The sequence below is a fragment of the Streptacidiphilus sp. MAP12-33 genome, from assembly GCF_041261265.1.
Taxonomy (GTDB): domain Bacteria; phylum Actinomycetota; class Actinomycetes; order Streptomycetales; family Streptomycetaceae; genus Streptacidiphilus.
The window spans coordinates 1-54,986 of sequence record NZ_JBGCCA010000024.1; the positions used below are offsets into that span (position 1 = coordinate 1).

General features: G+C 73.9%; 60 protein-coding genes (1 of these 60 running past the window's edge). 25 read left to right on the forward strand and 35 right to left on the reverse strand.

Features of this window, described 5'->3' with window-relative positions:
* Positions 1-116: 116 nt before the first annotated feature.
* Both ABH931_RS22990 and ABH931_RS22995 read right to left on the reverse strand, forming a co-directional pair.
* Positions 117-317, reverse strand: coding sequence for a hypothetical protein (locus ABH931_RS22990; RefSeq protein WP_370116279.1), 201 nt, complete (start codon positions 315-317; stop codon positions 117-119).
* A gap of 45 nt (positions 318-362) precedes the next feature.
* Positions 363-761: a VOC family protein gene (locus ABH931_RS22995; protein ID WP_370116281.1), complete on the reverse strand. Its 399-nt coding sequence runs from the start codon at positions 759-761 to the stop codon at positions 363-365.
* Positions 762-861: 100 nt separating this feature from the next.
* On the opposite strand from ABH931_RS22995, the gene ABH931_RS23000 reads away from it, so the two are divergent.
* The gene (locus ABH931_RS23000) at positions 862-1,995 is read left to right on the forward strand and encodes a helix-turn-helix transcriptional regulator (protein WP_370116283.1); all 1,134 of its coding nucleotides are present in this window, start codon (positions 862-864) and stop codon (positions 1,993-1,995) included.
* Positions 1,940-2,206, forward strand: coding sequence for a zinc-binding dehydrogenase (locus ABH931_RS23005; RefSeq protein WP_370116285.1), 267 nt, complete (start codon positions 1,940-1,942; stop codon positions 2,204-2,206). The genes ABH931_RS23000 and ABH931_RS23005 overlap by 56 nt, the downstream gene beginning before the upstream one ends.
* 78 nt (positions 2,207-2,284) lie before the next feature.
* Here ABH931_RS23005 and ABH931_RS23010 read toward each other — a convergent pair whose 3' ends face one another.
* Positions 2,285-3,349: an NAD(+)/NADH kinase gene (locus ABH931_RS23010; RefSeq protein WP_370116286.1), complete on the reverse strand. Its 1,065-nt coding sequence runs from the start codon at positions 3,347-3,349 to the stop codon at positions 2,285-2,287.
* A gap of 200 nt (positions 3,350-3,549) precedes the next feature.
* Here ABH931_RS23010 and ABH931_RS23015 point away from each other — a divergent pair, with 200 nt between their 5' ends.
* Entirely contained in the window at positions 3,550-4,299 is a 750-nt protein-coding gene (locus tag ABH931_RS23015; RefSeq protein ID WP_370116288.1) for a class I SAM-dependent methyltransferase, read from the forward strand.
* A gap of 198 nt (positions 4,300-4,497) precedes the next feature.
* Here the strand turns inward: ABH931_RS23015 and ABH931_RS23020 are convergent, their stop codons facing one another.
* A complete protein-coding gene (locus ABH931_RS23020) occupies positions 4,498-4,851 on the reverse strand; it encodes a PRC-barrel domain-containing protein (protein WP_370116290.1) in 354 nt (117 codons plus the stop codon).
* A gap of 396 nt (positions 4,852-5,247) precedes the next feature.
* Here ABH931_RS23020 and ABH931_RS23025 point away from each other — a divergent pair, with 396 nt between their 5' ends.
* Positions 5,248-6,963: a hypothetical protein gene (locus ABH931_RS23025; RefSeq protein ID WP_370116292.1), complete on the forward strand. Its 1,716-nt coding sequence runs from the start codon at positions 5,248-5,250 to the stop codon at positions 6,961-6,963.
* Positions 6,964-7,020: 57 nt separating this feature from the next.
* Here ABH931_RS23025 and ABH931_RS23030 read toward each other — a convergent pair whose 3' ends face one another.
* Positions 7,021-8,076: an alpha/beta hydrolase gene (locus ABH931_RS23030; protein ID WP_370116293.1), complete on the reverse strand. Its 1,056-nt coding sequence runs from the start codon at positions 8,074-8,076 to the stop codon at positions 7,021-7,023.
* A gap of 365 nt (positions 8,077-8,441) precedes the next feature.
* Between ABH931_RS23030 and ABH931_RS23035 the strand changes: the two genes are divergently transcribed.
* On the forward strand, positions 8,442-9,314 hold the full coding sequence (locus ABH931_RS23035) for an LLM class F420-dependent oxidoreductase (RefSeq protein WP_370116295.1): 873 nt from the start codon (positions 8,442-8,444) through the stop codon (positions 9,312-9,314).
* 332 nt (positions 9,315-9,646) lie between these two features.
* Here the strand turns inward: ABH931_RS23035 and ABH931_RS23040 are convergent, their stop codons facing one another.
* Positions 9,647-10,075 carry a pyridoxamine 5'-phosphate oxidase family protein gene (locus tag ABH931_RS23040; protein WP_370116296.1) on the reverse strand — a complete coding sequence of 143 codons (429 nt, stop codon included), beginning with the start codon at positions 10,073-10,075 and terminating at the stop codon, positions 9,647-9,649.
* Between the two features lie 198 nt (positions 10,076-10,273).
* Positions 10,274-10,402 (reverse strand): hypothetical protein, encoded by a 129-nt coding sequence (locus ABH931_RS23045; protein ID WP_370116298.1) that lies wholly within the window; start codon positions 10,400-10,402, stop codon positions 10,274-10,276.
* A 153-nt stretch (positions 10,403-10,555) separates the two neighbouring features.
* Here ABH931_RS23045 and ABH931_RS23050 point away from each other — a divergent pair, with 153 nt between their 5' ends.
* From ABH931_RS23050 to ABH931_RS23060, 3 genes are all read left to right on the forward strand, one after another.
* Positions 10,556-10,795: a hypothetical protein gene (locus tag ABH931_RS23050; RefSeq protein ID WP_370116300.1), complete on the forward strand. Its 240-nt coding sequence runs from the start codon at positions 10,556-10,558 to the stop codon at positions 10,793-10,795.
* Between the two features lie 444 nt (positions 10,796-11,239).
* Entirely contained in the window at positions 11,240-11,479 is a 240-nt protein-coding gene (locus ABH931_RS23055) for a hypothetical protein (RefSeq protein ID WP_370116302.1), read from the forward strand.
* A gap of 350 nt (positions 11,480-11,829) precedes the next feature.
* On the forward strand, positions 11,830-12,165 hold the full coding sequence (locus tag ABH931_RS23060) for a hypothetical protein (protein ID WP_370116303.1): 336 nt from the start codon (positions 11,830-11,832) through the stop codon (positions 12,163-12,165).
* A 178-nt stretch (positions 12,166-12,343) separates the two neighbouring features.
* Here ABH931_RS23060 and ABH931_RS23065 read toward each other — a convergent pair whose 3' ends face one another.
* The 3 genes from ABH931_RS23065 to ABH931_RS23075 all read right to left on the reverse strand — a co-directional run bounded on the left by ABH931_RS23065 (position 12,344) and on the right by ABH931_RS23075 (position 14,670).
* On the reverse strand, positions 12,344-12,613 hold the full coding sequence (locus ABH931_RS23065; RefSeq protein WP_370116305.1) for an isoamylase early set domain-containing protein: 270 nt from the start codon (positions 12,611-12,613) through the stop codon (positions 12,344-12,346).
* Positions 12,614-12,761: 148 nt separating this feature from the next.
* On the reverse strand, positions 12,762-14,138 hold the full coding sequence (locus tag ABH931_RS23070; protein ID WP_370116307.1) for a uracil-xanthine permease family protein: 1,377 nt from the start codon (positions 14,136-14,138) through the stop codon (positions 12,762-12,764).
* Positions 14,139-14,526: 388 nt separating this feature from the next.
* The gene (locus tag ABH931_RS23075; RefSeq protein ID WP_370116309.1) at positions 14,527-14,670 is read right to left on the reverse strand and encodes a DUF6126 family protein; all 144 of its coding nucleotides are present in this window, start codon (positions 14,668-14,670) and stop codon (positions 14,527-14,529) included.
* Positions 14,671-14,917: 247 nt separating this feature from the next.
* Between ABH931_RS23075 and ABH931_RS23080 the strand changes: the two genes are divergently transcribed.
* From ABH931_RS23080 to ABH931_RS23090, 3 genes are all read left to right on the forward strand, one after another.
* Positions 14,918-15,820 (forward strand): 3-hydroxybutyryl-CoA dehydrogenase, encoded by a 903-nt coding sequence (locus ABH931_RS23080; RefSeq protein WP_370116311.1) that lies wholly within the window; start codon positions 14,918-14,920, stop codon positions 15,818-15,820.
* 226 nt (positions 15,821-16,046) lie between these two features.
* Positions 16,047-18,422 carry a GH92 family glycosyl hydrolase gene (locus tag ABH931_RS23085; protein ID WP_370116313.1) on the forward strand — a complete coding sequence of 792 codons (2,376 nt, stop codon included), beginning with the start codon at positions 16,047-16,049 and terminating at the stop codon, positions 18,420-18,422.
* A gap of 67 nt (positions 18,423-18,489) precedes the next feature.
* Positions 18,490-19,143, forward strand: coding sequence for an MOSC domain-containing protein (locus ABH931_RS23090; protein WP_370116315.1), 654 nt, complete (start codon positions 18,490-18,492; stop codon positions 19,141-19,143).
* Here the strand turns inward: ABH931_RS23090 and ABH931_RS23095 are convergent.
* The 3 genes from ABH931_RS23095 to ABH931_RS23105 form a co-directional block, all read right to left on the reverse strand.
* Positions 19,140-19,520 (reverse strand): STAS/SEC14 domain-containing protein, encoded by a 381-nt coding sequence (locus ABH931_RS23095; RefSeq protein ID WP_370116317.1) that lies wholly within the window; start codon positions 19,518-19,520, stop codon positions 19,140-19,142. The genes ABH931_RS23090 and ABH931_RS23095 overlap by 4 nt on opposite strands.
* A 72-nt stretch (positions 19,521-19,592) precedes the next feature.
* Positions 19,593-20,027, reverse strand: a complete 435-nt coding sequence (locus ABH931_RS23100) for a hypothetical protein (RefSeq protein WP_370116319.1) — start codon at positions 20,025-20,027, stop codon at positions 19,593-19,595.
* Complete coding sequence (locus ABH931_RS23105; protein ID WP_370116321.1) at positions 20,024-20,458, reverse strand: MarR family winged helix-turn-helix transcriptional regulator; 435 nt, start codon at positions 20,456-20,458, stop codon at positions 20,024-20,026. The genes ABH931_RS23100 and ABH931_RS23105 overlap by 4 nt, the downstream gene beginning before the upstream one ends.
* A gap of 213 nt (positions 20,459-20,671) precedes the next feature.
* Between ABH931_RS23105 and paaI the strand changes: the two genes are divergently transcribed.
* Positions 20,672-21,112: a hydroxyphenylacetyl-CoA thioesterase PaaI gene (paaI, locus tag ABH931_RS23110; RefSeq protein ID WP_370116323.1), complete on the forward strand. Its 441-nt coding sequence runs from the start codon at positions 20,672-20,674 to the stop codon at positions 21,110-21,112.
* A gap of 4 nt (positions 21,113-21,116) precedes the next feature.
* Here the strand turns inward: paaI and ABH931_RS23115 are convergent, their stop codons facing one another.
* The 4 genes from ABH931_RS23115 to ABH931_RS23130 form a co-directional block, all read right to left on the reverse strand.
* Positions 21,117-22,352, reverse strand: a complete 1,236-nt coding sequence (locus ABH931_RS23115) for a YncE family protein (RefSeq protein WP_370116325.1) — start codon at positions 22,350-22,352, stop codon at positions 21,117-21,119.
* A 100-nt stretch (positions 22,353-22,452) separates the two neighbouring features.
* Complete coding sequence (locus ABH931_RS23120; RefSeq protein WP_370116327.1) at positions 22,453-23,688, reverse strand: YncE family protein; 1,236 nt, start codon at positions 23,686-23,688, stop codon at positions 22,453-22,455.
* A gap of 42 nt (positions 23,689-23,730) precedes the next feature.
* Positions 23,731-24,540: a hypothetical protein gene (locus ABH931_RS23125; RefSeq protein WP_370116328.1), complete on the reverse strand. Its 810-nt coding sequence runs from the start codon at positions 24,538-24,540 to the stop codon at positions 23,731-23,733.
* Positions 24,537-24,803 carry a hypothetical protein gene (locus ABH931_RS23130; RefSeq protein WP_370116330.1) on the reverse strand — a complete coding sequence of 89 codons (267 nt, stop codon included), beginning with the start codon at positions 24,801-24,803 and terminating at the stop codon, positions 24,537-24,539. The genes ABH931_RS23125 and ABH931_RS23130 overlap by 4 nt, the downstream gene beginning before the upstream one ends.
* A 226-nt stretch (positions 24,804-25,029) precedes the next feature.
* On the opposite strand from ABH931_RS23130, the gene ABH931_RS23135 reads away from it, so the two are divergent.
* From ABH931_RS23135 to ABH931_RS23150, 4 genes are all read left to right on the forward strand, one after another.
* The gene (locus tag ABH931_RS23135; RefSeq protein WP_370116332.1) at positions 25,030-26,265 is read left to right on the forward strand and encodes a phosphodiester glycosidase family protein; all 1,236 of its coding nucleotides are present in this window, start codon (positions 25,030-25,032) and stop codon (positions 26,263-26,265) included.
* Between the two features lie 200 nt (positions 26,266-26,465).
* Positions 26,466-27,476, forward strand: coding sequence for a decaprenyl-phosphate phosphoribosyltransferase (locus ABH931_RS23140; protein ID WP_370116334.1), 1,011 nt, complete (start codon positions 26,466-26,468; stop codon positions 27,474-27,476).
* A complete protein-coding gene (locus ABH931_RS23145) occupies positions 27,473-28,828 on the forward strand; it encodes an FAD-binding protein (protein ID WP_370116335.1) in 1,356 nt (451 codons plus the stop codon). Before ABH931_RS23140 ends, ABH931_RS23145 begins: the two co-directional genes overlap by 4 nt.
* Positions 28,819-29,562: an SDR family NAD(P)-dependent oxidoreductase gene (locus tag ABH931_RS23150; RefSeq protein ID WP_370116337.1), complete on the forward strand. Its 744-nt coding sequence runs from the start codon at positions 28,819-28,821 to the stop codon at positions 29,560-29,562. Before ABH931_RS23145 ends, ABH931_RS23150 begins: the two co-directional genes overlap by 10 nt.
* Positions 29,563-29,578: 16 nt before the next feature.
* Here the strand turns inward: ABH931_RS23150 and ABH931_RS23155 are convergent, their stop codons facing one another.
* The 10 genes from ABH931_RS23155 to ABH931_RS23200 form a co-directional block, all read right to left on the reverse strand.
* Positions 29,579-30,031, reverse strand: a complete 453-nt coding sequence (locus ABH931_RS23155) for a DUF3592 domain-containing protein (protein ID WP_370116340.1) — start codon at positions 30,029-30,031, stop codon at positions 29,579-29,581.
* A gap of 211 nt (positions 30,032-30,242) precedes the next feature.
* Positions 30,243-31,256: an SRPBCC domain-containing protein gene (locus tag ABH931_RS23160; protein WP_370116344.1), complete on the reverse strand. Its 1,014-nt coding sequence runs from the start codon at positions 31,254-31,256 to the stop codon at positions 30,243-30,245.
* A gap of 2 nt (positions 31,257-31,258) precedes the next feature.
* Entirely contained in the window at positions 31,259-32,404 is a 1,146-nt protein-coding gene (locus ABH931_RS23165; RefSeq protein WP_370116348.1) for an XdhC family protein, read from the reverse strand.
* Complete coding sequence (locus ABH931_RS23170; RefSeq protein WP_370116351.1) at positions 32,397-33,587, reverse strand: VWA domain-containing protein; 1,191 nt, start codon at positions 33,585-33,587, stop codon at positions 32,397-32,399. The genes ABH931_RS23165 and ABH931_RS23170 overlap by 8 nt, the downstream gene beginning before the upstream one ends.
* On the reverse strand, positions 33,584-34,453 hold the full coding sequence (locus ABH931_RS23175) for an AAA family ATPase (protein ID WP_370116593.1): 870 nt from the start codon (positions 34,451-34,453) through the stop codon (positions 33,584-33,586). The genes ABH931_RS23170 and ABH931_RS23175 overlap by 4 nt, the downstream gene beginning before the upstream one ends.
* 580 nt (positions 34,454-35,033) lie before the next feature.
* The gene (locus ABH931_RS23180) at positions 35,034-35,897 is read right to left on the reverse strand and encodes a xanthine dehydrogenase family protein subunit M (protein ID WP_370116355.1); all 864 of its coding nucleotides are present in this window, start codon (positions 35,895-35,897) and stop codon (positions 35,034-35,036) included.
* On the reverse strand, positions 35,894-38,287 hold the full coding sequence (locus ABH931_RS23185; protein ID WP_370116358.1) for a xanthine dehydrogenase family protein molybdopterin-binding subunit: 2,394 nt from the start codon (positions 38,285-38,287) through the stop codon (positions 35,894-35,896). The genes ABH931_RS23180 and ABH931_RS23185 overlap by 4 nt, the downstream gene beginning before the upstream one ends.
* Positions 38,284-38,838, reverse strand: coding sequence for a (2Fe-2S)-binding protein (locus ABH931_RS23190; RefSeq protein ID WP_370116595.1), 555 nt, complete (start codon positions 38,836-38,838; stop codon positions 38,284-38,286). The genes ABH931_RS23185 and ABH931_RS23190 overlap by 4 nt, the downstream gene beginning before the upstream one ends.
* A 156-nt stretch (positions 38,839-38,994) precedes the next feature.
* Positions 38,995-39,810, reverse strand: coding sequence for a hypothetical protein (locus tag ABH931_RS23195; protein ID WP_370116361.1), 816 nt, complete (start codon positions 39,808-39,810; stop codon positions 38,995-38,997).
* 78 nt (positions 39,811-39,888) lie between these two features.
* Complete coding sequence (locus ABH931_RS23200; RefSeq protein WP_370116362.1) at positions 39,889-40,464, reverse strand: hypothetical protein; 576 nt, start codon at positions 40,462-40,464, stop codon at positions 39,889-39,891.
* A 55-nt stretch (positions 40,465-40,519) separates the two neighbouring features.
* Between ABH931_RS23200 and ABH931_RS23205 the strand changes: the two genes are divergently transcribed.
* The 4 genes from ABH931_RS23205 (at position 40,520) to ABH931_RS23220 (ending at position 43,085) form a co-directional block, all read left to right on the forward strand.
* On the forward strand, positions 40,520-41,692 hold the full coding sequence (locus ABH931_RS23205) for a M48 family metallopeptidase (RefSeq protein WP_370116365.1): 1,173 nt from the start codon (positions 40,520-40,522) through the stop codon (positions 41,690-41,692).
* A 128-nt stretch (positions 41,693-41,820) separates the two neighbouring features.
* The gene (locus tag ABH931_RS23210) at positions 41,821-42,000 is read left to right on the forward strand and encodes a hypothetical protein (protein ID WP_370116369.1); all 180 of its coding nucleotides are present in this window, start codon (positions 41,821-41,823) and stop codon (positions 41,998-42,000) included.
* 4 nt (positions 42,001-42,004) lie between these two features.
* Complete coding sequence (locus tag ABH931_RS23215; RefSeq protein ID WP_370116371.1) at positions 42,005-42,427, forward strand: hypothetical protein; 423 nt, start codon at positions 42,005-42,007, stop codon at positions 42,425-42,427.
* Positions 42,428-42,515: 88 nt separating this feature from the next.
* Entirely contained in the window at positions 42,516-43,085 is a 570-nt protein-coding gene (locus tag ABH931_RS23220; protein WP_370116373.1) for a hypothetical protein, read from the forward strand.
* Between the two features lie 67 nt (positions 43,086-43,152).
* Here ABH931_RS23220 and ABH931_RS23225 read toward each other — a convergent pair whose 3' ends face one another.
* The 4 genes from ABH931_RS23225 to ABH931_RS23240 are packed head-to-tail and all read right to left on the reverse strand — an operon-like array spanning position 43,153 to position 46,851.
* Complete coding sequence (locus tag ABH931_RS23225) at positions 43,153-43,806, reverse strand: response regulator (RefSeq protein ID WP_370116597.1); 654 nt, start codon at positions 43,804-43,806, stop codon at positions 43,153-43,155.
* Between the two features lie 5 nt (positions 43,807-43,811).
* Positions 43,812-45,008, reverse strand: coding sequence for a sensor histidine kinase (locus tag ABH931_RS23230; protein WP_370116375.1), 1,197 nt, complete (start codon positions 45,006-45,008; stop codon positions 43,812-43,814).
* Positions 45,009-45,025: 17 nt separating this feature from the next.
* The gene (locus ABH931_RS23235; protein ID WP_370116377.1) at positions 45,026-45,817 is read right to left on the reverse strand and encodes an ABC transporter permease; all 792 of its coding nucleotides are present in this window, start codon (positions 45,815-45,817) and stop codon (positions 45,026-45,028) included.
* On the reverse strand, positions 45,814-46,851 hold the full coding sequence (locus ABH931_RS23240; protein WP_370116379.1) for an ABC transporter ATP-binding protein: 1,038 nt from the start codon (positions 46,849-46,851) through the stop codon (positions 45,814-45,816). The genes ABH931_RS23235 and ABH931_RS23240 overlap by 4 nt, the downstream gene beginning before the upstream one ends.
* Positions 46,852-47,023: 172 nt before the next feature.
* Here ABH931_RS23240 and ABH931_RS23245 point away from each other — a divergent pair, with 172 nt between their 5' ends.
* Positions 47,024-47,398, forward strand: a complete 375-nt coding sequence (locus ABH931_RS23245; protein WP_370116380.1) for a hypothetical protein — start codon at positions 47,024-47,026, stop codon at positions 47,396-47,398.
* A gap of 19 nt (positions 47,399-47,417) precedes the next feature.
* Here the strand turns inward: ABH931_RS23245 and ABH931_RS23250 are convergent, their stop codons facing one another.
* The 3 genes from ABH931_RS23250 to ABH931_RS23260 form a co-directional block, all read right to left on the reverse strand.
* A complete protein-coding gene (locus ABH931_RS23250; protein ID WP_370116383.1) occupies positions 47,418-47,585 on the reverse strand; it encodes a hypothetical protein in 168 nt (55 codons plus the stop codon).
* Between the two features lie 37 nt (positions 47,586-47,622).
* Positions 47,623-48,738 (reverse strand): glycosyltransferase family 2 protein, encoded by a 1,116-nt coding sequence (locus tag ABH931_RS23255; RefSeq protein WP_370116385.1) that lies wholly within the window; start codon positions 48,736-48,738, stop codon positions 47,623-47,625.
* Positions 48,739-48,987: 249 nt separating this feature from the next.
* On the reverse strand, positions 48,988-49,764 hold the full coding sequence (locus ABH931_RS23260) for a response regulator transcription factor (protein ID WP_370116386.1): 777 nt from the start codon (positions 49,762-49,764) through the stop codon (positions 48,988-48,990).
* Positions 49,765-49,968: 204 nt separating this feature from the next.
* Here ABH931_RS23260 and ABH931_RS23265 point away from each other — a divergent pair, with 204 nt between their 5' ends.
* The 3 genes from ABH931_RS23265 (at position 49,969) to ABH931_RS23275 (ending at position 53,755) form a co-directional block, all read left to right on the forward strand.
* A complete protein-coding gene (locus tag ABH931_RS23265) occupies positions 49,969-51,306 on the forward strand; it encodes a DUF1800 family protein (protein WP_370116388.1) in 1,338 nt (445 codons plus the stop codon).
* 42 nt (positions 51,307-51,348) lie between these two features.
* Positions 51,349-52,560: a DUF1501 domain-containing protein gene (locus ABH931_RS23270; protein WP_370116389.1), complete on the forward strand. Its 1,212-nt coding sequence runs from the start codon at positions 51,349-51,351 to the stop codon at positions 52,558-52,560.
* Positions 52,561-52,795: 235 nt separating this feature from the next.
* Positions 52,796-53,755, forward strand: a complete 960-nt coding sequence (locus ABH931_RS23275; protein WP_370116391.1) for a GNAT family N-acetyltransferase — start codon at positions 52,796-52,798, stop codon at positions 53,753-53,755.
* Positions 53,756-53,779: 24 nt separating this feature from the next.
* Here ABH931_RS23275 and ABH931_RS23280 read toward each other — a convergent pair whose 3' ends face one another.
* Positions 53,780-54,583, reverse strand: a complete 804-nt coding sequence (locus ABH931_RS23280; protein WP_370116394.1) for an alpha/beta fold hydrolase — start codon at positions 54,581-54,583, stop codon at positions 53,780-53,782.
* 122 nt (positions 54,584-54,705) lie between these two features.
* On the opposite strand from ABH931_RS23280, the gene ABH931_RS23285 reads away from it, so the two are divergent.
* Positions 54,706-54,986, forward strand: the start of a protein-coding gene (locus ABH931_RS23285) for an NAD(P)H-binding protein (RefSeq protein WP_370116396.1). 592 nt of this gene lie beyond the right edge of the window; only the first 281 of its 873 coding nucleotides appear in the window; its start codon is at positions 54,706-54,708; its stop codon lies off the right edge, out of view.

Here is a 54,986-nt window from a genome sequence, read left to right on the forward strand (position 1 = left end):
CGCTGCATCAAGCGCTACCTCGCCCGACGCCTCTACCGCCACCTCAACAACGCCGCCGCAACGACACCAGGGGTTGACGAGACATAGAAGCTTCACTCACCCAAACACCGTTACGCTCACCCCTTCAACTTCACAGGCCGGCCGTTGAAGACCCCGGGGTCGTGGCGGAAGTGGAGCTCCACCGTGCCGCGGACGACGATCAGGTAGCCGTCCGGCCCGTCCCAGCGGCCACGGGACTCGAAGCCCAGACGGCCGTAGAACTCCAGCGTCTCGTCCAGGTCCCGGCTCGGGAGGATCGGGACCGCGTACTCGTCCATGCCGCCACCCTAGGGCCTGGCGACGACAGCGCGGGTCGCGCGGCGTCAGCTGGCGAACTTCTCGACGGCCGCCGGCGTGACGGGGGTGAAGAAGTTGACGAGATTGCCGTCGGGGTCGCGGAAGAGCAGCGAGCGGTTGCCCCAGGGCATCGTGGTGGGCCCGGCGACGAAGTCGGTGACGAAGGCGGTCAGGTTCTCGTGGACGCGGTCCACGTCGTCGACGAGGAACTCGGTGATCACGCTGCGGTTGTCCGCGGGGCGGGCGGAGCCCGGGGCGAACAGGAGGACGGTGCGGGTGCCGGCGATCGCGAGGGTGGCGCCCGCCGTCCGCAGCTCGGCGAAGTCCTCGGTGGCCCACGTCGCACGGGCCCCGGTGGCGCGCTCGTAGAACGCGACGAGGCGCGCCACGTCTTCGGTGATGATGCGGATCGAGACGAAGTCCATGAGATCTCCTTGGTCGTACGGGAGGGGTGCAGGGGTGCACGTCGCAGGCTAGGAGAAATAGGGGACAGAATCGGTCCAGTATTCGCGTTAGGCTGCGGACATGTCCCGACCCACCGGCCGCGTGCTGACACTCCTGGAGCTGCTCCAGTCGGGCGGCACCAGGACGGTGGCCGAGCTGGCCGACCGGCTCGGCGTCGAGGGGCGCACCGTGCGCCGGTACGTGGAGCAGCTGATCGACCTGGACGTGCCGGTGGAATCGGTGCGTGGCCGCTACGGCGGGTACCGGCTCGGCCCTGGGTACCGCCTGCCTCCGCTCATGCTCAGCGACGACGAGGCGCTCGCCGTCCTGCTCGGCCTGGTCGCCGGCCGCCGGGCGGGGCTGACGACGACGCAGCGCACGGCGAACGAGACGGCATCGGCGAAGATCCGGCGGGTGCTGCCGAAACACATCGCCCGCCGGCTCGACGCCCTGCTGGAGGCCCTGGCGTTCACGGACCGGCCCGGCGGGCCCGACAGCCCCGACGCCGCGGTCCTGCTCACCGTCGCCGACGCGGTGCGCCACCACCGGCCGGTCGCGATCCGCTACACCGGCCGCGACGGACAGCGCAGCGAACGCACCCTGCACGCGTACGGGGTCGTCGTCCACGCGGGCCGGTGGTACGTCACGGGCCAGGACGCCGGGATCGGCGAGGACCGGACCTTCCGGCTCGACCGCATCGCCGACGCGAGGACCCTGCCCGGATCGTTCGACGTGCCCGAAGGTCCCGCCCCGGCGCAGCGCCTGGTGTCGGGGTTCGCGGCGGCCGAGTACCGGCACGAGGTGGTCCTGGCGGTCCAGGCAACCGTTGAGCAGGTGCGCGCCCACCTTCCCGCGAGTGTCGCGAGTCTGGAGTCGTACGCGCCGGCAGCGGCCGAGGACAGCACGGCCGAGGACGGTGTGCCCGGGGACAGCACGGCCGAGGACGGCGTGCCCCGGGACAGCACGGCCGAGGACGGCGTGCCCCGGGACAGCACGGGCGGGCACGGCGCCACCGAGGGCTGGCTGCGCGTGCGGCTACGGGCGGAGCGACTCGACTGGCTGCCTCCCGTGCTCGCCGCCCTCGACCGGCCGTTCGTCGTCGAGCGCCCCGACGAACTGCGCGACCTCGTCGTCGCGTTGGCCGATCGCCTCACGTCCCATGCCCGCCGAGACGGACCGGGAGGAGCCGATCCGGGCGGGCCCGGCCCGCGATGAACGGTGGGTCGGCGTCGTTCAGGTCCGGCACCACGGGATCGGTGCGGTCGTGGTGACGGCGCTCGCCGGGATCGCGTCCGCGCTCGCCCTGCACGGGGCCGGCACGCTCCGGCTGCCGCTGTACCGGGTCCTCCCGCTGACGGGCGGTGCCGAGGCCCAGCGGATCAGCGAGCGCGGGCACCTGCGCGGCAAGATCGTGCTCACGGTCTGACGCGGTGCCAGGTCGCCGTCGCCGCTCGTCGTCGCCCGTCGTGCCCCTCAGCGGCTGCGCAGCAGCAGCGCCCCGTGGTCAGCGGGCCGCGCTGGGAGGGGGCAGGCGCAGTCCGGCGAGATCCGGGGGGACGGGGGAGTCGGGGCGGAAGAAGGGCGCCGACTCGCCGTCGGTCGCGGTGGCCGGTGCGTCGGTGAGGCGGAAGCGGTCGCGCAGGCGGCCGTAGAAGTCGGTGGGGTGGAGGCGGATGAGCCGGAGCCGCTGCGGGGCGCGGTAGACGCCGATCCAGTCGCCGGGGTCGAGCACGCCGCGCAGTTGGCCGTCGATGCTGACGGCCGCCCGGCCGGAGTGCGGCAGGATACGCAGCGCGACGGGCTCGTCCGGTGCGGCCACGACCGTGCGGTTGAAGGTCATGTGGGGGGCGATCGGCGTGAACACGACGGCGTCCATGTGCGGGGAGAGCACCGGCCCGCCTGCGGCGAAGGAGTAGGCGGTGGAGCCGGTGGGCGTGGCCACCACGAGCGCGTCCGCCGAGTAGGCCGCCAGCAGGCGGCCGGAGATGTAGACGCCCGCGGAGACCTGGTGGTCGCGAGACAGCTTCTCCACCACGACGTCGTTGAGGGCGTTGACGTCCAGGGGCATGCCCCAGCCGTCGGCGAGGGTGCTCTCCGGCCGCACGTGCGGCGGGGGCAGGGCGGGGCCACGGCCGTAGCAGAGGACCGTCTCCATCCCGGCGGGGATCCCGGGGGGCCGGGAGGCGCGCATGGTCAGCGTCATGCGCTCCTCCACCAGCGCCCCGCCCGCCTGGACGGCGTCCAGCGCGGAGACGACGTCACCGACCGGCACCTCGGTCAGGAACCCGACCTTTCCCAGGTCGACGCCGAGCACGCTGGCCCCGGTCTTGACCGCGATCCGCGCTCCACGCAGGAACGTGCCGTCGCCGCCCAGGGTGACGACCAGGTCGGGGTCCCCGGCGGCGTGCGCCTCCTCGCGGCCGGAGCGACGTTCGTGATCCTCGGACCAGACGTCGATCTCGGTACAGGGGATGCCGTGGTCCTCGGACCAGGCGTGGACCAGGAGCGCGGCGGCCAGGGCGGCGGCGTGCCCCTGATGGACGACCAATCCGATGCGTTGCACGGGCATGTTCCCATTTCGGCAGCCAGGCCCCGGAAGGGCAACCCGCCACGCGGTTCCCGTGGGCTGTTGCGTGGTGCCGCGTGGTGGCGGGCCGGTTCGCGGACCTGTTCGATCCGGGTCGGAGCTCCAACCGGCGGTACGACCTCAACTTGGTGATAGGAAAACCGCGTTGACGTTACTCGGGTGGTGGGAAATCATCGCTGCTCATGCTTCAGAGTGAGATTTGGGATGAAGAGGCTGCCCAGAGCTATGACACCCCTGGGACCGGCATGTTCGCGCCGGCGGTGCTGAGGCCGACAGTGGACCGACTCGTGGAGCTCGCCGATGGCGGGCGGGCACTGGAATTCGCCATCGGGACCGGACGGGTGGCAGTGCCGCTCGCGGAGCGCGGAATCCCGGTCAGCGGCATCGAGCTGTCGCAGCCGATGATCGATCGGCTCCGCGCGAAGGCGGACGGCGCGGTCATCCCGGTCGTCGTCGGCGACATGGCCACCGCACGATTTCCAGGCGAGTTCCAGCTCGTCTATCTCGTCTACAACACCATCTCCAACCTGCTCACGCAGGCCGAGCAGGTTGCCTGCTTCCGAAACGCCGCACGCCACCTCACGCCCGGCGGGCGGTTCGTCGTCGAGCTGTGGGTCCCCGAACTCCGCAAGCTGCCGCCAGGTCAGCGGGCCGTGGTCTGGGAGTCGGCGACAGGGTACATCGGGCTCGACACCTACGACGTCCTGCGCCAGCAGGTCGTCTCGCACCACTTCCGGTTCGACGCCGACGCCGGTCGCGAGGCCCGGGTGTTCCGCAGCCCGCACCGGTACATCTGGCCGGCCGAACTCGACCTGATGGCCGAGCTTGCCGGCATGACACTGGAGTCCAGGCATGCCGACTGGACGGGAGGGGAGTTCACCGCGGAATCGCGTTCTCACGTCTCGGTCTACCGGATGGCCGCCCCCCTCTGACCGGGCGAGCCTCCGACGCCGACGGCTCTTCACGGGCACGGGCCGCCGCCGGGTCTGGCCGGGTGTTGTCGGACGTGCCCCCCTGCGCCCTCCCCTCGCGGGTTCGCGAGACTCCTCCCACGATGGACACCGCACCGGGGCGCCGCCCGCCGCAGCGTCGCTGCATCGTTCCGCGGGGTGGCCACCGGGTTCGGAGTACTAGGGCAGGGGACCGAACCCGTAGAAGGCGCCGTAGTAGGAGCCGAGGCGGGCCCAGAAGTCGTCGTCGTTGCGCGCGAAGGCCGGAGCGTTCTTGATCTCCTCCCGCGTCCGGGCGACGTGGACGCACTTGCTCGCGCCGTCGATCCGGGAGACCGCGCCCGCCGGGACGACGACCCGCCGGCCGAGGATCCAGGTTCCGGTGTCCACGATCAGCGACCGCTGGTCGCCGCGGTCGAGGACGACCTCGACCTGGCCGACGTGTCCGTCGGCCGCCTCGACTCGGTACCCGGACACGTCCTCTCCGGCGAGCAGGCCGCTGTCGGTCGGGTAGCTCCACACCGCGTGGCTCATTCGTGCTCCTTCTCGTTCGGACCGGGAGTGGTTTCCGTTCCCACCTCCTCAGGGCCGCGCCTGCCCCGCCTGCGACCGTTCATGCGCCACTGGCCTCAGGCCGGCCGGCACCCTGACGCCGTGTCATCGGCTCTTGCCTCGTCGGTGACGGCTTCGCCGGAACGGCCCCGCTCGGGGTCGGCCTCCTGGCCGTGCCCGTCGCGGCGCAGCCCGCGGACGGGGGCGGGGGCCAGGTCAGGACCGCCAGGGCGGCCGACGACGGGGGCGGCACCGTTGTCGGCTGGGGCCCCAACGGCTTCGGCAACCTCGGGAACGGGACCACGAACGGCACGCTGACCCCCGTCGCCGTCTGCCGCCCAGGGCAGACGCCCCCTCTGCAATCCCTATCTGGACCACGTGCGGCAGGTCGCCGCCGGTGGGGACTTCGCCCTGGCCCTGCGCAGCGACGGCACCGTGCTCAGCTGGGGCCACGACGACCACGGCCAGCTCGGCGACGGCACCACCGGCCCCGGCGCCCTGGTCCCCGAGCGGGTCTGCGCACCTGGCCAGCACGCGCCCTGCAGCCGCTTCCTCGACCACGTCACGAGCGTGTCCGTGGGCGTCGCCGGAGGCGAGTACGCGCTGGCGGTGCGCTCCGACGGCAGCGTGGTCGCCTGGGGCTGGAACATCATCGGCGAGCTCGGCAACGGCACCACCGGCGGCGCGTCCTCGGTGCCCGCGCCGGTGTGCGCGCCCGGCCAGCACGCCCCGTGCACCCGCTTCCTCGCCGACGTCACCGCGGTGGCGGCCGGAAATGTCCACGCCTTGGCCCTGCTGCGCGACGGCACGGTGTTCGCCTGGGGCACGAACGGCGGCGGACGGCTCGGCGACGGGAACCTCTTCACCAGCAGCGCCGTGCCGGTCCCGGTCTGCGCGCCGGGACAGCACGCGCCCTGCGGCACCCACCTGGGCGGTGTCGCCGCGGTCGCGGCCGGTGCCACCCAGAGCCTCGCGCTCACCCGCAGCGGGGATGCCCTGGCCTGGGGCGTCAACACCCAGGGCCAGGTGGGGGACGGCACCGTGACCAACCGTGACGTCCCGGTCCCAGTCTGCGCGCCGGGGCAGCACGCGCCCTGCACCGCGTTCCTGCACCACGTCACCGCCGTCTCGGCCGGTATCCGGCACTCCCTCGCACTCGGCGCGGACGGCTCGGCGTTCGGCTGGGGCAGCAACGAGGACGGCCAACTCGGCGACGGCACCACCGCCAACCGGCACACCCCCGTCCCGGTCTGCGCGCCCGGGCAGTTCGCCGCCTGCACGCACCTGCTCACCCATGCCCGGTCCATCACGGCGGGGCTGCTGAACAGCGGTGCTGTCGCCGCCGACGGCACCGCCCTGACCTTGGGGCGACAACACCGTCGGAGGTCTCGGCGACGGCACCACCGTCCAGCGCCGCACCCCCGTACCGGTCTGCGCCGTCGATCAGGTCTGGCCGTGCGCGCGCTTCCTCCGACCCGTCACGGCCGTCTCCCTCAACGTCCTGCAAGGACTCGCCCTGGTCCGGCCGGACCAGGGGTGGTGATCGGCGCGGGCGACGTTCCGTCAGGTCAGCGCACCCGCACGAGCACCGGGGCCGAGGTACGGTCGACCGTGGTGCGGCCGGGCGCGGTCACCGCGAGCAGTCGGGCCCGGTACTCCGCCTGCCCCGCTCCCGTCGGCCGAACCGACACCAGCAGCGTGGCGGCGGTGGTGCAGCGCAGGGTCCGCCACGCGTCCGGGCCGGAGCGCTCGTCGACGCAGAGCAGCATCGTGTCCCCGCCGAAGTCGTCCGACGCGCCGGAAGCCGCAAGCCGCACGGACTGGCCTTGCGCGACCACGGTGCGCTCGGCGTGGAGGTCCAGGTCGGACTTGGCGGCTGCCGGGGCGGCGGCGAGCAGTCCGGCTCCGGCCGTGAGCGCCACGACGGTGGTCACGGTCCGCAGGGACTTCACGGGGTGGCGGGTTATCGAGAGCATGACAGGAAGGCCTTCGCGCGGTGCCTGCGGTCGCAGGCGGGGGACGGGAGCTTGTTTCATCACGCCACCAGGGCGCGGCAGTCCACTGTGTATCACCCCCGTGCGCGCGGATCGGTAAGAGCACCACGCACGGACGGTAGGAACCGAGTTGCGCGTCGTGCCGGCAGCCGAAGGCTCAGGAGGGGGGAGTGAGCTGCCGGCTGAGCCAGGGGAAGACGGTGGGGTACATCCGTTGCCAGGTTCCCCAGTTGTGGCCGCCCTGAGCGAGGATCAGCAGCGGTGCCACGGTGGTCGGGGGCTGGACCGCGTCCTGGAGCGCGACGAGGTTCCCGACCGGGCTGAAGGAGTCCTGGGCGCTGGTCGCCAGAAGCAGTGACACGTCCGGCTTCTGGCCGGCGAGCCAGAGGGGGCTGTTGTGCTGGCGCGCGAGCGGGTCCGGCAGGGCGGTCGGGTCACCGGTGAACGGGTCGGGGTCCATGGCGGCCGCGGCGGTGAAGGTGTGCGGGTATTGCATGGCCAGCTTGACCGCGCACAGGCCGCCGGTCGACAGGCCGGCGTGCCCCCAGCCGTGCGGCGCCGGCAGCGTGCGGAAGTGGGCGCGGACGAGGGTGGGGACGTCGTCGGCGAGCCAGGTGGCGTTCGCGTGGCCCCGGACGTCGCTGCACGTGGTGTCCACCCCGGCGGGGTCGATGACCGGGATCACGACGATCGCGGGCCGCACGGTGCCGTCGGCCATCATCGCGGCGAGAGCCTGGGGCATGCCGCCACCCTCGATCCAGGAGGAGGGGGAACCGGGGACGCCGTGCAGCAGCATCATCACCGGGAAGGCGGTGTGCCGGTAGGCGGACTGGTCGTACTGGGGCGGGGTCCACACGATCACCTGCCCGGACAGGCGCGAGGCCCTGCCGCGGACGTAGGTCTGCAGGGTGCCGTCGCTGGCGCGGGTGAACGCGGCCCGGCCCGGGGGAGGTCCGGGCATGGCCACCGTGCCGCCGCCGGGGCTCCCCAGGAGGTCGGACCACGACGCGTACAGCCCGTAGCTGTTGTTGATCCACGCGGCGACCAGCGCGATCGCGGTCGCCTGGCACACCATGATCAGCAGGACGCGCTGGAGCAGCCGCAGCAGGCCCGGGCCGTGCACGCGGTTCCACAGGGCCGTCGCCGCCGCCACCGCCCCGACGGTCAGGGCCGCCAGGAACCACAGCAGTCCGGTCCCGGTCAAGCTCAACACGGTGCACCCTCCGCGCCGCGCCGGCAGCGCGCGGGTGCATGCTGCCCAGAAGCGGTCATCTCGTCAAGAAGCGTACAAAAGCACTTCGGCGGAGGGGCGCCAGGTCGCCCTCGTGGCGGGTGGTGAGGATCGGGACGACGCCCGACCAGTTCTGGTCCTCGGTCTACTGCTTCATGTCCCGGCAGGACGAACGGTCACACCGCGCGCGGGGCGGACACTCGGTGCGAGAGCGATGCGCCACGAGTCGCCACCGACCTCCAAGCTGTGAGTGGAACGGACCGGTACGCTCGGGAGGGACTTGCGAACTGGCAGCAGTGGGCAGCAGGCAGCGCCGTCGCCCGCCATCGTGTCTGCGGAGGTGTCCCGTGAAGGTGGGGCTGCACTACTGGAACTTCTCGGTGCCCTCCGATCCGGCCCGGATCACCGCCACGCTGGCCGACACAGCGCGTGTGGCGGAGCAGTCGGGGTTCGCCTCCTTCACCGTCATGGACCACTACTTCCAGATGGAGACGCCGAACTCCGCAGCAGACGAGCCGATGCTCGAGGGCTATGCAACTCTCGGCTATGTGGCTGCGCTGACCGAGCGGATGACGCTCGGGCTGCTCGTCACAGGTGTGACGTACCGGCACCCAGGGCTGCTGGCGAAGATCGTCACCACTCTCGACGTGCTCTCGGGTGGCCGGGCACGTCTCGGCATCGGCGCCTCATGGTACGAGCGGGAGCAGCGTGGGCTCGGCGTGCCCGTCGTGCCGGTGGCCGAACGTTTCGAGCGGCTCGAGGAGACGCTGCAGATCTGTCAGCAGATGTGGAGCAAGGACAACGGACCTTACGAGGGCAGGCACTACCACCTTGCGGAGACCCTCTGCGTGCCGGCGCCACTGACCCGGCCGCATCCGCCGATCATGGTCGGCGGAGGTGGTGAGAAGAAGACGCTGTTGCTCGTCGCGCGTTACGCCGATGCCTGCAACCTCTTCGGCTCCAGCCCCGAGGACGTGGCACGCAAGCTCGACGTCCTGCGCGCACACTGCGCCGGGGTGGGCCGCGACTACGGTGCGATCGCGAAGACGGTGCTGGCGCTGCGGTCACCGCTCGACGACCCGAAGGCCTTCCTCGCGCAGGCCGAGCAGTACGCGCGCCTCGGCGTGACGGAGTTGCAGGTGATGCCGGACCGGGACCCGGTCGAGTTCGCGCGGCGGGTGGGGCAGGACCTGGTACCGCAGCTGAGCCAGATCGGCTGAAGTCGTTGCGATGACTCCCCGTCCCCACTCTGGGACTCGCGCTCGCCGACTTGCGCTCGCCTACTCGCGCTCGCCCTGATCTTCTGTCTCGCCCTCGCCATGACCCGCGTCGGCGGCAGGCTGGCGAGCCGCCGCAGGGTCCTGCTGCGTGGAGCCCGGCAGCCCCGCACCAGTGAGGACACGCGACCGCCGGCCGCCATCCCCACGGAACCCGACTCCGGCGACCGGACGAGCACGACGGTCGGCGCGGCCACCGGGCGGGGGAGCCGCCCGCGCCGTCACCTCTTCGGCCACTGACCCGGGCCCCGGGTCGGGCGGCAGGTCCTCGGGCCTCAGCGCATGCCGTAGGTCCGGTGGACGTCGAACCGGTAGACCAGCCGGGCTTCGTCCACCATGCGGCCGAGGAACTGCTCCTCGCCGAGTTCCTGGCCGAACCAGTTCAGCGGGCCGGTGGGCCGGCCCTGCATCTGCCGGAAGAGCCGCAGGTTCAGCGCCGGCGCGTCGGGGCCCTCCAGGATCGTGACCGTGGTCTCCAGGGTCAGCCAGGAGAAGGAGTCGCTGAAGACGAAGACGGTGCACCGGGGGTCTTGCCGAAGGCGCTGGGTGCGGACGCGGTCGCGGGTGCCGCTGCTCCAGAGCTGTCCGTCCACCAAGGCGACGCCCACGCGAGCGGTCTTCGCGATGCCGCCCGAGGTAACGGTGATCATGGCCGCAGCATGGTGGCTGCCGAGGAACTCGGCGTCACGGTCGGAGAGCGTCATGGCGTCACGCTAGTTCGCGAGCGGCGCCGATCGGCCATGACACACCCGGGGGAACGCGCCCGTGCCAGTGGATCGCCCGAGCGGCAGCGTGCGGCACGGGGAGTGCAGACGCCCCGCGTTCACGTGGAGCTGTCAGGCTCTCTTGGCGGCGAGGGCGGGGCGACTGCGGGGTTGGACCTCGGGGCGGGACGCCTGCCGCTAGTCCTCCGCCAACACGATCGTGAGGTCGTCGAGGAAGTCGTCGTCCGGGCCGTCCGTTTCCTCGGACCGCTCGTAGATGGCGGGATCGTCGCCGCGGTCGCGCGGGATCATTTCGTTCTGCGGCATCGCGTACTCCTTGCCTGGGCTTCGGGTGGGAGCCCAGCACAGCAGTAGCCGGGAAGGGCCGCGCGTCGCGACAACCGAAGGGATGAGTCACCCAGCGTGACTTCCCGGCGTTGCGGGGGTGCCCCACGCATCCGGCTCGGGCAGCTTGGAGGCATGAGCGAGGAGCCGTCCCATGCAGAGCACCATCACGCCCATGTCGTCGTCCACCCGGTCGTCTCCGAGGGTGTCGTGAGGCCGTTCCGGCGCGTGGACATCCTCGGTACGCAGGTCGGGAAGGCGTTTGAGCTCGAGGACGTCGCCGAGTTCTGCCGCCGTGCGGGCCTGGACGAACTCGATCTCGAAGCCGAGCGGATGGTGGAGTGGCAGGGCGGTGGACCCGAGGTGTGGGCGTAGGTCCGAGCCCAGCGCTGGTTCAGTCCGCGGGCGGAACAGGGAACGCGACGCCAGCGACGACGATGTTCGGCAGCGGGCGCAGGGCGCAGGGCGCGACGCGGCCTTGGTCCCACGTGGTTGTGCAGGGGCCTGTGGCGTAACCGGCTGCCACCGGCGGCGGATGCGTCGCCGAGTGGCGGAGAGAACGCGGTCTATGACCTTCGGAACAGCGGGACGGTCGGAACCGCGTTCGGCGAACACGGTGTGCGCTCGTTCGGACCACGCCTGGGGCGGGTCGGAGTGCGGCGTCCCGTCGGGGGAGTAGCGTCGGCAAGGCTCGCCTGTTGCCGCCCGCGCCGAGACAGCGCGGCGGGTTCTCACGGGGCGGCCGGGTGACGGCACACCGGCCGCTCGGATCGTCGCAGGCGACCGCTTGGTGTCGGCGCCCTTCGAGAGGAACACCGCGTGCTCGCGTGGACGGGGACTTGGGATCTGCTACGGGCGATCGGGGAGCGCGCCGTCCGTGGCCTGGCGGCGGTCGAGCCCAGCGGTGTGCGCCGGCAGGCGCAGCGCAACGCGGGGTGGGCCGCGGCGGAGGTCAGCGCCCGCCGACGGGAAGTCCAGCAGGTCGAGGCATGGATTGCCTCCCGCGCGGCCGGAGGTCCGGGCGAGGCCGCCGACACGCAGCTGCCGCCAGGCGCGTGACGGAGCAGGATGTGGCGGCTGAATGGCCGTCGGATGTTCGTCTGTTTCGGCGACTGCACCGGCGCGGAGGCGTCCTGGAGACACCGAAGCCGTACCTATGAGGCCAACGGCGAAGAGCCCGTGCCGCAGGAGGTGTGATGGCCGCATACGGAGCAGCTGGGCGCTGGACATGGCTCGTGGCCGGTGCTGTGCTGGTGGTCTCAGCATGCAGCGGCGACCTGGTGGTCGCCCGGTCGGCGCACGTTGGGCTTGTTGCGGCCGCGGGCCGGTCGTCGAGGCTGTGCTCTCTCGGCGGGTCGGCGCTCATCGACGGGGACGGCCCCGCCGATGTGCGGGGAGCGGGCCGCGACGTGCAGGACACCTACACCGAGTTCCTTGATCCAGCGGTGCCACTGCGACGGAAGGAGGAGCTCCTGCAGGACGCCCCCGACCTGGATATCGCGCTTCGGGGCTTCACCCGCGAGGGGCTCGCCACGCCTGCCCGGGTCGCGGTCACCCGGATCCACTTCATCAGCGACACCAGTGCCGTCGTCACCTACGACGTGTGCGCGCGCGGTCTGCCCGCCCAGCCTCAGACGGAGGGCATGGCCCAGCTCCAGGCCGGCTCGTGGAAGGTCGCGGCCGCCACGTTCTGCAGTCTGCTCCAGCAGGGCCGCCCCCATGCCGCGGCCACGGGCTGCGACTGAGGGCGAGCCGGTCGGACGAAGCATCCGACCCGACGGGGTTCGGCGCCGGAGTCGAGCAGCACCGATCGCGCGCTCCCGGGGCCCACTCGCACCGTCGACGCCGTCACCGTACCCAGGGCCGGGTGCTGAGCTCGGCCCTGGACCCTACGTACCTGCATCCACCGCCCGGGTTGGGGCGTCAGGTGTGAATGTAGCCGTTGGCGCCGTCGTGGTGGTCGGCGGTCGGGTCGTCGAACCAGAGGCCCCCGTCCGCCAGGTAGCGGAATGCCGTGACTTGACCCTTCGACAGGTCCGCGCTGACGGCGAGGGAGCCGTCCTTGCGCGGTGCGAGCGGGTGCGCGCCGGGGGTCCAGTCGTTGAAGTCGCCCACGACGCTGACCGGTCGCTCGTCGGCGGGCAGGACGAAGGTGATCCTGGTCCCCCGCTTGGTGGCACTGCGCTCCAGCACGATGACTCTCCTGTGGCTTCGATGGGGCCGGAGCTGTCAGTCTGGCCCTCGCGGCACTCGAGTCCGCGAAATACTGCGGCGCGGCGGTGCTTCGTACCCCTGTGGCCTATCCGCACCCCGGCCCGTGCCTCAGCCGTCAGGGAAACCCTCAGGCGTCCGCAGAGTCTGGATCTCCCAGGTCGGTGTCTGCGGTTTGGGGGGTTTCGCGCAGGTGGGCGGGGGCGAGGGCGCGGAGGGAGTGGTAGCCGACGAGGGTGATGATGGTGCCCAGGGCGATGCCGCCGAGTTCGAAGTTCTTGCTGATGTGCATGGTGACGCCGCCGGCGCCGATGATGATGCCGGCGGCGCAGGGGACGAGGTTGACGGGGTTGGTGAGGTCGACCTTGTTGCGGATCCAGATCTGGGCGCCGAGCAGGCCGATCATGCCGTAGAGGACGACGGTGATGCCGCCGAGCACGCCGCCGGGGATGGCGGCGACGACGGCGCCGAACTTGGGGCAGAGGCCGAACAGCAGGGCGAAGCAGGCGGCGGCCCAGTAGGCGGCGGTGGAGTAGACGCGGGTGGCGGCCATGACGCCGATGTTCTCGGCGTAGGTGGTGGTGGCCCCGCCGCCGACGGCGGTGGAAAGGACGGTGGCGACGCCGTCGGCGGCGATGGCGTCGCCCATCCGCTCGTCGAGGTCGGCCCCGGTCATCTCGCTGACGGCTTTGACATGGCCGGTGTTCTCGGCGATCAGGGCGATGACGACGGGGAGGGCGACCAGGATCGCGGACCCGGAGAAGTGCGGACCGTGGAAGTCGGGCAGGCCGATCCACTGTGCCGGGCCGACGCCCGACAGGTCCAGTCGCCAATGATCCGTCAACTTTCCGGATCCGTCGGCGGAGTGGATCTTTCCGGCTGTGCGGTCGAGGATCCAGGACAGGGCGTAGCCGAAGGCCAGGCCGAGGAAGATCGCGATGCGGGAGGCGAAGCCGCGCAGCGCCACCAGCGCGAAGCCGGTGGCGGCCATCGTGGCAAGGGCGACCCACTGGTCCTGGGGCCAGTAGGTTGCCGCGGTGACGGGGGCGAGGTTGAAGCCGATCAGCATGACCACTGCGCCAGTAACGGCCGGTGGCAGGATCGCCTGGATGATGTGCGCCCCGCCGCGCTGTACGACGACGCCGAACAGGGCGAGGACGAGGCCGACTACCAGGAGGGCTCCGGTGATGTCGGCGGTGGTGCCACCCTGGGCGCGGATCGTCGTGGCAGCACCGACGAACGACAGGCTGGAGCCCAGGTAGCTGGGGATCGCTCCACGCGTGATCAGAAGGAAGAGCATCGTTGCGATGCCAGACATCATCACGGTCAGATTGGGGTTCAGGCCCATGAGGATCGGGGCGACGTAGCAAGCGCCGATCATCGACGCGACGTGCTGGGCGCCGAGTCCGATGGTGCGTCCCCAGCTCAACCGCTCCCAGGGCTTGACGACCTCGCCGGTTCGGATGTGTTTGCCGTCGCCGTGAAGGGTCCAGCCGAACCGGGGCATCGGTGCGTCACCACTCTCAGTCAGAGGGCGCCCATGCGACCGCATGGGCGTGATCGGCGGGTCGGGAGCGCAGGGCCGCCGATGACGGAGTCGGATGATCAGCCCTCTCCGGCGTGTTCCGCCGACCACGGTTCAGACGGTGTCACGAGGAGGGCACCGGACATGGCAACGACGTGCTGTGCGGCGAGTCCGCTGGTGCTGTTCCTCAGCCCGGCCGTTCGTCCGGGGCGACGAGTGCGCCGGGAGCGGCTGGCCCGCCCCTTCCCGCAACCCCACCCCGACCCCGATGCCGTACGCCCACACCTGCAGTGTCGTGCAGCACACCTGAGGGCCCTCGGTGGTGTCGACCGGGTGCAAAGCGGATCACATTCCGCACTGTGGTGGTGCGTCAGTGGCGGTGCGAGCCCGTGTAGAAGAGCAGCATCACGAACGCGGCGAAGACATGGAAGCCGATGACGTAGATGAAGGCCCGGATCCACACGCCTCTGTTGGCGCGGCGCCCGCCGCCCTCGGTGCCGTCCTCGGCAGTCATGCCGATCTCTCCTGCCTGGGGTTCCGGGTTTCCGTACGAAGGGTACCAAGCGACGCCGGTGGTGACACTGAGTACCCTCTCTGTGGCCGCCGCTCTCCGGTCGCACTCGGCGGTTACTCGCAAGTAGCCTGTTCGGAGGCCGCTTTTGCTGAAATTGAGATGGGGTACTGAGTACCTTGCTCGGTGACACTGAGTGCCGTACAGTCCCGTTCCGGCACGGCACCAGCAGGCAGGGGAGAGGGACGTCATGGCTGACACGACACAGGCGGCGGCGGTATCGGCACCCGGGATCGAGCGGGTCGGTGTGGTCGGCTGCGGGCAGATGGGCGCCGGGATCGCCGAGGTCTGCGCCCGGTCGGGGCTCGACACCGTGGTGGCCGAGGCGGACGCCGAGGCCCTGCGGCGCGGCCGCGAGCGGATCGAGGCGTCCCTGGCCCGCGCCGTGCGCGCGGGCAAGCTGAGTGAGCAGGACGCGGCCGAGGCCGCCGCCCGTCTGCGCTACACCGCCGATCTGGCCGATCTGGCCGACCGTCAGCTCGTCGTCGAGGCCGTGGCCGAGATCGAGGAGGTCAAGACCGAGGTCCTGGCCAAGCTCGACGCGATCGTCGCCGACCCCGACGCGATCCTGGCCACCAACACCTCCTCCATCCCGATCATGCGCCTCGGCACCGCGACCTCGCGTCCCGCGCAGGTCATCGGCATCCACTTCTTCAACCCCGTGCCTGTCCTGCCGCTGGTCGAGCTCGTCCCCTCGCTGCTCACCTCCGACGAGACCCGGGCCCGCGCGCAGCACTTCGTCGTCGACCAGCTCGGCAAGCAGGCAGTCCCCGCCCGTGACCGGGCCGGCTTCGTCGTCAACGCCCTGCTCATCCCGTACCTGCTCGCCGCCGTGCGGATGGCCGAGTCCGGCTTCGCCGCGCCGGAGGACATCGACGCGGGCATGGTCATGGGCTGCGCCCACCCCATGGGCCCGCTCCGGCTCGCGGACCTCATCGGCCTGGACACCGTCCGGGCGGCGGCCGAGGCCATGTACGAGGAGTTCAAGGAGCCGCTCTACACCCCGCCGGCGCTGCTGCTGCGCATGGTCGAGGCGGGCCGGCTCGGCCGCAAGACCGGGCGCGGCTTCTACGACTACACCGCGGCGGCCTGACACCCGCGGCCTGACGCCCGCGGCCGACGGTGCCTGCCGATGGTGCCTGCCGACGGCCGGTCTGAGGGCCCGCTTCGGCGGCTCGTCCACGCAGGTCAACGCGGGGCACCCCTTCGAGGGAGCCCCGCGCGCGGCGGCGGCCGCGCTCGCGCTGCCACCGCGTCCGCCGTCCTAACCTGCCTCCTCCGGGCGGTGACGCCGCATGGGGACGGTCGGCAGAGGGGGCGTGACACGCGTGTACCAGGTCCGCGTCGCCGTGGCGGCGGGCACCGCCGTCGGGCTTCTCCTCGCAGCGGGCATCGCGCCCGCACACTCCGTGCCCCGGCACGACGCGTCGGCGACGAAGGCCGGCACGGCGCGTGGCGACGACGCCCAAGGCACCGGGGAGCCGGGCCTGAGCGACGAGGCCTCGGCCGAGGCCGCCGCCGAGAGCGACGCGGACGCGGACCCGACCGCGTTCGTGGACCCGTTCGTCGGCACCGGCTCCGGCGGGCGCTGGGTCGGGCGGATCGACACCTTTCCCGGCGCGACGGTGCCCTTCGGCATGGTCCAGTGGAGCCCGGACACGCCGTCCCGCCCCGACGGCGGCGGCTACGCCTACGCCGACCGGGCCATCCGCGGCTTCAGCCTCACCCACCTGTCCGGGCCCGGCTGCCCGATCGCGGGGGACATGCCCGTCCTGCCGCTGGCCGGTCCCGCGCCCGCGCGTCCCGAGTCGGTGACCGTTCCGCTGGACCACCGGCACGAGAGCGCCCGGCCCGGCGCCTACACCGTGACCACCGCCGGGGTCCGCACCGAGCTCAGCGCCACCACGCGCACCGGCGCGGCGCGCTTCACCTTTCCGCGCGGCGCGTCCTCCGGTGTGCTGCTCGTCAACGCGGCGGGCGGGGCCACCGCCACCTCGGGGGCGTCGCTGCGCGTCGTCGACGACCGGCACCTGGTCGGCCGGGTGACCTCCGGTCACTTCTGCGGCAGCCCGCACGGCACGACGATGTACGTCGCGTTCCGGTTCGACCGGCCCTTCCGTGCGGCGCTCTGGCCGGCCTCCCACCACGGCCCGGTGCCAGGTGCCACGTTGACGTTCGACACCCGCCGGGACCCCTTCGTCGGCTTGCAGGTCGGGCTCTCCTACGTCGACGCCGCCGGGGCCGAGCGCAACCTGGACGCCGAGGCCCGCACCTGGGACGTCCACGCGGTCGCGGCGGCCGCCCGCGCGCTCTGGCGTGACACGCTCGACGCGATCCGGGTCTCCGCCGGTGGCCGCGCCCGGCGCGTCACGTTCTACACCGCGCTCTACCACTCCCTCCTGCACCCCTCGACGTTCAGTGACGCGGACGGCCGCTACCGCGGCTTCGACGGAGGCGTCCACAGCGTGGCCCCCGGACACGTCCAGTACGCCGACATCTCCGGCTGGGACGTCTACCGCTGCCAGGTGCCGTTGCTCGCCTGGCTCTTCCCGACGCGGGCCGACGACCTGGCCGCATCCCTGCTCGCCGATGCCGACCAGGGCGGCTGGCTACCCAAGTGGCCCTACGCCGACGGCTACACGGGCGTCATGAACGGCGATCCCGCCGACTCGATCCTCGCCGAGATCCAGGCCCTGGGCGACCAGGGCTTCGACGCGGGCCACGCGCTGCAGCTCATGGTCCACGGCGCGGAGGACGTCGGCGGCCCGCGCGGCCAGGGCTGGTACACCGAACGGCCCGACGAGGCGCGCTACCTCCAGCTCGGGTACGTGCCCAACGACCACATCGACTCCACCGCGCACGTGCACAACGGCGCCTCCACCACCCTCGAGTACGCCGTCGCGGACTTCGCCGTCTCCCGTCTGGCGGCCGCCGTCGGCGACGCCGACACCGCCGGGCGCTTCCGTGACCGCTCCCGCAACTGGCACAACCTGTTCGACCCCGCCACCGGCTACCTCCGCCCCCGCGACGCCGCCGGGGCGTTCCCGCGCGGACCGGCCCTCGACCTGCACGACGGCCGCGCCCAGGACGGCTTCCAGGAGGGAAACGCCGCCCAGTACCTGTGGATGGTGCCCCACGACCTGCCGGCCCTCGTCGACACCCTCGGCGGCGCGGGTGCGGTCAACGCCCGCCTGGACCGCTACTTCACCCAGCTCAACGCCGGCCCCGGTCGCCCCTACCACTGGCAGGGCAACGAGCCGGGCTTCGGCACGCCCTGGCTCTACGACAGCACCGGCCTCCCCGCCCGCACCCAGGACGTCGTCCGCGCGATCGCGGACCGGCTCTACCGCGCCACCCCGGACGGCGAACCCGGCAACGACGATCTCGGCGCCCTCAGCTCCTGGTACGTCTGGGCCGCCCTCGGCCTCTACCCGCAGACCCCCGGCACGACGACGCTCGCGCTGTCCACGCCGCTCTTTCCCCACATCGTGATCCACCGACCCGGCCGTGACGACCTCGTCCTGGCCACCCACGGCACGGGCCCCCACATCGCCGCACTCACCCGTGACGGCACCAACGAATTCAGCACCTGGACCGACGCGCTCTCCACCGATCGCCTGGACTTCACCCTCACGAGGGACCCGAGCCCGTCGTGGGGCACCGACCCCTCGGACGCGCCGCCCGCCTACCCGTGAGCCGGGGACGGGGAGGGCGCCGCTTAACCGGTCGCGCCGAGCAGCCGGGGACCGTACCGTCGGGCGCGTGAAGCTGCTCTCCGTGAACATCGGGCACCCACGCCCCAATCCGTGGAAGGGCATCGGCTCCACGGGCATCGACAAGCGGCCCGTCGCCGGCCCGGTCGCCGTCACCGCACCCGGCCCCCGGGGCACCGGCGCCGTCGGTCTGGCCGGCGACCGCGTCTACGACGTCGATCACCACGGCGGCACCGACCAGGCCGTCTACGCCTACGCCCGCGAGGACCTCGACGCCTGGCAGGACGAGCTGGGCAGACCGCTGGCCAACGGCGTCTTCGGCGAGAACCTCACCACCCTCGGACTGGACGTCAACGGCGCGCTGATCGGCGAGCGGTGGCGGATCGGGCCGGACCTGGTGCTGGAGGTGTCCTGCCCGCGGGTGCCCTGCTCGACCTTCCAGGGCTGGCTGGAGCGCGAGGGCTGGATCAAGCGCTTCATGCGGGCGGCGCTGCCCGGCGCCTATCTGCGCGTCGTCGTGCCCGGGGAGATCCGCGCCGGTGATCCGGTGGCGGTCGTCCGTCGGCCCGACCACACCGTGACGGTCGCGCTGGCCTTCCGCGCCCTCACCCTCGAACCGGACCTGCTGACCCTGCTGGTCGCCGTCGAGGCCCTGCCCGAGGAGGACCGGGAGATCGCCCGCAAGCGCACCGCCGGGCGTTAGCCGGCTGCCTTCTGTGGTCCCGAGGCCGCCGCCCAGGCGATCGCGGCCTCGCGCTCCGCGAGCGGGAAGACCTTGGTCTCACCCGGGATCATCCAGCCGAAGAGGCTGGTCATGTTGCTCATCCAGGCGAGATCGGTGACGACCGCGAGCCGCTTCCAGCCGCGCAGGTGCTGCAGGCCCAGCTTGAGGTCGTCCACCATCGCCCCGCCGGTCATGCCGCGGAACTCCTCGACGACCAGGACGCAGCGGATCGGCCCGGCCTCGGCGGCCCGCTCCAGCGCGGGGGAGAGCACCTCCCGGTAGTCCTCGGCCGCCAGCTCGTCGCGGACCGCGAAGCCGACGACGCCCTCCGGCAGGCTCTGCAACTGCTCGATCACGGGCGTGCTCCGTCTTCTCGTCGCGCTGGCGGGACCCGCACCACGCTATCCGCGCCCCGCCGTGGCCGCCCGTCAGGCGCGCTGCCAGGGGAACGGTGCGAGGTCCGGCTCGACCCAGTCGGTGCGTGCCGCGTCGGTCGCAAGGGTCGAGGGGGCGTAGAAGCGGTCGAGCAGCGTCTTGTCCAGCAGGTCCGGGTGACGCGCCGCGAACGCGTCGAAGTCGTCGGGGGCGCCGTCGCCCCGGCTGTCGGCGGCGACGTGGTGAGCCACCAGGTCCGCCCACGCGCGGGTCATCGTCACGTGGAACTTCTGCGGCGCTCCGGCGGCGGTCGCGGTGCGGCTGATGCCGTCACCCACGAGCCCGGCGGCCTGCTCTGCGCCGTGGCGGCGCACGGCGAGCCAGGTGAGCTGCACGTGCTGGCGATGGCCGAAGCGGTCGGCGCCCGCCATCACCTCGCTCATCAGCTCCTGGAAGGCGGCGGTGGCGGGGATCGGGTCGTGGTTCATCGGGAGACCTCTGTCAGTGCCTGTAGTACCTGGTGGAACCCGGCGACCGCCTGCGGCGGCAGCCCGTCCAGTGCCCGACGCTCGACCGCGTCGAACGTCTCCCGAACCGTCCCTGCCGCGACCCGCCCCTGCGGCGTCAGCGCGATCTCGACGGCCCGGCGGTCGCCCTCACGCGCGCGGCGCGTGACCAGCCCGCGCCGCTCCAGCCGGTCCAGCACGCTGGTGAGCGTCGTCGGACGAGTGCCCACGGCGCTGCCGAGCTGGGAGATGGTCCTCGGGTGGCCGTCGGCCAGGTTGGCGAGCGCGTTGATCTCGGACGCGGTCATGTCGAGGGCGGCCAGCTCGGTGGTGAGCAGGTGCAGTGTCGCGTGGGTGGCGCGTTGCAGGGCCAGCAGCGGCGAGGGGTGGGCGGGGACGGGATCGGGTCTCACGATTTCGGATACTACGATTTCGGAGTACCCGAGGCAAGCGCGAGAGCTGCCCGGCGACACCCGGGCCACGTCCAGGCCGGGGAGCAGCGAGGTGTCGGCCATCCGGCCATGGTCGAGCACGGTCCGCCCGTCGCCCGTCGCCCGTCGCCCGTCGCCCGTCGCCCGGTTGCCGGGGGCGCGCGCCCGGGTGGCGCGCCCCGCTACGCTCCAGCCATGACCGATTCCGCCACCCCCGCCGGCCCCGGCCCGGACGCGGGCCTCGCCGCCGCCCGCGCGATGCTCGCCGCCGACACGGCCTCCGCCGCGCTCGGCATCCAGCTCGACGAGCTGGACACCGGCCGCGCGGTGCTGCGGATGAAGGTCACCCCGACGATGGTCAACGGCCACGGGATCGGGCACGGCGGCTACGTCTTCCTGCTCGCCGACACGGCCTTCGCCTGCGCCTGCAACACCCACGGCCCGGTCACGGTGGCCGCCGGCGCGGACATCGTCTTCGTGGCACCGGTCCACGAGGGCGACGAACTCGTCGCCACCGCCGAGGAGCGCACCCGCTACGGCCGCAGCGGCGTCTACGACGTGACGGTCCGCCGCGGCACCTCCGTCGTCGCCGAGTTCCGCGGCCGCAGCCGCAGCCTGAACCGCGCTGCGGACTGAGGCCTCACCCCGCTGCGGGGGAGAGGTCCGGGAGGACGGAGGGGTCGATGGCGCCCGTTCGTTCGCGTTGGGGGAAGGCGCCCACGGGGACGCGGGCCAGTTCGGTGCCGGTGGTGTAGTCGATGACGGACACCGCGTCGGCCTTGCTGAGTGAGACGAAGCAGAGCGTGCCGTCGGCGCTGCTGGTCGCCCAGTAGGGCAGGCTGCCGGTGGGGTAGGTGACCGTGCCGACGGTTCCGCCGTCGGCGGTGCGGACGATGGAGGCGTAGTCGTCGATGGTGCCCGCGTCGCAGACGCGTGAGTCGTCGCCGGAGAGCGCGAGGCCGTGGTGGGCGGAGTTCTGGGGGTAGCTGTCCGGGCTCAGCGCGGCGCCGGCCGCGCTGTAGGGCATCGGGTAGGTGCGCACCTGTTGCCCGGTGGCGAGGTCGAACTGGGCGAAGCCGTTGAGGTAGGACAGGTCGGTGAACATGGTCCGCCCGTCCGGCTCGATGACGTTGGGGCGGATTCCGTGCGGGAACAGCCAGGTCTGCACGACCTGGAGCGTGCGCGCGTCGACCTTGGTCAGCTGGAAGGTGCCCTTGGCCCACTCCAGGGACTTGGGCAGCGAGGTGACACCGATGCTGGAGTTGTAGATGTACCGGCCGTCGGCGCTGTAGTCGTTCTGGTGCGGGTAGGTGCCGGTCGGGAAGGAGCCGACGACGGCGCCGGTCGCGGTGTCCAGCACCTCCGCCTTCTGCGCGGTCGTCGCGGAGACGACGTAGCGGGTGCCGTCGGGGGAGAGCGCGGCGTGGTCGGCCTTGAAGCCGTCGAGGCGGGTGCGCCACAGCTGGGCACCGCTCGCGATGTCGTAGGCGGCCACGTCGTCGAGGTTGCCCCGGGAGACGTACAGCCGTCGCCCGTCCGGCGAGAGCTGCGCGTCGTCCACCCAGCGGTTGCCGCCCTCCACGGAGGTGACCGCCTGGAAGCCGGCCCACTGGACGGGGTCCATCTGCGCGATCCGCTGCTGCGCGTCGGCGGTGACGTCCAGTGAGCCGAGGTTGGCGAAGGTGTGGGCGTCGATGAAGCTCACCGTCCCGGCCTGGCTGTTGCCGACGACGATGACGTCCCGCAGTCCGTCGGCCGCCACCGCCGACACGGCCGCCACGGCCGGAGCGGCGGACGGCCCGGTGAGTCCCGCGCCGAGCAGCAGCGCGCTGCCCGCCAGGACGAGCGTGCTGCGTAAGGTGCCGATGGTGAGCATGGTTGCCCCCTGCTGCTGAAGTGTCCATATCAATGGCTACTCGACAGTAAGGAGCTCGGTGGCAACAGCCAAGGCCCGCGCGGCGGCGAGTTCCGCGCGATCAGTCGGACCCGCGGCCGGCAACGGTCATCAGCCCCGGGCCCGGCAGCACGGTCACCGGCCTGCCCACCGGCGTGGCCGGCAGCCGGAGCGGTACGACCTTGGTGGTGGGGTCGTCGGTGTCGGTGCCGTCCCGGAGGACGAAGGCCTCCCTGCCGTCCGCCGAGAAGGACATGGCGGAGGCGTAGATTCCCACCGTGATCGGTGGTCCCACCCGGTCGGTCGCGGTGTCGAACCAGGTGACGGTGGGCTGGGTGGCGTTGCCGTACAAGTAGACCTGGCCGCCGCCCGGCGCGATCGTCATCGCGTTGCCCGAGACGTCGACGGGGGCGCCGACCGCGTGGGTGGCGGTGTCGACGGGCCAGACGGCCGAGCCCGACCTGGTCGGGGCGCTGACACCCATGACGTACACCGTCCTCCCGTCGGGAGCCATGACGAGGTCCACCGGGTTGCCGGCCAACGGGATGGGACGCCCCGGCGCGCCGGTGGCGCCGTCCAGGGGTACGAGGTATCGCGAGTCGGTGCAGGTGACGAAGACCGTCCGGCTGTCCGGGGTGACGACGATGTCGGCGGGGTTCTCGCCGAGCCGGACCGGGCGGGACGCGGTGCCGCGCGTCGTGTCGATGACGGTGAGTGAACCGGTCTGTCCGCCTCCCGGGCCGAAGTCGAGCGCGTACAGGTGCCGCCCGTCCGGGGCGAGGGCGAGGCGGTCGACGTTCCCGGTGACGGGGATCGGTCGGCCCGTGGCCTCCGTGGCCGTGTCGATCGGGGTGACCTCGCCCGCGGTCAGACCCTTGTCGAGCGACAGCGCGTAGAGCCTGGACCCGTCCGGAGAGAGGACGAGGTCGTTGTTGCCGGTCATCGAGAGGGTGATCGGCCGCCCGACCTTCCCGGTGGTCAGGTCCACCGGCTCGATCAGCGTGCCGACGCACTCGACGAAGGCCTTGGTGCCGGCGCGGTTCACCACCAGGTCGCCGGGGTCCTGGCAGGCCACGCCGAGCGGGATCGGCGGCCGTGCCGATCCGGTGGCCGGGTCGACCGGTGTGAGCGTGTCGGTTTCCTGGCCCACCACGTAGACGTCACCGTGGCCCGTCGGTGTTCCGGCCCGCGCCGTCGGCAGGGCGGTCTGCCCCGTCTGCCCCGGATGGCCGCTGGTGCAGCCGCCGAGGCAGCTCAGGCAGCTCAGCAGGACGGCGGTGGTTCCGCTCGTGACGCGCCGGTGTCCGCGGCCTCGCATGTGTTCCCCTCGGTGAGGGCCGTTCCGCCACAGGGGTGGCGATCACGACGTGGAGTCGGTCGGGGCGGCTTGCGGGACGAGCACCGATGCCGCGCCGCCGGGGTTGTAGTCGCGGTACCAGGGCAGGTCGTCCGACCCCAGGGCGCGGAAGTGGCGGCCGCCGTCGTCCAGCACCACGGACTGTGCGACGCCCTGCGCGAGCCAGTCCAGCTCCAGGTCGAAGGTGCAGTCGCAGTGCTGGTCGGCGACGGCGATCTCGAACTCCTCGGGGGATCCCGCGGTGATGTAGTAGTACCGTCCGGCGCTGCCCGCCTGGCGTGGGACGACCACGGGTGCGGGGTCGTCGAGTCTGGTCGAGAAGAGGCGTACGTCGCTCTGGCCGCCACAGCCGCCGCAGGGGAGCCGGGCCAGCAGGCCCGCCCGCGGATCGGCCCGGCGGTGGAGGTCGACCACCCGGACCGGCTTCATCAGTACGGCCTCGGGGCTGTCGGTCTGCAGGGTGAGGGTGATCGTGTCGGCGACTTCCGTCATCCCCGGTTCGCTCGCCAGGGCGTGGCCCGCCGCGAGCGAACCGCTCAGCACGTCCGGGGAGCGTGGCCAGTAGAAGTCGGTGGCGCTCTCCTGCCCGCCGATGGTGGCGGTCGCGTGGATCGCACCCGTGCCGGCGGTGGCGGCGGAGGGCGGGGCGGCAGGTTCCGTGGCGGAGTTCTTGTCACCGCAGACGGAGTTGTTGTCGCACTGGTTCTCCGTGCACGCGCCCAGGCCGAACAGGCTTGCGGCGACCAGCAGAAGCGCGGCCACGGTGCACGGGACGCGCCCGCGCGGCTCGCCGTACGGCCGTCCGACGGTCACCGGCTTCCCGCCGCGGCGGGGGAGCCGGACGGAGAGCCCGGCGCGGACACTGCGGGGCTGGACGCGGACGCTGCGGGGGAGGACGAGCCGCCGACCCCTGCGTCCCCGACCGAGTTGCTGCGGCCGCACACGGAGTGGTCCTGGCAGTGGTTGCTGTCGCCCCCGACGGACTGCACGGCGAAGACGACGCCGACCACGGCCGCACCCGTGCCGAGCACGGCGATGAGCACCTGACGGAGATCCTTGCTCTCCAAGATCGCCATGCGATGCCCCTCCGGCCCGGTCGACAGCGGTCCCATTGATCTACCAGGCGTGCGGGTGCGTTCTCCCGGCTTCTCCGAACATGTCATTTTCCTTCTCGTTCGGGTGGATTGAGCTGATGATCCCGATCGTGCCGACGCCGCTTCCTGTCATCGGCGAGGACGCCGGGAGCACCGGCGGCGGCCCACCGTGGGACGATGGAGGCCGGGGACCGAGGAGTGGCCTGGGATGTCCGACCGGCTGGGGCACCGGGGGGTGGACGAGCACGTCTCCGAGCCCGGCCCCGAACCCCCCACCGCCGGCAACCCGCCGCGCCGCGCGACCAGGGTCCGGCGCAGGTTGCGGGCCCTGCCCGCGCGCCCCTGGGCGCGGACCCTGGCCGGGCTGCTCGTGGCCCTGCTCATCTGGCTCTGCTGGTCGCTGGGCCAGGTGCTGACCGCCCCCGGCGACGACAGCGTCGCCGCACGCGTGGCCGACTGGGGCCGCAACAACCACCTCGGGCCGGTCGTCACGCTGGTGGAGACCCTCCAGTACGACCTGAACCCACCGCGCGTCGGCGGCAAGCCGTCCATCGCGCTGCGGCCGGCCGCTCCGGCCGCGCAGCCCGCGCCCCATCGGGCCGCCGCGCCCGTCGCCGCCCTCCCACCCAGGCTCGTCTCGCCGGCGGGCCCGCCCCTGCCCGGCGAGGGCACCTGGCAGGTGCTGCGCACCGTCGACGGCCGACCGGCGCTGATCGCCGCCTACCTGCGGCCCGACGCCCAGCACACCTCCTACGTGGCCGCGGTCGCCTCGATGGACCCCCGGCTCCTCCGGTTCGAGCTCCACCCCGGCTGGAGCGACCCCGGCCCGGCGAACTGGGGCGTCCCCTACGACGTCCCGGCCGGATCGCGTGCGGGTCTGGTCGCCACCTTCAACGGCGGGTTCAAGGTGAACGAGTCCGGCGGCGGCTTCTACCTCGACGGCACCACGCGTGGCACGCTGACGCCGGGTGAGGCGTCCCTGGTCTTCTACCGCGACGGCCACGTCGCCGTCGGCGTCTGGGGCCGGGACGTGTCCATGACCGCGGACGTGGTCGGCGTGCGGCAGAACCTGCGTCTCGTCGTGGACCACGGCGTGGTGCCGGCCGCCGTCGACACCGACATCGAGTCGGGGTGGGGCCTGACCATCGGCGGCGCGTACTTCGTGTGGCGCTCCGGGGTCGGCGTCACCGCCGACGGACGGGTCGTGTTCGTCTACGGGCCCGCGCTGTCGGTCCGGACGCTGGCCGACCTGTTGCAGCGGGCGGGCTGCGTCGAGGCGATGCAGCTGGACATCAACCCGGCGTGGATGTCGTTCATGTCCTACCGCCCCCCGGCCGGCGGCGCGGACCCCGCTCCGGTCAAGCTCCTGGACACCCAGCAGCGCCCGGCCGACCGGTACTACACCACGACCAGCCGCGACTTCGTCGCGGTCTTCGCCCGATGAAGCCCCACGCTCCGGCGACGACCGGCACGGCGCGGAGGGGCCCGGCGCGGAGAAGCCCGGCGCGGAGGGGCGCGGCGGGTGCGAGCGGTCCGTCGGCGGCGTTGGGCGCGATCGACGGCGCGACCGTGGGCGCCGGACCGCCGTGCAAGGCGCAGGCCACCCTCGCAGGTGGCGAAACGAGGGAGGCGGTCCGGTCGGCCGTGACCGGTGTTCCGGCAGCGGGCGGGCTCGTCGGCATCCGTGCCCAGGCAGCGTCGGGCATCGGCCCGGTGACGGGGAGCCCGCCCACGGCCGCACGGGTGACCGGCGCCGCGAGCCAGGGTGCGCGGGGTGAGCGGGGTGTGCGCACCGCGCGGGCGGTGCTGCGGACGGCGCGGCCGAGGCAGTGGCCCAAGAACCTGCTCGTGCTCGCCGCGCCGCTCGCGGCGGGCAGCGCCGGGCGGGACGGGCGCGGACCGGCGGACCTCGTGCTCGCCGTCGCCGCGTTCACCCTCGCCGCAGCCGCCGGATACTGCGTCAACGACCTCGCCGACCTCGAGCGCGACCGCCGCCACCCCGCCAAGCGCCTGCGCCCCCTCGCCGCCGGGGAGCTGACACCGGCGCAGGGCCGGGTCTGCGCGGGGCTGTTCGCGCTCGGCGCGCTCACGCTCGCGGCCGCCGTTCCCAGCTGGGGCTTCACGGCGGTTCTCGCGGGCTACCTGGCGCTGAGCGTCGCCTACTCGCTCGGGCTCAAGCACCTGGCGGGGATCGAACTGCTGGCGCTCGCCTCGGCGTTCGTCCTGCGGGCCGTCGGCGGCGCGGTGGCCGCGCGGATCCCGCCCTCGGGCTGGTTCCTTCTCGTGTGCAGCCTGGGCGCCCTGATGGTGGCCACCGCCAAGCGCACCGCCGAGGCGCGACTGCTCGGCGAAGACGCGGCGCGGCACCGGCCCGCGCTCGCCCACTACGGCCCGCGCCGGCTCCGCCTCCTGCGGACGGCGCTGCTCACCGCCGTCCTTGCGGCCTACCTCGCCTGGGCCGTCGGCGCGGCGCAGCCCGGCACCCGCGCGTGGCACCTGCTCAGCGCGCTCCCGCTGCTCTACGCGCTGCTGCGCTTCGACCGCCTCGTCGACTGCCACCCGGTCTCCCGCGTCGAGGACCTGCTGCTGCGCGACCGCCGCCTGCTCGCCGCCGAGGGGCTGTGGCTGCTGACCTTCCTGGCGCCGCTGCTGTGAGCCGGACCGTCCACGCCACCGAGCGGATGAGCGGCTGGGGCCGGACCCCCAGCAGCCTTGCCGAACCCGTCGGGCCGCTCGACCTGCCCGCCCTGCGCGGCCTGATCGCGGGCCGGCCCGGCGGGGGACTGCTCGCGCGCGGTGCGGGACGCAGCTACGGGGACGCCGCCCTCAACGCGGGCGGTCTCGTGCTGCGCCCGGCCGTCGACCCGTGGCTGCTGCTCGACCCGCACGCCGGGCGCGTCCGCGTCTCCGCCTCCACACCGTTCACCGAGCTGCTCGCCCGTACCGTGCCGCACGGCTGGCTGCCACCCGTCCTGCCCGGGACCGCGCACCTGACCGTCGGTGGTGCGATCGCCGCCGACGTGCACGGCAAGAACCAGCACCGTGACGGCAGCCTCGCCGCCTGGCTCGACCAGGTCGACCTCGTGGACGGCACCGGTATGCTCCGGCGCCTCACCCCCGAGGGCGAGCCGGACGCCTTCCGCGCCACCGTCGGCGGCATGGGACTGACGGGTGTCATCGTCGCCGCGACACTGCGCCTGCTCCCGATCCGCAGCGCCCGCCTGCGGGTCACCACCCGCCGCGCGGCCGACCTCGACGCGCTCATGGATGCCCTGGCCGGCGCGCCCACCCGCTACGCCGTCGCCTGGATCGACGGCACCGCGCACGGCCGCGCGCTGGGACGCGGCGTCGTCGACCTCGCCGACCACTGCCCGGACCCCGACCCGCGCCGCGAGCCCGACGGTCCCCGCTACCGGCCGGGACGGGCCCTGCCCGCGCCCACCCTGCCGTTCTGTCCGGTCACGCCGGGCACCGCCGCCGCCTTCAACGGCCTCTGGTACCGGCGGGCGCCGCGCCTGGCGGAGACCACCGCCTCGCTCGGCGCGTTCTTCCACCGCCTGGACGCGGTCTCCGGCTGGAACCGGGCGCTGGGCCCCGCAGGGATCTGGCAGTACCAGTTCGTCGTCCCCGACGCCGGACGCGACCTGGTCGGCTGTGTGCTCGAAGCGCTGCGGCGGCATCAGGCGTCACCTTTTCTGGGGACGTTGAAGCGGTTCGGGCCCGGCGACGGGCACCCGCTGTCGTTCCCCGTGGCAGGCTGGTCGCTGGCCGTCGACCTGCCCGCCGCCCGGGCCGGACTCGGCGACCTGCTCGACGCCCTCGACCGCCTGGTCGCCGCCTCCGGCGGCCGGATCTACCTCGCCAAGGACGCCCGCATGGACCGCGCCCGCTTCGCCGAGACCTACGGCGACGGCCCGCTGGACGCCTGGCGCGAGGCGCGCGAGCGCCTGGACCCGCACCGCGTCTTCCGCTCCGACCTGGGCCGCAGGCTCGGGCTGTGGCCGTGAGCAGGCGGGTGCTGCTGGTCGGCGGGACGAGCGAGATCGGGCTGGCGCTGCTTGACGCGCTCGACCTGGGCGCCGACGACGTGGCGATCCTCGCCGGGCGGGACGAGGAGCGCCTGGCCGCCGCAGCGCTGGAGCTCACCTGCCGGACCGTCACCGTGCCGTTCGACGCCCTCGACCCCACCGCCTACCAGGCGCTCACCGCCCGCGCCTTCACCGACGGCCCGCTCGACCTGGCGATCAGCGCCGCCGGTGTTCTCGTCCCGCAGGAGGTCCTCGACGAGGACCCGGCCCGGGCGGGTGCGCTCGTGCAGACCAACCTCACCGCCCACGTCACGGTGCTGCTCGCGCTTGCCGCGCGGATGCGCGCGCAGCGGCGCGGCACGCTCGTCGTCCTGTCCTCGGTCGCGGCGGTGCGCCCGCGCCGGGCCAACTACGTCTACGGCGCGGCCAAGGCCGGGCTGGACGCGTTCGCGCGCGGCCTGGCCGACCGCCTCCACGGCACGGGTGTCACGGTCCTGCTGGTCCGCCCCGGCTTCGTCACCGGCCGGATGACGCAGGGCATGAAGCCCGCCCCGCTCTCCTCGACCCCGCAGCAGGTCGCTGCCGCCATCGCCGACGCTCTCGCTCAGGACCGGCCGCGCTCGCGCACCCTCTGGGTGCCGCGCCCTCTTGTCCTCCTCGCCACGGCGATGCGTCTGCTGCCCCGCCCGCTGTGGCGGCGCCTGCCCCGCTGACTCGCCCTCGGGCGGCTCAGGAGCCGAAGCCCGTGGCCGCGAAGAACAGTCCCATGCCCCCGAACAGCAGGCCGAAGGCCACCCCGATGAAGAGACCCACCGACTCCCGCCCCGCACCGGGCGCCACGACGGTGGCGCGCTGGGGGTGCTCGGGCAGGTAGCGCACGGGCACCACGTCGCCGACCAGGAGCGTCCCCGCGGTGCGGTCCAGCCGGATCTCGGCGCCGTCCTGGGTGCGGAACGCCAGGATCATGTGGCGGGTCGTGGACGTGCCGCCCTCGCTGTTGTGCGAGCGGGACACGAAGGTCTCGACGCAGCCGGCCTCCGCCATCAGCCCGCGTGCCAGTGCCGCCTGACGGAACCAGAGCCGCCGGGCCGAGGAGATCGCCAACGCACAGCCCACGACCCCGAAGAACAGGCCGACCAGCCCGAACACGACGCCGAACCCACCGGATGCCTCGCCCATCATTTCCCCCCGTACTCCGCTGAGAGCGCTCGCGTGGCCCTCTTGCGGACAAGGATGTACCGGCCCCGCGCGCGGTTCCCGCGCGGGGTCGGCCGGAACGGGTTCGCGCCCGGCGGGCGCGTCCTGCGTCGGCGTCCACCGGTGGACGTGTCCGGCTCGGGCTCCGCCTCCGGCAGCGACCGCGGCAGGAGGGCCACTCGGCCGCGGTCGGTCCTCAGCCGGGCGGGAGCCCGCGGCGGTGGCGCAGGATGCGGCCGACGACGGCCAGGGCCAGCGCGACAGCCGCGAGCCGCAGGGCCCGGCGGACCACCGGGAGCAGGATCGGGCCGAGGTCCAGCGGCTCGTCCCTGCCGGCCTGCGGCGCCGGCGCGGCCATGCCCGCGCCCTCGCGCGGGCCCGGTTCTCTGCCGCTCGCCGACTCCGCCCCTGCCGCGCCGTCGTTCGCCCGCGCAGCCGAGGCGGCCGTGTCCCCGCGTGCTCCCGGTCCCGTACCCTCGCGTGCTCCCGCACCCCTACCGCCCGCTCCGGTCACCTCCGCCGCGCGGGCGTCCGCACCCGGGCTGGTGCCTGCTCCGGGCGCGCGTTCACGCCTCCCGGTGGCTGCGCCGTCCGTCGGGCCGGTCCCCGTGCCCGCGGCGACCGTGCTCCCGTGGGCCGCCGGATCCGAGCCGTCCGTGAGGCTCGCCTCCGGGCCCGCGCCCGCCTCCGCGCCCGGATCCGTGCCTGACGCGCTGAGCGCTGTCGCGCCCGAGAGGCCCGGGGGTGGTGGGTTCTGCGTGGCCAGTTGGCGGGAGAGGCGGTCGGCGAACTCGGCGACGACGCGGTCGCCGATGTCGGCCATCACCCCGCGGCCGAACTGGGCCGGGCGGCCGGTGATCGTGAGGTCGGTGTCCACGTCGACCTCCGAGCCGCCGCCCGCGGGCTGCTCGTGGACCTCCACCACCAGCGTCGCCTGCGCCGTCCCGGCGCCGCGGCGCTCGCGGCCGGAGGCGTGGACGACCATGCGGTGGCCGGTGTCGTCGCGCTCGTCGATGACCGCGCGCCCCTGGTAGGCGACGGTGATCGGGCCCACCTTCACCGTCATCGAGCCGTAGACCGTGTCCGTGTCCGCGTCGACCCGTTCGACGGACGCGCCGGGCAGGCACGGTGCGATCGCGTCGATCTCGCCGAGCGCGCGCCAGACCTCGTCGGTGGACGCGGGGACCGTCATGTCGTGGTGCAGCCGCATGGTCAACTCCTCGCGGGTACCGGGCGCGAAGCCCGCGGATCGGCGCCGTGGACGGCGCCGGTCGTGCCGGACAGGGCCGCGCCGGTGCCGCCCCAGCGGGTCGAGACGATCTCCGCCGCGATCGAGACGGCGACCTCCTCGGGGGTGCGCGCGCCGAGGTCGAGCCCGATGGGCGCCCGCAGGCGCGCCAGCTCCGGCTCCGTGACGCCCGCCTCGCGCAACCGCGCCAGGCGGTCCTCGTGCGTGCGGCGGCTGCCCATGACCCCGATGTAGGCGGCCGGGGTGCTCAGCGCCACCTCCAGCACCGGGACGTCGAACTTCGGGTCGTGCGTGAGCACGCAGATCACGGTCGACGCGTCGACCTGCGTGGCCGCCAGATAGCGGTGCGGCCAGTCGACGACCACCTCGACCTGCGGCGGGAAGCGCCGCGCCGTGGCGAAGACCGGGCGGGCGTCACAGACCGTCACCCGGTAGCCGAGGAAGGCGCCCAGGTCCGCGACCGCCGCCGCGAAGTCGATCGCGCCGAAGACCAGCAGGCGCGGCGGAGGAGCGAAGGACTGCAGGAAGACGGTGACGTCGTCCATCCGGCGTTCGCCCGCCGGGCCGTAGTGGCGCTGCGCGGTCATGCCCTGCGCCAGCTCGCCCCGCGCGTCCGCCGTGACCGCCGCGTCCAGCCCGGCGGAGCCGAGCGACCCGGCTACCCGGTCGGGCCAGACCGCCAGCACCGCGCCCACCGGCGAGGGCGCCCCGTCCGGCGCCCTCAGCACGGTCGCGACGGCGACGGGCCGCTGGTCCGTGACCGACGCGGCGACCGCCTCGAACGCCGGGTCCAGCGCCGCCGACACCGGGCGCACCAGCAGCGTGATCTCGCCGCCGCAGGTCAGGCCGACGGCGAAGGCGTCGTCGTCGCTGTAGCCGAAGGTCTCCAGCCTGGCCGTCCCGGTCCGGACCACCTCCTGAGCCAGTTCGAACACCGCTCCCTCGACGCAGCCGCCGGACACACTGCCGACCACCTCGTCCCCGGGGCCGACGGCCATGGCCGCGCCCGGCGCGCGCGGCGCGCTGCGGGTCACCCCGACGACCGTGGCCAGCCCGAACACCGCCCCTGCCGCATACCAGCGCCGCAGCGCGGGCAGGACCTCACGCATCCGCCGCTCCTCTCACCACGCGGGCCAGCCGTTCGAGCGCCGCGAGACTGTGGCCCTCGACGAACACGTCCACGCTCGGCAGCGCGGCCGCCATGCCCGCCGCGAGCGGCGCGTAACCCGGCCGCCCCTTTCGAGGATTCGCCCACACGACGCGATGCGCGAGCCGGTGCAGCCGCCGCATCTGCTCCGCGAGGAGCTCGGGGTCGCCGCGCTCCCAGCCGTCCGACAGCAGCACCACGACCGCGCCCCGTGCGAGGCCCCGGCGCCCCCATCCCTCCAGGAACGCGCGCAGCGTCTCCCCGAGCCGCGTTCCGCCGCTCCAGTCCGGCACGGCCCGGCTGAGCGCGGCCAGGGCGAGGTCCGGTCGCCGGTGTGCGAGAGCGCCGGTGACGCGGGTGAGGCGGGTGCCGAGCGTGAACACCTCCGTGCGGGCGACCGGGCTGGTCCGCGCCGCGTGCGCGAAGCGCAGCAGGGCGTCGGCGTAGGGGGCCATCGACCCGCTGACGTCCACCAGGAGCACCACCCGGCGCGGCGTGCGCACCCGCTGCCGGTGACGCAGCCGCACGGGCTCGCCTCCCGCGCGCAGCAGCTCCCGCACGGTCCCGCGCACGTCCACCTCCCCGCGCCGCGCGGGCCGCCGTCGCGCGCTCCGGCGCGGCTCTCCGCCGAGCGCGAGGGCGGCGAGCAGCCGGCGCAGCTGCGTCCTTTCCGTGTCGCCCAGCGTGGCGATGTCCCGGTGACGCAGGACCTCCGCGCTGCTCGCGAGCGCCGCGACCGGCCGTTCCGTGCCGGGCTCGCCCTCGTGGCCCTGCCCCGATCCGAGGGCGACGGCGGCCTGCGGCCGGGGGAACGAGGCCGGTCGCCGCGGCGCGCTGCGCGCGGGCCGTTCGCCGAAGTACGCGGCGAACACCCGGTCGTAGCGCTCCAGCTCGTCGTGGTCGGCGCAGAGCGTCAGCCGGCCCGCCCAGTACACCTGCGCCCGGCGCCCCGGCCCGACCACCTCCAACGCCCGCAGGAACGCGTCCACCTGCCGCGCGGCGACCGCCACCCCGGCCGCCCGCAACGTCCGGACGAACCCGACGGCCACCCGGGTGACGTCCTCGCCGCCGAACGGCGGAGCCACGGGCCCGGAGGCGGGGCCGAGGCCGTTCCCCAGCGACAGGCCGGCGACGAGCGCGCTCACGACGTGCCGCCCGTCGCCGCCGAGGCGAGCAGCGCGGTCAGGTCCAGGCCGCGCGCCTGCTCGATGTCCTCGTGGTACTTGAGCACGGCGCCCAGCGTCGTCGTGGCCAGCTCGGCGTCCAGCGCGGTCGCGCCGAGCGCGTGCAGGGCCTCGGCCCAGTCGAGGGTCTCCGCCACGCCCGGCGGCTTGAGCAGGTCGCGGGCGCGCAGCGCGCGGACCGCGTGGGTGACCTCCACGGCGAGGCGTTCGGTCACCTGCGGCAGGCGGCGACGGACGATGGCGACCTCGCGGGCGAAGTCCGGGTGGTCGAACCAGTGGTAGAGGCAGCGGCGCTTCAGCGCGTCGTGGACCTCGCGGGTGCGGTTGGAGGTGAGCACCACCACCGGCGGCCGCTCACCGCGCAGCGTGCCGAGCTCGGGGACGGTCACCGTCCACTCCGACAGCAGCTCCAGCAGCACCGCCTCGAACTCCTCGTCCGCCCTGTCGATCTCGTCGACCAGCAGCACCGAGGGCCACGTCTCCAGCGCGCGCAGCAGCGGCCGGGCGATCAGGAAGCGGGGGCTGTACAGGCCGCGCTCCAGCAGGTCGGCGTCGGTGACGCCGCCCGCCTCGGCGGCCTTCAGATGCAGCAGCTGGCGCGGGAAGTCCCAGTCGTACAGGGCCTGCGCGGCGTCGATGCCCTCGTAGCACTGCAACCGGATCAGCGGCGCGCCCATCGCCCCGGCCAGCGCGGCGGCCAGGGCGGTCTTCCCGGTGCCGGCGTCGCCCTCGCAGAAGAGCGGCCGATGCAGTCTCACGGCGAGGAAGCAGGCGACGGCCAGGCCGTCGTCGACCAGGTAACCGGTCTCCTGCAACCGCGCCCGCATCGCCGCCGGGCTCTGCGGCCCGTCGACCTCGTCGGGCGCGCCGCCTGCCTGCGGCGGCGTGCCGGTCGAGGCGCCGCCGCCCGGCGCCGTCACGCCGTCGTCCCGACCCGCGTGGCTGCCCGCCGGTGGTGCCAGGCCGCTGCGCGGCGCGGCCTCGGAGCGGCCGCTCGGCGGTGGCAGGTCGTCCGGTGCGGCGGGACGTCCCGGTTGCGCCGCACTCCCGCTGAGCCGCTCCGCGGGGCCGCGCGCGCCTGTGGTGGCACCCGGTTCTGTGCTGCCGTTCGGCGGTGGCAGGCGGTCCGGTGCGGCGGGACGTCCCGGTTGCGCCGCGCTCCCGCTGAGCCGCTCCGCGGGGCCGCGCCGGCCTGTGGTGGCACCCGGTTCCGTGCTGCCGTTCGGCGGTGGCAGGCAGTCCGGTGCCGTGAGGCCTCCCGGCCCGGGGCTCTGTTGCGCGGGGCCGGGGGTGCCGGGTGCGGCGTCCGGTTCCGCGGCGCGGCCCGGCGCCGGGGCGCCGGCGCGGTGCGCGGGGGGATCCGCGCCCCGGTCGTGCCGTCCGTCCGGTGCCATTCGGGTGCCCGCCTCACGCGGCGCCGGTCGCGGCGAGCAGCGCGCGGCGGGTCAGGACGCGGGCGAGGTGTTCGCGGTACTCGGCGGAGCCGGAGAGGTCGGTGGGTGGGTGGGTGTCCTCGGCGGCCAGGGTCGAGGCGCGGCCGATGGCCTCCTCCGTGGCCGCCGCGCCCGCCAGGGCGGTCTCGGTCAGGTGCGCGCGCATCGGGCGGGCGCCCATGTTGACCAGCCCGACCCGCGCCTCGGCGATCGTGCCGCCGTCGGGCGTGAGCCGTACCGCCGCCGCGACGCCGACGATCGCCCAGGCCTGGGCGACCCGCTGGAACTTCTCGTAGTGGAAGCCCCAGCCGTCGGTCAGCGGGAGGCGGATCTCGGTGAGCAGCTCGTCCGGCCGCAGAGCGGTCTGGAGGTAGTCGACGAAGAACTCCGACGCGGGGATCGTGCGCCAGCCCTGCGGGCCGAGCGCGACCATGGTCGCCTCCAGGGCCAGGCAGACCGCGGGGAGGTCCCCGGCGGGGTCGGCGTGGGCGAGGGAGCCGCCGAGCGTGCCGCGGTGGCGCACCGCCGGATCGGCGACGGTCGCCGCCGCCCGGGCCAGCAGCCCGGCGTGCAGGCGGACGAGCGGGTCCTCGACGACGTCGTGATGCGACGTCATCGCGCCGATCACCAGGTCGTGCCGCTCCTGGCGGACGCCGCGCAGCGCGTCGACGGCGCCGAGGTCGACGAGCAGCTCGGGGAAGGACAGCCGCAGCCGCAGGATCGGCAGCAGGCTCTGGCCACCGGCCAGGACCTTCGCCTCGGGGCCTGCCTCGGCGAGCACGCGCACGGCCTCGTCCGCGCTCTGCGGGCGGGCGTAGTCGAACTTCGCGGGGATCACGGCGCGCTCTCCTCACCGGAGGCGGCGGCCTCCCTGACCGCACGCCAGATCCGCTCCGGCGTGCACGGCATCCGGATCTCGCGGACGCCCAGTGGCCGCAGCGCGTCCATGATCGCGTTGACCACCGCGGGCGTGGACGCGATGGTGCCCGCCTCGCCGACGCCCTTCACACCGAGCGGGTTGGACGTGGCGGGCGTCTCGGTGCGGTCAGTGACCAGGTCCGGCAGGTCCGGCGCGGCGGGCACCAGGTAGTCGGCCATCGTCCCGGAGACCAGGTTGCCCGCGTCGTCGTAGACGGCCTCCTCGTACAGGGCCTGGGCGATGCCCTGGGCGACCCCGCCGTGGATCTGCCCCTCGACGATCATCGGGTTGACGACCCGTCCGACGTCGTCGACGCAGACGTAGGAGCGGACCTTCACGGCGCCCGTCTCGGTGTCGACCTCGACCGCGCACAGGTGGGTGCCGTGCGGGTAGGAGAAGTTGTCCGGGTCGAGCAGGTGCTCCGCGTTGAGGGTCGGTTCCATACCCTCGGGCAGGTCGTGCGCGGCGAAGACCGCGAAGGCGATCTCCTGGATGGTCCGGCGTGCGTCGGGGGAGCCGCGCACGCTGAACGCGCCGTCGGCGAACTCCAGGTCGTCCTCGCTCGCCTCGAGCAGGTGGGCGGCCACCGTACGCGCCTTGGCGACGACCTTCAGCGCGGCCTCGTGCACCGCGATCCCGCCGATGACCAGGGAGCGCGAGCCGTAGGTGTCCATGCCCTGCGGCGCGACGCGCGTGTCGCCGTGCATCACCTCCACGTCCTCGAACGGCACGCCGAGCGCGTCGGCGGCGATCTGGCTCCACGCCGTCACATGGCCCTGGCCGTGCGGGCTGGTCCCGGTGATCACCTCGACCTTGCCGGTCGGCAGCATCCGGATCGACGCCGCCTCCCAGCCGCCTGCGGCGTAGCGCAGCGAGCCGAGGATCCGGCTCGGGGCGAGCCCGCACATCTCGGTGTAGGTGGAGATCCCGATGCCGAGGCGCACCGGGTCCGCGTTCGCTTGGCGGGCCCGCTGCTCGGCGCGCAGGTCCGCGTAGCCGAAGAGGGCGACGGCACGATCGGTGGCGGCTTCGTAGTTCCCGCTGTCGTAGGTGAGCCCGGCGACGGTGGTGAACGGGAACTCCTCGTGCCCGATCCAGTTGCGGCGCCGCAGCTCCAGCGGGTCCATGTCGAGCTCGGCGGCGAGCTCGTCCATGGTCCGCTCGATGGCGAAGGTCGCCTCCGGGCGGCCCGCGCCACGGTAGGCGTCGGTGGGGGTGCGGGTGGTGAACACGCCCGTGCAGCGGAAGTCGTAGGCGTCCATCTTGTAGATGCCCGGGTACATGAACGCGCCCAGCAGTGGCGTACCCGGAGTGATGATCATCAGATAGGCGCCCATGTCGGCCAGCAGGTCAACCCTCATGCCCAGCAGCCGCCCGTCCCGAGTCGCGGCGAGCTCGACGTCCTGGATCTGCCCGCGCCCGTGGTGCTGCGCCTGGTAGCTCTCCGAGCGCGACTCGGTCCACTTGACCGGCTGCCCGAGCCTGCGTGCCAGCGTCAGCGCGATCGCGTCCTCGCCGTAGACCTGGAGCTTCGAGCCGAAGCCGCCGCCCACGTCGGGCGCGACGACGCGTAGTTTCTGCTCGGGGATGCCGGTCGTCAGCGCCATCATGAGCCGCACGATGTGCGGGATCTGGGTCGAGGAGTACAGCGTGTACTCGCCGGTCGCCGGCACCGGCACGGCCAGGGACGCGCGCGGCTCCATCGCGTTGGGGATCAGCCGCTGCTGGTGGTGGCGGCGGTGCACCACCACGTCGGCGGCGGCCCGCGCGGCCGCGTAGTCGCCCGAGGCGAGCGGCCAGGTGTAGCAGCGGTTGGTGCCCTTGTCGGCGTGGACCAGCGGCGCGCCCTCGGCGAGCGCCGCCTCCAGGTCCATGACCGGCGGCAGCGGCTCGTAGTCCACCCACACGTCCTCCAGCGCGTCCGCCGCGACGTAGCGGTCACGCGCGACGACCACGGCGACGGGGTCGCCCACGTAGCGCACCTCGTCGACCGCCACCGCCGGGTGGTCCGGCAGCACCATGTCCTCGGTCACCTGCCAGGCGCAGGGCAGCGAGCCCAGGCCCTCGGCCAGCTCCCGGCCGCCGAACGCGGCGACGACACCCTCGCGCTCCAGCGCCGAGCGCACGTTGACACGCTCGATCCGCGCGTGCGCCAGCGGGCTGCGCAGGATCGCGACGTGCAGCAGCCCGGGCGCGGTCAGGTTGTCGGTCCACAGGGTCTGCCCGGTCACCAGCCGGGCGTCCTCCTTGCGGGTCCGCGCGCGCCCCACCTCGCGCCCGGCCGCCGGAGAGGTGAGCTGATCGGTCATGCCGGCGCCTCCTGCCCGCTCGTCCGCGGCACGTTCGCCGTGGCGCTCCGCGGCTGCGGCGCACCCTCGCGGCGCAGCTCGGCGGCGGCGGCGAGGACGGCCCGGACGATGTTCTGGTAGCCCGTGCAGCGGCAGAGGTTGCCCTCCAGCGCCTCGCGGACCTGCTCCGGGGTGGGGTCCGCGTTCTCGGTCAGCAGGTCCCGCGCGGCCATGATCATCCCCGGGGTGCAGTACCCGCACTGGAGCGCGTGCTGCTCGTGGAAGGCCCGCTGCAACGGGTGCCACGTCCCGTCCGGCGCGGCCAGCCCCTGGATGGTGGTCACCCGGCCGCCGTCCGCCTGCACGGCCAGCACCTGGCAGCTCTTGACGCTCATCCCGTCCAGATCGACGGTGCAGGCGCCGCAGTTGCCGGTGTCGCACCCGATCGGCGTGCCCGTGCGGCCGAGGCGGTCGCGCAGGTAGTGCACCAGCAGCAGGCGCGGTTCCACCTCGTCGAGGTGGTCCGTGCCGTCGACGTTCACGGCGATCCGCGCGGTCGAACCCCGCGCCATCGAGGGGCGGGGCGTCGGGGCGGGGGGATTCGGATTCTGGGCCATCTGCCCTCCTGAGCTCCCGGGCCCTGCGACCCAGGGCCCGAAACAGCAGAAATCCGGCTATACCCCTACACTAAGCCGCCCCACGGTGCCCCGCATCGGCCGCGCGCCTCGTCACCCGCCCAGGAACTGCGCCTCGGTGATGGTGTCGTCCGCCGGGGGCGCCGTGATGCCCGAGGGGCTGGTACTGAAGCCGGAGTAGTCGATCCGGTCCGGGTAGACGTCCGTGCCCATCCGTGTGGTCACGAGCATCCGCACCGGGAGGCCGTCCGCGCCGATCCACGCGTCCACCGTCCGGCTCACGCCGTCCTGCCCGGAGACGGACGGCGAGGGCGCCGGGGCGAGCGCGGCGAGGTCGGCGACACCCCGGTAGTGCCAGGCCGGTACCCCGTCGACGGTCTCCTGGCCGACCCGCTGGATGCTCCGCGCGCTGCCGAGCAGCCTCAGCACGGTCCAGGGGTCCTGGACGAGCGCCGGATCACCGGCTGTCTGCTGGTCGTGGGGCGAGGCACCGGGGCCGGCCAGGACGGTCACGACCCAGTGCCTGTACCCGAAGTGCGAGCCGAGCCCCTGGGGGTACTCCTGGTAGAGCGCGCCGTCGGCGAACACCGTCGGCATCGTCGGGAACCCGGCGAGCCGGTACCGCAGGTCCACGGTGAGGGGCAGCCGGCCGGCGTGACCGGTCATGGTGGCCGTGCCGTTCCACTCCGTGTCGGTGGCGTGGACGGTCACGGACCGGTAGCCGCCCGCCTTCTGCGCGGCCAGCGCGACCGCGGCGGAGGCGCTCCCCGGCGGCGTCGGCAGAGCCGTCGCGGCTTCCCTCTCGGCACCGGAGGAGCAGGCGGCGGCCGTGAGGGCGGTGAGGGCCGCGAGGGCGGCCGCCACGGCGGAGGCGAGCAGGCGCCTGCGTGGCGCGGGTCGGTGACGCACGGTGAGTCCCCAGGAGGCGGTCGGATCGGTCGGCGGCGAAAGGATCGCAGCTCGGGGCTGCTCGTGCACCAGGATTTCTCAGTCCTCGTCGTCCTCCGCGCCGTCCTCCTCCGCACGGACCTCCAGCCGCAGCAGGTGCACCGTCAGCAGCGCCTGGGCCAGGAAACCCTCGACGGAGTCCAGCGCCCGGCGGGCCTCGCGGATCTCCCCGTCGTCCACGGCTGCCTGGGCCGTCAGCAGGTCCGCCGCCGCCAGCGCGCAGGCCGCCGCGCCCGCGACCCCGGGCGGGCCCGCCTCGTCGTCGTCCTCGACGTCCTCGGCGTCCGTCTCCTCGCCCAGCGCCGCGCCCACGTCGAACGCGGTGCGCTGAAGCCGGTGCACCAGCACCGCCCGGTGCACGACCGGGTCGTCGCTCTCGGTGCGCCAGCCGTCCTGGAGCGCGGACAGGCCCTGTGGCGGCTCGTCCTCGGTGTCGACGACCGCGGCCACCTCGAACTCGACCCGGCCCAGCAGCCCGCCCAGCAGCTCCGGCAGATCGTCCTCGGTCGGCCCGTCGGGCCGGTACTCCGGATCCGCGACCACCTCCTGGCCCAGCACGGACAGGGCGTGCACGACCTGGTCCACGGTGACCGGGGCGGGGCTGTGCAGGTCCATGTCGGCTCCCTCACGTGCGGCTGCGTCGAAAGTCGGATCCCCCAGACTAGGACGCGTGACGGCTCTCGAGGACGACTTCACCCCCGCGCAGATCACGCGTTCCCGCACCCGCAGGCGGGAGGTGGCACCCCTGCGGTACACCTCGATGCTGCTGGCCCTCGCCGTTCCGGCGGTCCTCGGCTTCACCCTGCTCGGCGCCGGACTGGTGCGCGCGGCCGGCCGGGTCGCGGGCGGCGGCTGGGTCGCGACCGCCGCGCTCGGCGCCGTGGCCCTGCAACTGGTCACGTTCCTGGCAGCGTTGCCGCTGTCGTTGCGGGCCGAGGCGGTCAACCGCCGCTGGGGCCTGTCCCACCGCGGCGCGCGGCTGTTCGCCGCCGACGCGGCCAAGGGGCTGGGGATCGGCGCGACGCTGTTCGCCGTGGTCTCCGTGGTGCTCTACGGCCTGATGCGGTGGCAGCCGGACACGTGGTGGGCCTGGGCCGCGCTCGGCGCGGCGCTGCTCGTGGTGGCGCTGTCGTTCCTGCTGCCCGTCGTGGTCGAACCGCTCTTCAACCGGTTCACCCCGCTGCCCGACGGCGAGCTGCGCCGCGCGCTCATGGCCATGGTCGAGGCGTCCGGTGTGCCCGTTCGGGACATCCTGGTCAGTGACGCGTCCCGGCGCACCAGCGCGGTCAACGCCTACGTCTCCGGCATCGGCCGCACCCGCCGGGTCGTCGTCTGGGACACCACGGTACGACAGGCGGCGCCCGAGGAGGTCGTCGCCGTCGCCGCGCACGAACTCGGCCACGCCGCGCGCCGCGACGTCCTCTACGGCACCCTGACCGGCGCGGTCGGCGCCGCCGCGGTCACGTGCGCGCTCGCCGCGGCGCTGCACTGGACGCCGCTGCTGCACGCGGCGGGCGTCACCCGCGCCGCCGACCCGCGCTCGCTGGCGCTGGTGCTCGCCCTCGGCACAGTGGCGGGCGTCCTCGGCGGGCCCGTCTACAACGCGCGCAGTCGCCAGGTCGAGGCCCGGGCCGACGCCTACGCCCTGGACCTGACCCGGGCGCCGGAGACCGTCGTGGCGATGCAGCGCCGGCTCGCGGTGCTCAACATCGCCGACCTGGAGCCGCATCCGCTCGCGGTCGCCGTCTTCGCCACCCACCCGCCCACCACGGCCCGCATCGCCCACGCGCGCGCCTGGGCCGCCGCCCACGGCCTCCCGGATCCGCCCCACCTGCCCGCCTGACGCGTCCGGCGGCCCACCGCTCAGGTCGGCCCGGCCGTGCTCCGGGTCGTGCTCCGGGCCGCGCCGCAGACGGCCGACTCGGGCTCGGCCACGGGATCCACGACTGCCTCGGTGCGTCGCTCGCCCGGGTGGAGACCGAGATCACGCTCGACGCCCTGCTGACCCGCTTCCCGCGCCTCGCCCTCGCGGTCGACCCCGCCGATCTGCGGTGGCGACCCTCGGTGCGGGCCCGGGGCCTGATCCGCCTCCCGGTCCTGTGCGGGGCGCGGTCCGGCCGGGCCGATTCGCTCCCGGCCTGGGTAAGCTGACGGCATGTCCGACGACGACGGTGTGTCTCAGCCCGTGCAGCCGATTGCCATGCCGCAGCAGGACCCGCAGCCGGGCGTGCAGCAGGGGCTGCCGGGGCCGGGTGCGATCGCAGCCACCGCGCCGTTCGACCAGTCCGCCGTGGAGTCCGCGCGTGACGCGCTCGAACGGGCCGCCAAGCCCGAGCTGATCAACGAGCTCCTGGCGAGCGGGGTCGCGACCGCCTCGGTCACCGCCGCGTCCACCGTGCTCAAGGCCACGATCGACGCGACCACCCAGCGGCTCAGGAATCAGCAGGACGCCGAGACCGACCGGCTTCGCATCGCCGCCGAGACGGAACGCAGCGCGCTGCACGAGCGCGAGGAGACGAAGCGGGCCCGGCTCGCCGCGCGGAACCCCGAGCCTCCCGCCGCACCCACCGAGGTCTGACGGCATCCTCCCGCGGCCCGCCGCGGCGACACGACCTCGGCCGGCCCATTCGCGCCGTTGCGGAACCTGACGGCGTTTCACTCCTCTCATGGACACGACCACGCGCCGAACCCTGCGCCTGCTGGCGGCCGCCGCCCTGCTCACCGCCGCACTGGCGGCCTCCGGCCCGGCCCCTGCCACCGCGCAGACCCGCGCCGCCGTACCGCTGACAGCCGCGCTGATCCTTCCCGACGGCCCCGTGACCGGGCCGACACCCGTGCTCTCCTATCACGAGACGGCGGACGCGACCGTCCCCGCTCCCGGCCGGCCCCGTTTCTCGGACCTGACGATCACGCGCTACGCGGGGGACACGACGACCACCTTCCTGCGGCGGCTGCTGCCGCAGCGCATCACGCTCCAGCACGGCGCCGCGCTCACGCTCACCCCGGCCGGACAGGCCCACCCCCGGATGGAGATCACCCTCTCCGGCGTCACCGTGACTTCCGACGAGATCTCCGGCAACAACGGCGGGATCCCGGTGGAGAAGGTCACCCTCGGGTTCGTCACCATGGGCGTCGAGGTGTTCACTCCGAACGGCCACGGCGGCTACACGGAGTCGCAGGGCTGCTCCTTCAACCCGGACGGCACCTACGGCTGCCCGCTGCCGCTCGTGCCCTGAGCTGCCGCGTCGAGCCGCCACCCCGAGCCTCCGCCCCGAGCCTCCGCCCCGAGCCCCCGCGCTGCCGTCAGACCAGGCCCGTCTCGTAGGCGTAGACCACGAGTTGGGCCCGGTCGCGGGCGCCCAGTTTGGTCATGGCATGGGAGACGTGGGTCTTGGCCGTGGCCGGGGAGATGACGAGCTCGGCGGCGATCTCCTCGTTGCTGAGGCCCCGGCCCACCAGGGCGACGACCTCGCGCTCGCGGTCCGTCAGGCCGGCGCCCGCAGCGGCGAGCTCCGGCGGCAACGCGGTGCCGCGCCGGGTGAAGGTGCCGATCAGGCGGCGGGTGACGCTCGGCGCGAGGAGCGCCTCGCCCGCCGCCACGACGCGGACGGCGCGCCGCAGTTCGTCCGGGTCGAGGTCCTTGAGCAGGAAGCCGCTGGCGCCCGCCCGCAGGGCGCGGTGGATGTACTCGTCGAGCTCGAAGGTGGTCACCACCACGACCCGGGTGGCGGCCAGCGCCGGGTCCGCGACGATGCGTCCGGTGGCGGCGATGCCGTCCAGCAGCGGCATCCGCACGTCCATCAGGACCACGTCGGGGCGCAGCCGCGTGGCCTGGGCGACGGCGTCGACCCCGTCGACGGCCTCGCCGACCACCTCGATGTCCTCCGCCCGTTCCAGCAGCGACCGGAAACCGGCCCTGACCAGTGCCTGGTCGTCGGCGATCAGGACCTTGACCACGCGCATCAGCTGCTCTCCCACGGTAGTTCGGCCAGGACCAGCCAGCCGCTGTTCGGCCGCGGGCCCGCCTGCACGCGTCCGCCGAGCGCCTCGGCGCGCTCCCGTATGCCCACCAGCCCGAGGCCGCCGGTGGACGGTGGCGAGCCGGGGCCGGGGCCGCAGCCGTTGTCCGTGACCCGTAGCACCAGCACGTCCCCCTCGCGGGCGAGGGAGAGGTGGGCGTGCCCGGCACGGGCGTGGCGAAGGGTGTTGGTCAGCGCCTCCTGGGCGATGCGGTAGGCCGTCCACTGCACCAGCGGCGTCAGCGACCACACCTCCGGTGCGAGCCGTACCTCGACGTGGAGCCCGCTCTCGCGGAACCCCTCCGCGAGCTCGTCCAGTTGGCCCAGCCCCGGCTGCGGTCGCCCGTCCGCCGCCGGGGCCCGGCCGCGCAGCAGGTCGAGCGCCGCGCGAAGCTCCGGCATCGCCTGTCGCGCGGCGCCGCGGACCAGCAGCATCGCGTCGCGGGCCTCCTCCGTCTCCGGCGGGGCGGCGTCCAGCGCCTCCAGCGCCACGCTGCTCTGTACGGCGACCACGGAGATGGTGTGTGCCAGCACGTCGTGCAGTTCGCGGGCGATCCGCAGCCGCTCCTCCACGAGCCGGCGTCCCAACCGCTCCTCGGCGGCGGCCGACTCCTCCCGCAGGCGTGCGTCGTGCTCGATCCGGCGCCGGCGCGCCGAGTGGGCGACGACGGCGGTCGCGCCGTAGGCGAGGGCCGGCATCGACACGTCCAGGGCGTACCAGGGCAGCGCGTTCGGCGGCAGCGTCGGCAGCAGCCAGACCAGGCCCGCCGCCAGCAACCCGTAGACCAGGCCGTGCCGCTCGCAGTGCAGCCCGAGCGAGGCGCAGGCGAGGAACACCAGCACGGCTGGGGCGAGCCCCGGATACCCGGCGACGTGGTAGCCCGCGACGGCCGCCAGGCACAGCGCGGCCGTCGGTACCGGCCACCGCCTGCGCCACAGCAGCGGCGCTGCGGCCGCGACGACGAGAAGGTAGCCGCCCGGCCCCCACGGGTGCGGGTGCAGGGTGTAGTGCTGCTCCGCCCACACGCCGAAGCAGGCGAAGAGGGTGATGGGGGCGACGACCGCCCAGTCCACCGCGCTTGGTACTTCCGGCGCGGAGGACGGGTCGGCTTGCAGCAGCCGGTTCCAGGCGTGGGCCACGCTGGCAGCGTAGGTGGTCACGCCGTACCCGCGGCAGAGGCACCGCCGCGCCGCGCCCGGCGCGGGGCCAGGCCACCGCGCGCGGAGCGCTGCTGCGTCAGCACCGCCAGGGCCGCGACCCCCGCACTCCACGCGGCCAGGACCGCGAGATCCGCCCAGGTGGGCGGGTGGCCGGCGGCGATCCGCCAGCCGAGGTCGGCGAGCCGGTAGGTCGGCAGGGTGTGCGCCACGTCTTGCAGGGGCGCGGACAGTCGCGCCGGGGGCACCCACAGGCCGCCGAGCGCGGAGGCGGCCATATAGAGGGCGTAGCTCAGCGGGAACGCCGCCTCCGGACCGACCAGCAACCCGACCACCACCCCCAGCAGTGCGAAGGGCAGCGTCCCCAGCCACATCGCGGGGATCAGGGCCGCCCACTGCCACGCCTCCAGGCGGACCCCCTTGGCCACCACGGCCGTCACACAGACCAGCACCAGCGCGGGCAGTGCCACCGCCAGCCCGGCGGCGATCTTCGCCGTGAGCAGTTGGCGCCCCGTCACCGGCATCGCCCGGACCTGTTCCAGCCAGCCGCTGGCGCGCTCGTGCGCGAGCCTCGGCCCGGTGGCGGACAGGGCACCCCAGATCGCGCCGTAGGCGGCCATGGCCACCATGATCTCCACGGTGCCCTGGAGCTGGCCCGGTGGGACCGGACCACCACCGAAGACGGTGGCGAAGAGCAGGTAGAAGCCGATGGGTGCCACCACGGCGAGCGCGAGGTAGCGCGGGTCGCGCAGCATCCGCAGGCATTCGAGGCGGAAGAGAGCCGACGTCATCGGACCTGCACCTCCTGGTCGGTGGCTCGGCCGCCGACGCGGCCCGTGGCGGTGGAGGCCCCGTCAGGCCCGGTCTCATCAGGCACGGTCTCGTCCGGCCCGGTCCCTGTCGCGCGCTCCGCCGCGCCCGCGAGGCCGTCGTGCGCGGCGCCGTCGCCCCCGGAGGCGGAACCCGTCAGGGCGAGGAAGGACTCGTCCAGGCTCGGCGGGGATATCCGCAGATCGCTCCAGTCGGTGCCCGAGGCGACGAGGCGGCGGACCACCTCGTCGGAGGACGCCGCACGGACCGTCGCCCAGCCGCGATCGCGGGCGACCTCGCCCGGCAGCGGCGGAAGCGGCTGCTCCGCTGGGACGCGGAACCGGACGACCGCGCGGCCGCCCGCCTCCCGGATACGGGCGGGGGAGCCGTCGGCGACGACGCGGCCGTGCGCCATCACGACGACGCGTTCCGCGTTCTCCTCGACCTCGTCGAGGTAGTGGGTGGCGAACACGATCGTCCGGCCCGCGGCCGCGCTGTCGCGCATCGCGGACCAGAACTCGCGGCGACCCTGGACGTCCAGCGCGCGGGTCGGCTCGTCCAGCAGCATCGTGTCGGCGCCTGCCACGGCCACCAGCGCGAACTTCAGCCGTTGCGCCTGGCCGCCGGACATCCGGTCCACCCGCCGCCGGGCCAGGCCGCGCAGCCCGGCCAGCTCCAGCGCCTCCTCCACCCGGAGCGGGGCGGGGTACATCCGCCGCGCGAGACCGACCAGCTCCGCTGCGGTGACGCCCGGCATCAGCCCGCTGTCCTGCAGCATGGCCGCGATCCGGCCCTCGACGACGGCCTGACGCGGCGGCCGCCCGGCCACCGTCACCGAACCGGTGTCCGGCGCGGCCAGGCCCATCGCCATGGCCACCGTGGTGCTCTTGCCGGCCCCGTTGGCGCCGAGCAGTGCGACCGTCGTGCCGCGCCCGATCTCCAGGCTGAGACCGTCGACGGCGGTCACCGCGCCGAAGCGTTTCGTAGCCCTGTCCAGGGCGATGGCTGTCTCCATGCCCCCGATCGTCCAGCGCGGGGCACCCCCGCGCGTCGGACGGCGGATGCGACCCCGAGCGGCTCAGCTACTCCCGGGGATGTAGCCGAGCCTCGGCATTCTTCTGCCGAGTCTCACCATTTTCTGAGGAGCGTGATCGATAACGCCGGATATCGGCCGTTATGGTGAGCGCATGGAAGAGAACCGAGCGCTTCACGTCGTCGACGCGCTGCGTCAGCGCGGGGTCGACGCCCATCTCGCCCGCGAAGGCGTCTACCAGATCGGTGTGCGTGTCTCCCTGCCCGACGGGCGCGAGGCCCTGTGGGACACCGACGACACGATCACCCTCGAGGCGCAGGTCATGCGGGACGGCATGCTGGTCGGCTTCGTGCCGGCGATCGCGGGCTCGGAGAGTTTCGACCTCGCCCAGACCGTCGACGCGATCGCGCGCGCCGACTACGACCAGCCGATCGCCGTCGAGCGCGCCACCGCGCCCCCGCCCGCCGCGCCGCTGCGGCCCGAGGGCGGCCTGTTCCGCCGGTTCCTGGGCGGCTTCCGCGAGCACTGATCCCGAGGGCGCGGCAGCCTCAGTCCTGACGGCGGCGCCTCGGGACGATCCGCAGGATCGCCGTCGCGACAGCGATCATCGCGAACGCCGCCAGGAAGATCCACAGCGGCGAGGCCGCGCCGGTGGCCGCCAGGGTGCCGCCGGTCGCGGCTCCCGCGCCGAGCGCGGGGGTGGGATTGGTGTACACGCTTTGCTCCTCGTCTCTCGTCAGCTCTCGCCGCGGGTCACCAGCTCTTGCGGCGCCGCAGCAGGGCGTCCAGGTAGGCCTTGCCGTGGCAGGCCTGCAGGAAGTAGTCGACGACCAGCTCGTACATCAGCGCGGCCGGCAGCATGTACCGCCATCCGCGCTTGCGCAGCGTCACCACGCGTTCGACGACGAACACCCCGGTGACCGCGAGCCAGAAGATCTTGATGTTCACCGAGCCGTCCACGGACAGCGCCCATACGAGGGTGGCCAGGTAGAGCGCCGAGGCGACCACGCCCAGCATGGTCAGCAGTTGGCGCCCCCAGTACCGCCAGGTGATCCGGGTGAGGCCGTACTGCGCGCAGTTCTCCACCGCGCCCCGCTTCCAGCGCAGGCGCTGCCGCCACAGGGCGCGCCAGCCGGACATCACCTCGGTGCTCAGCGTGCACTCGGGTGGCGAGATGATCCGCCCGCCCAGGTGCAGGATCGCGAAGGTCAGCTCGTTGTCCTCGGTCAGCACCGTGGTGTCGTAGACGCCGCCCGCGCCGTCGCCGGCCGGGAGCCGGCCGTCCAGCCGGGCCGCGGAGACCGCGCGCAGCGTCTCGGCCCGGAACAGCGCGGCGGTGCCCGTCAGCACCAGGCAGCGACCGCCCAGGCGTTCCACGTCGCGGGCGTAGCGGGCGTACTCGTTGCGCTGCAGGTGGCCGACGAACCCGCCGCCGGGGTCGCCGCGGAAGATCCCACCGATGCCGCTGTAGCCGCGGTCGAGGCGGTCCAGCGCGGCGGCGAGGAATCCCGGGTCGAGTGCGCAGTCGGCGTCGGTGACCAGCACCGCGTCGTGGTCGGTGAGTTCCGGCAGCAGGGCGGCCAGCGCCTGGTTGAGCGCGCCGCCCTTCTTCGCGCGGTTGCCGCGGGTGGTGAACACCTCCGCGCCCGCGGCCAGGGCGAGCGGGACGGTGGCGTCGGTGCAGTTGTCGGCCACCACGACCGTCCGGACGGCGGTGCCGGGATGCCGGTCGAGCTCCTGCGTCCCCAGGGCCGCCAGCGCCCGGCGGATCACGTCCTCCTCGTTGTGCGCCGGGACGAGCACCAGGACCTGACGCACCAGGACCTGACGCCCCGTCGGGGGAGCGTCGGTCACCTGCGCGGTCGCCACGTCACTCACCTTCCGTTCCGCCCGGCGGCAGGGATGCCGGGTACGGAAGAGAGCCTCGCGGGGGAGGGGGACGCAAACGCGACAGCCGCCCTACAGGAGCGCGACAAGGGGAGGTGAACGGCCGTCAGGGAGGAAAGGCCCGGGTCTTTCGTCCTGCGGGGCCCGGCCGCCGTGGGACCTTGGTCCCGGGTGCCGCACACCTGGCGGACAGTCGGACGGTCAGGGGCCTGTTCGTGCGCCGCCCAGTGGTCACACCGCCGGACCGGTGTAGCGCAGGCCGACGCCCCGCACGGTGTCGATCGGGGCGGGCGCACCGGTCGCGGCGCCGACCTTGCGCCGCAGCCGTCCCGTCGCCGCCTTGACCCGGTCCGGGTCGTTCGCGTCGGACAGCTCCCACACGGACCGCAGCAGCTGTTCGTACGTCAGCACCTGTCCGGGGTGCCGTGCCAGCAGCGCCAGCAGGTCGAACTCCAGGGTCGTCAGCGCCAGCGCGTGCCCGCCCGCCGTCGCCTCTCGCCGCATGGGGTCGATCCGCAGCCAGCCGTCGTCCGTGGCGGGGTCCGCGCTCGCGGGCCGACGTGCGCCCGCCCGCAGCAGGTGGTGCAGGCGACCCTCGACCACCTCGGCCGGTGGAGCCCAGGCCACGTAGTTCCCCGCCCCGAGGGTGAAGGCCCGCCGCGCGTTCGCGGCGGAGTACGTCTCATCGACGACGGTGATCGGAATCCCCGCCATCTCGCGGACCAGTGGCACGACCTCCCAGGCGCTCAGTCCCTCCAGCGCCGTGCCGATCAGCATCAGCCCGGGGCGCCTCTCGTACACCGCGCGCAACGCCTCCTCGCCCGTGCCCGCGGTCACCACCGACACGTCGGCCGGCTCCAGCAGCGAGAGCACGTGTGCCCGCAGCCGGTCCGCGACCGCCACCAGCACGGGCGGCAGCCCGTTCGACCCGGCCGTGCTGTCGGCGCCCTTTCTCACCACGTCCCCCTCCGCCTTGTCCTCCCGCACCGCGCGCGAGCCTGCTGACACGACACTCCGTCTCCGGCCCGCCCACCGCAACCGGGACGCTCCGTCACCCGTTCCCGGTCCGGCCGCCGGAACGCCCGGCGCAGAGCTCGGCGCCCGTGCCCTGACGGCGCGTCGGGCCGATGGCGGGCCACATGAATTCCACAAGGACACCTCCTACCGTCGCCGACGGTGGCGCCCGGCAGGTCGGGGAGGTGCGTGGTGGTGGTGTCCAGTTCGAGCGCAGGGGTGACCGCGGAGGTCTCGGCGCGGGGGCAGGTGGCGCACCTGCTGCGGCGGGCCGGCTTCGGCGGACGCGCCGCCGAGCTCGACGCCGCCGAGAAGGCCGGATACGAGGCCACGGTGGCGACGCTGCTGGCCGGGCCGCCGGGAACGGCGGACGCCGGGGTCGCGGCCACGCCGCCGCCCGCCTTCACCGCGATCGCGCCGCCCGGACGTGACCCGGCAGCCCGCAGGCAGGCCAACCGCGAGCGTGCCCAGCAGGCCGCGCAGCTCGCCGGATGGTGGCTGGCACGGATGGTGCGGGCCGACGGGCCCCTGGTGGAGAAGCGCACCTGGTTCTGGCACGGCCACTGGGCCACCTCGATCCAGAAGGTGCGCAGCGCGCCGCTGATGCTCGCCCAGAACCAGACCCTGCGCACCCTGGGCGGCGGGGACTTCGGCACGCTCGCGCAGGCGATGGTCCGCGACCCGGCGCTCGCCGTCTGGCTCGACGAGATCGGCAGCACCAAGGCCGCCCCGAACGAGAACCTCGCCCGCGAGCTGATGGAGCTGTTCACCCTCGGCGTCGGCCACTACACCGAGCTCGACGTGCGGGCCGCTGCCCGCGCCCTGACAGGCTGGCGCCTTGACCGCTCCGGCGGCCGGCTGGTCTTCGTCCCGGCCGCCCACGACGACACGCCGAAGACGATCCTCGGCCGCACCGCCGACTTCGACTCCGTCTCCCTGGTCGACCTGCTGGTCGGGCAGCCCGCCTCGCACGCCTGGGTGGTGACCCGGATGTGGAACCGCTACGCCGCGCCGGGCGAGGTCCCCGCCGACGTGATGGTCCGCCTCCAGGCCGCTTACGGCGACGGACGCGACCTCACCGCGCTCCTGCGTGCCCTGCTCCTCGACGCGGTCTTCCGCAGCTCCACCGTCGTCGGCGCCCTCGCCAAGCAGCCCGTCGAGTACGTCGTCGGCGCGCTGCGCGCCCTCGGTGTCACCCCGGACGACACCGACCAGGCGGTTCTGCTCGGCACCTTGCGCCGCCTCGGCCAAGTGCCGTTCGAGCCGCCCAACGTCGGCGGCTGGCCGGCCGGCGACGCCTGGCTGACGGCTGCCGCGGCGCAGGCGCGCCTCGACTTCGCCCGCTGGGCGGTGACCAAGGCCGACCTCGGCGCCGTGAGTGCGGCCCCTACCGACTCCCGCGTCGACGTGGCGGCTCGGCTGCTCGGGCTGGACGCCTGGAGCGACCGCACGCGCACCGCGCTCCAGGGCGTGGCATCCGAGCCGCGCACCCTCGTGGCCCTCGCCCTGGCCGCCCCCGAGTACGCCGTCAACTGACGTCACCCACCCAGTGTTCGCCCGAGAGAGGACGGAACCGGAATGGACCTGTGGACCCGGCGCAAGTTCCTGATCGCCTCCGGGGTGGCCGGCGCGAGCGCGCTCGCCGCCGGTGGCGCGTTGATCGGTTGGCAGGACCTCGCCCGGGGAGCGAGTTCCCGGCCGTTGAGCAGCGGTATGCCCGTCCTGGTGCTGGTCACCCTCTACGGCGGCAACGACGGCCTGAACACCGTGGTCCCGGCCGGCGACCCCGCCTACCAGAGCGCCCGCCCCGAGCTGGCCTACAGCCCCGGGCAGGTACTCGACCTCGGCGAGGGCCTCGGCCTCAACCCCGCCCTCAAGGGCCTGCACAGCCTCTGGGGAGCGGGGCGGCTCGCCGTCGTGCGCGGCGTCGGGTATCCGCAGCCCAGCCACAGTCACTTCCAGTCCATGGACATCTGGCAGACGGCCTCACCGTCCCTGCCGACCACCACGGGCTGGCTCGGCCGCTGGCTCGACGCGCAGGGCCGTGACCCGCTGCGCGCCGTCTCCCTCGGCGGCACCCTGCCTCCGCTGCTCGCGGGTGCCACGACCTCCGGTTCCGCGCTGCCGGTCGGGGCGTTCCACCTGCCCGCCGGAGCGACCCTCAGCGCCTACACCGCGCTCGGTGCCGCCGCGCCCGGCGATCCCGCGACGCTCGCCGCCGCGGCCACCGCCGACCGCGACCTGCTGACCGTCGCCCACTCCTTCGGACCCGTCCTCGACACGCTCGCCGCCACGAAGGAGAGCACCGGCGCCGTAGGCGAGGGCTCACTCGCCCAGCAGCTCGACGTGGTCGCCGCCTGCGTCGCGGCCAAGGTGCCGACCCGCGTCTATGCGGTCAGCCTCGGTGGCTTCGACACCCACGCGGGGGAGAAGGCCACCCAGGAGCAGTTGCTCGGCACGTTCGACCAGGCCGTGAGCGGCTTCCTCGGCAAGGTCGCGCACAGCGCCAACCCGGTCGTCCTCGCCGCCTACTCGGAGTTCGGCCGTCGTGTGCAGGCCAACGCCAACCAGGGCACCGACCACGGCACCGCCGCGCCCCTCTTCGTCGCCGGAACCCCCGTCAAGGGCGGCTTCCACGGCGCCCAGCCCAGCCTGACCGACCTCGACGCCGGGGACCTGAGGTTCACCACCGACTTCCGCTCGGTCTACGCCACCCTGCTGTACCGGGTCCTGGCCGCCGACCCGCATCAGGTCCTCGGTCAGGACTTCCCGCAGCTCGGCTTCCTGTGAGGAGAGTGGCGGGGAGAAAACCGGTTGTCGCTCCGGCAGGCCCAGCCCTAGGCTGACTCTCGCCGAAACCCAAGATCGACTCGGTCCCCAGCAGAAGTCCCGAGCAGGAGGGAGGCCCGTGATGTTCACCCCGAACCCGGCGCTTCCGATCGTCCCCGCCGCCCCTGTGCGTGCGGGCCGGTAGGTCCCACCTCCTGATCGGCCGCGCCTCCCGCTCCACTGCCCCGGAGGCACCGTGCTCTTCCGCCCCACCACCGCGTCCGACCTCGACCGCATCCTCCCGCTCATGGTGGCCGACCCGGCCAGCCGGATGACCCCGGAGAACTACCGCGCCCGGCTCGCCACCGGCGAGTACCGCCCCGCCCGTACCTGGCTCGCCGAGGACTCCCCCGACACCGCGCCGCTCGCTGTGGCGGTCTGGTGGGGTGACGAGGACGACGACCATCCCCGCGCCCTCGACGCGCTGCTCGTGAGCGACGCGTCGGCCGCCGTCGACGCCCGCATCACGCTCGCCGCCGACCTGCTCACCGCCGCCCACGCCGCCTTCGCGCAGGGCGGGACGGCCGAACCGGCGGCGTTCCACCTCTTCCTCCCCGGCGACTGGCGCGAGCGACCCGACGTCGTCGCGGCCCTGACCTGGCGCCAGGAGGCCGCCCGCCGCGCCGGTCTCGGCGTGACCCTGGAGCGGCTGCGCTACGAGTGGACGCCCGGGGACGGGCCGGCGCAGCCCACCGGGCGGCTCACCTTCCACCCCGAGCCGGACGACGAGGTCTTCGTCCAGCTCTTCCGCCGCGTGCTCGAGGGCACCCTCGACACCGGCTCCCGCAAGGACGCCGACCGGATCGGCGCCGAGGCGCAGGCCCGTGAGGACGTGGCGTTCTACCGCGAGCAGATGCGCGGGGAACGGGCGTGGTGGCGCGTCGCCAGGACGCCTGACGGCGAGCCCGTCGGCTTCGGCCTTCCCTCGGCCAACCCCGGTGGCCCCGTCGTCGGCTACCTCGGGGTGCTCCCCGAACACCGGGGGCAGGGGCACGTCGACGAGATCCTCGCCGAGATCACCCGGATTCTCGCCGTCGAGGCGGAGGCGCAGCTCATCCGCGCCGACACCGACCTGACCAACACGCCGATGGCGGCCGCCTTCCTGCGCCTGGGCTACCGCAACGCCTCCCGCCGCCTGGTGCTGTCCGCGACCTGACCGCGCCGCGCCGGCGCGCGCCGGCTACCGCGCCGTGCGGCGCAGGTGCTCGTCGACGAGCGCCAGCGTCGCGCGGGGCTGCTCCAGCAGCGGCATGTGGCCCGCGGCCTTCACGACCTCGAAGCGCGCGTCGGGGAAGGCCGCCGCGTAGGCCGCGCCGTAGGCGGGAGTGACCAGCCGGTCGCTCTCACCCCACACCACGAGCGTGGGCACGCGGACCCGGCCCAGGCGTCGCCGCAGCTTCGGGTCGTACAGTCCGCGGCCGTCCTTCAGCCGCCGCATCGTCAGCGTGTTCGCCTCGCGTACCGCCCGCTGCTCCGGCGTGAACCTCGCCGGGTCGACGTCACCGCGGCGCGGGTCGTGCCAGGTGTGCGCGGCCAGGGCTCGGGCGTCCAGGGACTCCACGTCGACCACCGGTTCCCCCTCCACCACGATGCCCACCGCGTCCAGCAGGACCAGGCCGGTGACCAGGCCGCCGAGGTCGCGCACGACCAGCTCGGCCGCGAGCCAACCGCCGAGCGAGGAGCCGATCACCGCGACCTCGCGCACGCCGAGGTCCTGCAACAGGTGCAGGTAGGCTAGCGCGTAGTCGTCGACGCCGGTCAGCCACTCCGGGCGCGGCGTCCCGTTCCAGCCGGGGTGCACCGGCGCGACCACGTGCGCACCGGTGGCGGCCAGGTGCTCGACCAGCCCCGCGAAGGGCGCGGGGCCCGCGCCGCCGTGCAGGACCAGCACCGTCCGGCCCGTGCCGGACGAGGACCGGGCCTCGGTGAAGGTCACCGGCAGATCGGGGTGGACATCAACGGTGCGGACGGTCGTGGTCGCCATGGCGTCAGCGTAGGCAGTACGCCCGGCCGTCCGTCCAGAGGGTGTGCGCGTGTCCGGGTGCGCCGTTCGCGCCCTTTCGGCAGAGTGTCCCCTGCGAGCACCGTCGGCAGGAGGGATCGGGCATGGACGAGGTCATCGCCGTCACCGGCGCGACCGGCAGGGTCGGCGGGCGGTTGGCCGCTCGGCTGACGGACGCGGGCGCCACCGTGCGAGCTCTGGGGCGCGACGCCGCCAAGCTCGCGGAACTGCCTGTGCCGCAGACCGCCCAGGCGTCCTACGACGACGCCGCGGCCATGCGGCGCGCGCTCACCGGCGTCACCACGCTGTTCCTCTGCTCGGCCCACGAGGGACCGGGACGCGTCGAGATCCACGCCACCGCCGTGGACGCGGCGGTCGAGGCCGG

Bases quoted from the DNA above. Each gene is read 5' to 3' on its own strand.
- ABH931_RS22990 (WP_370116279.1), bottom strand. From the start codon at position 317: ATGGACGAGTACGCGGTCCCGATCCTCCCGAGCCGGGACCTGGACGAG.
- ABH931_RS22995 (WP_370116281.1), bottom strand. From the start codon at position 761: ATGGACTTCGTCTCGATCCGCATCATCACCGAAGACGTGGCGCGCCTC.
- ABH931_RS23000 (WP_370116283.1), top strand. From the start codon at position 862: ATGTCCCGACCCACCGGCCGCGTGCTGACACTCCTGGAGCTGCTCCAG.
- ABH931_RS23005 (WP_370116285.1), top strand. From the start codon at position 1,940: ATGCCCGCCGAGACGGACCGGGAGGAGCCGATCCGGGCGGGCCCGGCC.
- ABH931_RS23010 (WP_370116286.1), bottom strand. From the start codon at position 3,349: ATGCCCGTGCAACGCATCGGATTGGTCGTCCATCAGGGGCACGCCGCC.
- ABH931_RS23015 (WP_370116288.1), top strand. From the start codon at position 3,550: ATGCTTCAGAGTGAGATTTGGGATGAAGAGGCTGCCCAGAGCTATGAC.
- ABH931_RS23020 (WP_370116290.1), bottom strand. From the start codon at position 4,851: ATGAGCCACGCGGTGTGGAGCTACCCGACCGACAGCGGCCTGCTCGCC.
- ABH931_RS23040 (WP_370116296.1), bottom strand. From the start codon at position 10,075: ATGACGCTCTCCGACCGTGACGCCGAGTTCCTCGGCAGCCACCATGCT.
- ABH931_RS23045 (WP_370116298.1), bottom strand. From the start codon at position 10,402: ATGCCGCAGAACGAAATGATCCCGCGCGACCGCGGCGACGATCCCGCC.
- ABH931_RS23050 (WP_370116300.1), top strand. From the start codon at position 10,556: ATGAGCGAGGAGCCGTCCCATGCAGAGCACCATCACGCCCATGTCGTC.
- ABH931_RS23070 (WP_370116307.1), bottom strand. From the start codon at position 14,138: ATGCCCCGGTTCGGCTGGACCCTTCACGGCGACGGCAAACACATCCGA.
- ABH931_RS23075 (WP_370116309.1), bottom strand. From the start codon at position 14,670: ATGACTGCCGAGGACGGCACCGAGGGCGGCGGGCGCCGCGCCAACAGA.
- ABH931_RS23080 (WP_370116311.1), top strand. From the start codon at position 14,918: ATGGCTGACACGACACAGGCGGCGGCGGTATCGGCACCCGGGATCGAG.
- ABH931_RS23100 (WP_370116319.1), bottom strand. From the start codon at position 20,027: ATGAACCACGACCCGATCCCCGCCACCGCCGCCTTCCAGGAGCTGATG.
- paaI (WP_370116323.1), top strand. From the start codon at position 20,672: ATGACCGATTCCGCCACCCCCGCCGGCCCCGGCCCGGACGCGGGCCTC.
- ABH931_RS23115 (WP_370116325.1), bottom strand. From the start codon at position 22,352: ATGCTCACCATCGGCACCTTACGCAGCACGCTCGTCCTGGCGGGCAGC.
- ABH931_RS23120 (WP_370116327.1), bottom strand. From the start codon at position 23,688: ATGCGAGGCCGCGGACACCGGCGCGTCACGAGCGGAACCACCGCCGTC.
- ABH931_RS23130 (WP_370116330.1), bottom strand. From the start codon at position 24,803: ATGGCGATCTTGGAGAGCAAGGATCTCCGTCAGGTGCTCATCGCCGTG.
- ABH931_RS23135 (WP_370116332.1), top strand. From the start codon at position 25,030: ATGTCCGACCGGCTGGGGCACCGGGGGGTGGACGAGCACGTCTCCGAG.
- ABH931_RS23155 (WP_370116340.1), bottom strand. From the start codon at position 30,031: ATGATGGGCGAGGCATCCGGTGGGTTCGGCGTCGTGTTCGGGCTGGTC.
- ABH931_RS23160 (WP_370116344.1), bottom strand. From the start codon at position 31,256: ATGCGGCTGCACCACGACATGACGGTCCCCGCGTCCACCGACGAGGTC.
- ABH931_RS23165 (WP_370116348.1), bottom strand. From the start codon at position 32,404: ATGCGTGAGGTCCTGCCCGCGCTGCGGCGCTGGTATGCGGCAGGGGCG.
- ABH931_RS23175 (WP_370116593.1), bottom strand. From the start codon at position 34,453: ATGCGGGCGCGGTTGCAGGAGACCGGTTACCTGGTCGACGACGGCCTG.
- ABH931_RS23185 (WP_370116358.1), bottom strand. From the start codon at position 38,287: ATGACCGATCAGCTCACCTCTCCGGCGGCCGGGCGCGAGGTGGGGCGC.
- ABH931_RS23190 (WP_370116595.1), bottom strand. From the start codon at position 38,838: ATGGCGCGGGGTTCGACCGCGCGGATCGCCGTGAACGTCGACGGCACG.
- ABH931_RS23200 (WP_370116362.1), bottom strand. From the start codon at position 40,464: ATGGACCTGCACAGCCCCGCCCCGGTCACCGTGGACCAGGTCGTGCAC.
- ABH931_RS23215 (WP_370116371.1), top strand. From the start codon at position 42,005: ATGTCCGACGACGACGGTGTGTCTCAGCCCGTGCAGCCGATTGCCATG.
- ABH931_RS23220 (WP_370116373.1), top strand. From the start codon at position 42,516: ATGGACACGACCACGCGCCGAACCCTGCGCCTGCTGGCGGCCGCCGCC.
- ABH931_RS23235 (WP_370116377.1), bottom strand. From the start codon at position 45,817: ATGACGTCGGCTCTCTTCCGCCTCGAATGCCTGCGGATGCTGCGCGAC.
- ABH931_RS23240 (WP_370116379.1), bottom strand. From the start codon at position 46,851: ATGGAGACAGCCATCGCCCTGGACAGGGCTACGAAACGCTTCGGCGCG.
- ABH931_RS23245 (WP_370116380.1), top strand. From the start codon at position 47,024: ATGGAAGAGAACCGAGCGCTTCACGTCGTCGACGCGCTGCGTCAGCGC.
- ABH931_RS23270 (WP_370116389.1), top strand. From the start codon at position 51,349: ATGGACCTGTGGACCCGGCGCAAGTTCCTGATCGCCTCCGGGGTGGCC.
- ABH931_RS23280 (WP_370116394.1), bottom strand. From the start codon at position 54,583: ATGGCGACCACGACCGTCCGCACCGTTGATGTCCACCCCGATCTGCCG.